We start from the raw sequence: 57671 nt of genomic DNA, 5'->3' as shown, positions 1-57671 counted from the left end.
CGCAGTTCGATTTGCCTACGAATGGCACGATGATTCCGGAAACTGGTTTCGTTCCTACGGCAATGAAAATTGGGAATTCAACGATGAGGGCTTGATGAGCCTGCGTCTGGCCAGCATCAACGATCTGCCGCTTGCCGTTTCCGAACGCAAGTACTATTGGCCGCTGGGTCGACGTCCGGATGATCATCCCGGACTCAGCGATCTTGGATTGTGAGTGCAACGCCCTCAAACGTCGATTCTCAACGGAAGTCAATCTCAGCGAGAAGTGGCTCTCAAGGGTGCAACAGAATGTGCCTTGCTCGCCTGTCCCTGTACGTACAGCTGAAAAGGAGCCCAATAGAACGGGCTCTGAAAGTCGTGGCTTTGCAGCAGTGAGATTTTGGCCGTACGCAAGGCGTTGCCAGGGGATGCTCCATGGTCCAGTTCGTCGTAGAACCGCGCCATCAGTTTTTCTGTCGACGCGTCTGCCGCTTCCCATAACGCGGCAATCACGTTGTGCGCACCTGCCCTGAGAAATGCCCATGACAGCCCGACTAGGCCCTCGCCCTTGTAAGTACGCTCTCCGGTTCCGTAGCAGGAGGAAATAGCCACAAGGTCGGCGGATAGGGGCCGCTGGATGATATCGCGTGCATACAGTTTGAAGGACTCATGATCGGCAGAACTGCGGGAAAGAATGATGGCGGAATCCAGTGGACTCAAGCGGCTGGCGGTCCCATGGGCAACGAAGTGGAGATTCGAAAAACGCTCGGGATGGCTTTCAAGATAGGCCGCCGGAGTTGCGGCTTCCCGCGAAAATATCTGGCGAGAGCTGGCCGGAAAGTGCGCAGCCACCGTCTCCATTTGTGCAGATGCGCGGAGCAGAGCAGGGTATCGAGTATTCGGCGGGATATTATCGCCGAAGAGTAAAAGCTTCCGTGGCTTCTTGTCCTGCCGGTAGGATGCGCCCAGCATGCGCAGCGAGTTTGCATTTGCGACGGTTGCGTCTTCAATCCAATAGTGCAGCTTCGGTTCCGGCACGAGAAGTGTCTCAAAGTTCAAATTGTTCAGGCCGCCGTCGGGAACCACGAAGACCGGAGCGTCTTTGGGCAAGGAAGCCTGCACCCGACCAAGCAGCGTCTGAAAGAGCCATCGACCGTCGCTATCGCCGTACTCCGCAACGTCCTGTGGGCCGCCAAGAGCGTCGCGATAGCGTTGCACCGCCGCATCGATCTCAGCGGCAGCAGGCAGCGTGAAAACGTTCGTCTTCTGAGCGTCAATCGCCCAGAGATACGACTGCTTCTGGCCCAGCCAGTAGAAGAGCACGGTCCCATGGCTGTTGCGCGCGATCGCAGTCGCATCCAGAGGCGGGGGACCACCCGCCGAAACCTTCGTGGGAACCCCCAGCCCATCGGCCAAGCTACGTGCCCGGCTGTAGTCAGCCCAGCGTAACGCGTCGTCAGTATTTCCCCGGGCGACGAGGAAGTGCACGTAGTCGTCGTAGATCCGCCATCCGTTGGTCAGGAACGAAAGATGAAAGTCCTCATGCCGCACGTCCGAACGCGCGGCCTCAAAGGTCGCGAGAGCCAGTCGGTATTCGTGGTCGGCAGCGTCCATCTGATTGTTTTTTTCGTAGAGGCCCGCGAGCGAGTGTTGGGCTTCCCACTTGAGAAATACGGGGCACTGCGGGTCGAGTTCCACGTCGTGAAACGTCTGCTCAGCTCCCGAGCTGTCGCCGCGATACGCAGCAATCTGGCCCTGAATCAGGAGAGGGTAAAGTTCGTCGAGCCGATTGTTGCTCTTCTTCGCGATGGCGAGCGCCTGTCCTGCATATTGGTACGCCTTGTCAATGTCACCGGTCTGCAAAGAGAGGCGCGCCAGGACGCGCACAGCATTGTAGATATCTCGCTTGGCTTTGATCCCTTCAGCCAAATCCAACGCCTTTCGAAATGTTTGTGCGGCGAGGTCGGACTTGCCCTGGTCCAAGTAGATGTAGCCGATGTTCGTGAGTTCGTTTTCCTGGTCGAAGACATCTCCGAGTTGAGCGGCCAATTTCTCTGCCTGTAAAGACAAATCCAAGGCTCTTTCCGAGTCGCCAAGCCGGTAATAGGCCCAACCGATATTGCCCTGCGTTACCAATTGCAGAATCTTGGCATTGGTCGTTTTCGCAATCTGGTAGGCGGCTTCAGATTGGTCGATGGCTTCATCGAATCGTCCCTGAGAAAGCGATTCTGCTCCCAGGTTCAGAAGGGCGTCCGCCTCCAGAAATTGATCGCCATGGGATTGAGCAAACGAAAAAGTTTGCTGATAGTACGCTTCCGCGACAGCCGACTGGGATCGTTCACTGGCGAGCAGGCCAAGCGCCTGCAGAGTGTAGCCGCAACTCGGCAAATCAACGGAGTCGCATATCTTTTTCGCCGCTGTAATGGACTGTTCTGCTTGTGAAAAATTGTGGGTGTTCAGGTGAGCTACTCCCGTGAGGGTGAGGACGGGAACTGCCAGGTCGGGACGATTGGAAGATGCTGGAATGTGCCGGAGGATTTCGAGGACCTGGTCATAGAGTCCCCGCCAGAGAGCAGCCTTGGCTTGCAGGATCCGCAACTGTAAGCCCCATTCGGGGCTTGTTTGTGCAAATTCTTCATATCCTCGAGCGGCTTCGTCCTGGCTTTGTTTCAAGTCACCGCGCAGAAACGCTTGGTTTGCATGCTCGAAAACCGTCTGGGGCGTTCGGTTCCACCGCGCGCAGGAAACGCAGGCAACGGTAAGAACCAGTACGAGCAGCCCTAGGGATTGTGATGTCCGTTGTTGGCGGCGGTTCCACCCTTCAAATTCCCGGTGCCAACGCAGCCCAGATTCATATTGATGACCGTCAGTTCGAAATAATTGGCTGGTTTCTTGTCTGAGGGCTCGTACCAGCGCTCGCCCACCGTCACTTCGCCCAACGACACGGAGCCAAAGTCGGGAATATAGAGGACGTGTCCGAACACCTTCACACCCTCGATCTCCTTCTCGATGTTCTTGTCGATCTCTGAAATCAGCGAACATATGACACTGGGGGGACTGTCTGGCTTGCCGCTGCAGTTGCTGCCCTTATTGCTAATGAGCCTCTCGATCTCAGTGAGCCTCTTATCGTACGAGTCCTTCACATCGTTGGGAAGGCCGTTGCCCCTCAGAACTTGTACAGTCTGGTCCTTGACACGACCGAGAAAGCCGAGATCGTCGAGATAGGAGTTGTCGCCAGCTGGCTTGGCGCCGCAGATGCCGTAGTTCAGCTTGAGTTTGAGAGGAATGCCGCTGACTTTCAAATTGTGGAACTGCGTCCCGAGAAAAGTCACATGCGGAAAATGTCCGCCTTCTTCGGGGTGCTCGGTGGAGACCTGCGAGACCAAGCGGTCCGCAGTAATGATTTCAAACACGTTCAGGCCTTCGAGGACGGATGTAGAGAGCGTCACCCAGCCGTGACCCGGTTTTGTGCTCTTGCTGCCAGATACGCGAGTGTGGCCTTTGGCGAAGGTAACCAGGCCCTCGATACTGACGCCGTCCGCCATACGGGTGAGATGGCCGCTGCGGCGGCCTTTCAGCGATACCGGGGCATGCTGTTCGATCGTTTGCTCGATCGGACGCTTGAGGTGTCCGCTGAGAACGTGCGCGTCCGCATGATATTCGTGAGAGGGAGGGGCACTCTTCGTGGCGCTGTTTGCTGCGGGAGTTTCCGTCATGGTTGCCATAGTATCCGCTCCCCTGTATTAGCGAGTCAATTCTGAATGTGCAGTTCGAAGGATCCCTGGCCCACTTTCACTGTCTCGCCAGTCGTCGTCGTTCCGCGCACGACTACCGAATAGGTGCCGGCTGGACGGTTCGCTCCGGGGATCGCGATCGGCCAGCGGTCCTGGCCCGCATCCGCGGGGATAGGCACGGACATCTCCACCGTGCCGGCTGGGTTGTACAACTCGGCTGTGTATCGTGAGTAGCCGGCCTGATGGGGAATCCTGACAAAAAGCAAGAAACCCTTTCCCGCCGCGGTAGTAATCTGCGGCCCACTCACGCTATCCGGTTCGCCTCCGCCATAGGTCCCGATGTTGACTGAAGCCCATTCCATTACCTGCGGGGCAGATGCTTGTTTGAGTTTCGGGTAGGTAACTAGATTCTGGTATCCCACAACGACCAGCAATAACGCCAGCAAAGGCGCCGTGAAGGCCGGGCGGAGCCAGAGCTGCCAGCCTCGGTACTTGGGCACCGGTACGGTACTGGAGGCAGTGGTTTTCTGTCCTTGCGGCGCTTCGGCCAGAATAGCTTTGCTTTGGTCGATGAAGGCAGCGCCCGCGCGTACATCAAGAGCGCACTCCGGACAGCCGAAGAAGTGCTCTTCGAACTCGTTCCGGGTTTCGGACGCAAGTTCGTTAAGCAGATATCTTTCGGTTACTTTTTGTAGAACCACCACGTCGTGGTCCATTGGATGGTTTTCCCCTCTTACAAGTAGTGCGCCGTTTCGTTGTTTCGTTTCAAAAAACCCGTTCAAGCGAATTCCGGCGGGTTGTTTCCTATATTCTTCAAATACAAAGACTTAAATGAGTGCTTGGCCCGGTGTAGCAAGACTCGTAAATATTCGCGGTCGACTCCAAAGTCACGGCAGACGTCGTCCTTGTCTCTTTCTTCGATGAAGACCTCGCGCAGCAGTCTGCGGTCGCGTTCGCTCAGTCCCTGCAGAATCTCGCGTACCTGCTCTTGCGTCTCTTTGGAAGACAACACATCAAGCTGGTCGGCTCCGGGCGCGGGAAAATCGCGATCTTCATCGTCATCCAGCGGAGTATTGCGGGCAGCGCTGCGATATTGTTCGAGCAGCACGTTGTTGCACATCGAATTCACGAACGCGCCCAGCCGATCGGGTTGAAGGATTTTTCCCTGGCGCAGCGCCACGAAAAAGCGTGCAAAAATTTCCTGCCGAACATCCTCAATAGCTTCCCGAGTGGAGAGCCGGGAGCGCAATTTGATCTGAATCAGGGCACTGAAATAGGCGACAAAGTGCTGCTCGGTGTGCGCGTCCGCTCGGCGCAAGCGCTCGAGATAGGCCTCGTCAAAAGGCTGAAATTCCAATGTCTTACCCCGAAAGCCGGAAGGTGGCAGACAGTGTAGCACCGGCATGGGCCGCCCGGCCTCGTTTTCCACGAGGGTGAGTTTCGCGGTTTGCTGGACATGGGAGTGGCTGCTGCGTGTGCGGATGGCGGGCGGGATGGATCGGGCCGGGCGCATCGGGAAGTGAAAACTCCTGGGTTTGGAGAAGGAAGCAAAAAGGTGCCGGAGCCGCTTCCCCTTCGACTCCGGCACTTAATGGATCACATCCGGGGGTTTCCAAGATGAAATCCCAAACTGTGGCGGCACCACCTTTTCGGTGATTACTTCCACTTGGCTAGATAGTGCGGGCGCCATAAAAAACGTTTCATGATTTTTCCCCAAATAGGAAAACAATCCGCCGGCATGATTCGGGAGAGATTCTGAGAATGCTATGATCGGCGGGTTTACTGACCACGATCCATTAATACTGACCACCGAATTTCATGCCGAAAGACGTGTACAGCAAATTTCGGGAGCACTTTTCTGGCTCTCCACGGCTATTTTGCGCTCCCGGCCGCGTCAACCTTATCGGTGAGCACACGGACTACAACGAAGGATTCGTCATGCCTGCCGCCATTGATTTTTCCTGTTCGGTGGCTATTTCCCCGCGTGCCGACCGCACGGTCAGCTTCTATTCCGAGAACATGAACGAAACCGCAGATGCGGACCTCGCCAACACCGGGGTGCGTGCGTCCGGAGGCTGGAGTGATTACCCGATCGGCGTTGCCGTGATGCTGGAACGGGCGGGCCATGCCCTGCGAGGAGCTAACCTCTATATCGAGAGTGATGTTCCCCTCGGCGCAGGCCTGAGCTCATCGGCGGCGATTGAAGTGTCGATTGGCTACGCTCTGCTGCGAAACTCCGGGCATGAAGTCGATCTCGTGCAGCTCGCGAAGCTTTGCCAGGGCGCCGAAAATGAATTCGTTGGGGCACGCTGCGGCATCATGGATCAATTTACCGCCTGCCAGGGCCGTACCGGCCAGGCCATCATGCTCGATTGCCGCTCGCTGGAGTACCGGGCACTCCCGTTGCCGGAGGACGTTGATCTCATCGTTTGCAACACCATGGTGAAGCACCAACTGGCGGCGGGCGAATACAACGTACGGCGGAGTGAATGTGAAGAGGTCGTGCGGCGCCTCTCGTCTGTGCAGCCCGGCGTTCGTGCGTTACGAGACGTTACTCTGCCGCAGTTAGAGGAACTTCGGCCGCTACTGACTGAAGTGCTCTACCGCCGGGCTCGGCACATTGTGACCGAGAACGATCGTGTGCAATCGGCGGCGCGGGCGCTGGTAGGCGGCGAGGCGGATGCTCTGCGTGACCTTATGGCAGATTCCCACCGCAGTTTGCGCCACGACTACCAGGTCAGCTGTGAGGAATTGGACACGATGGTCGAAATCGCCAGCCGTCAGCCCGGAGTGCGCGGTGCGCGTATGACTGGCGGAGGCTTTGGGGGATGCACCATCAACCTTGTCGACAAAGAATGTAGTTCTGAATTTCGTCGCGTCGTCGCTGTGGAGTACCATTCCGCCACCGGCTACCTGCCGGACATCTATATTTGCAAGGCATCATCTGGAGTGCATGAAGTGCAACCGGCAGTTCAGGACGCTCGATGAACCAGCAAGAACTGGAAAAGATCCCGCACCGGCGGCTCAATCCATTAACGCGCGAGTGGGTGCTGGTATCACCCCAACGAACGGATCGCCCATGGCTCGGCAAGGTTGAGAAAAGGGAAGTAGAACGCCGGTTGGAGTATGACCCTGGTTGTTATCTCTGCCCGGGAAACGCGCGCGCCGGCGGTATTAGAAATCCGTCATACGCCGGAACTTATGTTTTTGACAACGACTACCCGGCGCTGCTGTCGCAGACACCGGAAATTGAAGTCAATGAATCTGGACTCATCGTGGCTCGCGGAGAGCGTGGGATCTGCCGAGTACTTTGCTTCTCGCCGCGACATGACCTGACGATCTCCCGCATGAGCCTGGCGGAACTCAGCCGGGTCGTTGATGCGTGGGTAGAGCAATTTCAGTCGCTCGCCAAAACTCCGTGGGTGCGTCACATCCAAATTTTCGAAAACTGCGGATCGATGATGGGTGCGAGCAATCCACATCCGCACTGCCAGATATGGGCGAATGCGAGCGTTCCCAACCAGCCCGCCAAAGAATCCGCCTCGTTTAGCGAGTACGCGAAGAGCAATGATTCGTGCTTGTTGTGCGACTATCTTCAACTTGAACTTAAAGGCCGCCAACGCCTGGTATGTGAAAACGATGCCTTCGCCGTCGTCGTCCCGTACTGGGCCGTATGGCCCTTCGAGACTCTAGTACTCAGCAAACGCCACCTCGCAGCCATGGACGAATTGACGACCGAGGAACGTGGCTTACTCGCAGGAATTCTGAAGCAGGTCACGACCCGGTACGACAACCTCTTCGAGGTGCCGTTCCCCTATTCCATGGGATTCCACCAGGGTCCAACCGATCACCAGGAGCATCCGGAGTGGCACTTTCACGCGCACTTCTATCCTCCGCTATTGCGGTCGGCTACAGTCCAGAAGTTTATGGTGGGGTATGAAATGATGGCTGCACCGCAGCGCGATCTCACGCCGGAAAGTGCAGCCGAGCGACTCCGCGAGCAGAGCGAAGTGCACTACGCGGATTGCAATCCCTAAGACTTCCGTCGATTATTTCTGCACGGAAAACTTGTACATCGTCCGGGACCGGTAGGTTTGACCGGGCCGCAGAATGGTCGAGGGAAATGCCGACTGGTTCGGCGAGTCGGGGAAGTGCTGGGTTTCCAGACAGAAGCCAAAACGCTGTTTGTAGACGTGTCCATTCTTGCCGGCAACGCCATCGAGAAAATTTCCGGTGTAGAACTGCACGCCGGGTTCGGTAGTGAATACTTCCATCACACGGCCACTGCCTGGTTCGTGGACTCGCGCCGTCAATTCGGCTCCGGTGCCGGACCGGTGGATGACGAAGTTGTGATCGTAGCCATGTCCCAGAGTCAACTGATCGTCTTTATCGTTGATGCGCGCTCCGATCGCGGTTGGTTGCGAGAAGTCGAATGGCGTGTTCTTAACCGGGCGCAACTCTCCGAGAGGGATGAGGTTCGCATCAACTGGAGTAAAACGGTCGGCATTGAGCATCATGTGATGCCCGAGGATGTCGCCCTTTCCTTCGCCCGCCAGGTTGAAATAGGTGTGCTGGGTCAGGTTTACGGGAGTGGCTTTATCGGTGGTCGCTTCGTAGTCGAAAATTAACTCATTCTGATCCGTGAGGGTATAGGTAACTTTCACCTTCAGATTGCCCGGATACCCTTCGTCTCCGTCGGGACTGGTGTGCGTGAAAATCAGACCTACGCCATGCTCGTTCTCAAACGGTTCCGCATTCCAAATGAGTTTGTTGAAGCCAACATTGCCGCCATGCAAGGTATTCGGGCCGTTGTTGGCTGCGAGCGGATAAGTGGCACCATCGAGCTTGAACTTGGCGTTGGCAATGCGATTCCCATAGCGGCCAATGATGGCGCCGAGGTACGCCTTGTTGTCCAGATAGTCGTGGAGATTGCTGAGGCCGAGCACGACGTCGTCGAGGTGACCGCTCTTGTCCGGCACGCGCAGAGAGACAATAATTCCGCCGTAGTTCATGGCGCGGACTTCCATGCCGTGGGCATTGGCGAAGGTGTACAGATCGATGGCGCTACCCTGCGGGGTCGTGCCAAACGCTTCCTTTTTCATAGAGTGAGTTTTCTCCGCAAGGGATCCGGTGGGGAACAGAGCACAACAAACCAGCAACATCGAAATTATGATTCCTGAGCAGCGCGAATTCATAAGCAATTTACCTGCTTCAAATTCCCCAGTGGGGAGACTGCCTGTTTGTAAAGGCCGTCGTGTCGACTGATCATACTATCCAGCGTCTTACGCATGGAAACATTAAAGGCAAACTGGATTAGAGTCGTCGGGTAAGCGAAGTCTTCTTTACCTTGGAGTCCATAGTGGGTGATTCGTAAAGAGGCCATTCACGAATCCGATCTGGTACACCACTAGGCACCCAAATGCCAGGCTCAGGGCGCCGGAAGCAACTGCCAGCCTGTGTGAAATCGTCTGACTCCTCGATCCCAGCGCTTTGATGGCCGCTGCCAGGCTCATCGTAATCACCATCATTCCCGCGATCGTCCCGACACCAAACACCAGCAGATAGGCAATCGCCCAGTTCGCATTCCGGATGGTCGCGAGCACGAGGAGAGCCACCGCGGCTGACCCCGCCAGTCCATGAACAACGCCGATAGCGAGTGGACGCAGGTGCTGATACATCCCAGACTTACCAAACAGGCGATCTAGAAATGCCAGTGGCGTTTGCTCCTGAGAGTGTGGATGGGTCTCAGGCTGGTGCCCATGCTGATGGCTGTGAACGTAGTCACCATGCGTGTGAGGGTGGGAGTGGGCGGTAGCCGTCAAATTGCCGGTCAGCGGTGCTGCAGGGAGTGCCCGAAAAAAGCTTGCCACATTGAAAAGTCCCAGCAAGATCAGCATCACCCCAACCGACAGCTCCATGCTGAGTCCAATTCGTGGCGGGATGCTGACGTTGAACAGAATGATGGCCGTTCCAACGACGAAAATTGTGACCGTGTGGCCCAACCCCCAGAAGGCGCCAATCAGGGCAGCACGCGAGAGTTTTGGTTGCCGGCTTACGATCGTGGAGACGGCGATAACGTGGTCTGGGTCGGTGGCGTGACGCATCCCCAGAAAGAAACCCACCGCCAGGATAGACACGAGACCGATCATAAAAACTGGCGATCAGTCTAACGCAAAGACAGAGCTTTGCGCTGGCGTGGTCCAGCTGGCGGCATCAGTCGGCGGCGACGATTTCGGCCTCCGACGTGTGTTTGCCGTGATGGTGGGATTCGCCGCTCTGCTGCATGAGTTTCGTGACGATGCCCGTCCATCCCGTTTGGTGGCTCGCGCCGACGCCCGCGCCCGAATCACCATTAAAGTATTCATGGAAGAGCACCAGGTCGCGCCAGTGCGGATCGGTCTGGAACTGTTCGAGGTTCCCGAACACCGGACGCCGGCCATTGTCTCCGCGAAGAAAGATGCTGGTCATACGGCGCGATAGTTCTCCCGCCACTTCCCACAAGGACAACATGTTCCCCGACCCGGTGGGAAACTCCACTTTGAAATTGTCCCCGAAGTAGTGATGGAACTTCTGCAACGATTCCACGAGTAGGAAGTTCACCGGGAACCAGACCGGTCCTCGCCAGTTGGAATTGCCTCCGAATAATCCGGTCCTGGATTCCGCCGGTTCGTAATCCACGCGGTATTCCATACCCGCGACGTTTAGCGCGTAGGGGTGCTCGTGATGGAATCGCGAGAGCGCGCGGACTCCGTGAGGCGAGAGGAATTCCGCTTCGTCGAGCATGTACCGAAGAATTGCGCGCAGCTGTTTTTCATTGGCGATGGAGAGCAGGCGGCGCTCACCGCGGCCATGGGTTCGCATGCAAGCGATGTTGTCCGTCAAATCAGGACGGTTGTCGAGGAACCATTCAAGTCGCCGCTTGAATCCGGGCAGGCGATCGAGGACTTCCTGTTCCAGAGTCTCCACCGCGAAAAGCGGGATCAGTCCCACCATGGATCGGATCTTCATGGGGAAGTGCACGCCATCCGGCAACTTCAATACGTCGTAAAAGAACCCGTCTTCTTCGTTCCACAATCCGATACCGTCATCGCCGCGATGGCTCATGGCGTTTGCGATATAGATGAAGTGCTCCCAGAATTTACTCGCTAGATCCTCGTACACAGAGTCATGCTTCGCCAGCTCGAGCGCGATCGCCAGCAGGTTGAGCGTATACATGGCCATCCAACTGGTGCCATCGGACTGCTCGATGTATCCGCCCGTTGGCAAAGGCGCGCTGCGATCGAACACTCCGATATTGTCCAGACCGAGAAAGCCGCCCTGGAAAATATTCATGCCCCCTGCGTCTTTGCGGTTTACCCACCAAGTGAAATTCAGCAATAACTTTTGGAAGACGCGCTTCAGAAAGTCGATGTCACCTTTGCCGGAGCGTTTCTTGTCAATTTTATAAACGCGCCAGGAAGCCCAGGCATGCACCGGGGGATTTACGTCACCGAGAGCCCACTCATATGCCGGGATCTGTCCGTTGGGATGCATGTACCACTCTCGCAACATCAGCGTCAGCTGGTCCTTGGCAAATTCCGAATCGACCAATGCAAGGGGAACGCAGTGAAACGCCAGGTCCCATGCCGCATACCACGGATACTCCCATTTATCTGGCATGGAAATGACATCCGAGTTATACAGGTGACCCCATTCGTGGTTCCGTCCCTTCTTGCGTTCGGGCGGCGGAGGCGGGCATGTTGGATCGCCCTGCAGCCAGTCCTTCACCACGTAGTGATAAAACTGCTTTGACCACAACATGCCGGCGAGTCCCTGACGCATGACATTCTGCGCGTCTGCCGACAAGTCATGTGGGACAACCTTCGCGTAATACTCATCCGCTTCCCGCTTGCGAACCGCGAATATTCGCTCGAAACTATCGAACGCCTGTTGGCCCTGCAAATCCGCGCCCGACAAACGGAGACGGACGACGGCGGATTCCCCAGCTCCAACCGTCAAGCCGTAATCGGCCGCCGCTTTGGTGCCTGTGAGATGCGGATTCACCGCGTCCTGCGTTCCGTGGACAACGTAGTTGTTAATGCCGTCCTTTACATACGGGGTGGGGTTGGGAGCGCCGAAAATGCGTTGAGCGTTGGTATCGTTTTCCGTGAACAACAGGTGGGGAGATCCTTCGCAATGCAGCCAGTGACTTCCAAAGTGCGGGTGATTGAGTTCAATCGCCGGATCGGGCCTGACTTTCGACATGTGCAATTCGGGGCGCGGCTCACTCGCCTTCCAGGACCAAGTATTTCGGAACCAGGTGGTTGGGAGCAGGCGCAGCCGGGCGGGCTCGGGACCACGATTTTCAACGGTGATTTTGATCAGGATATCTTCGACGTCGGCTTTCGCATATTCCACGAACACATCGAAGTATCGATTTTCGGCAAACACTCCCGTGTCGAGTAGTTCGAACTCCGGGTCTCCCTTGCCGCGACGCCGATTTTCGGCCACCAATTGGTCGTAAGGAAACGCGGCGTGCGGATACTTATACAAAAACTTCATGTAGGAGTGTGTCGGAGTGCTGTCGAGGTAGAAGTAATACTCCTTTACATCCTCGCCGTGATTCCCCTCGTTGCCGGTGAGTCCAAAAAGGCGTTCCTTCAGGATAGGGTCTCGCTCATTCCACATCGCAACCGAAAAACACAGGAACTGATGCCGGTCGCAGATTCCACCCAGGCCATCTTCGTTCCAGCGGTACGCACGCGAGCGAGCGTGGTCGTGCGGGAAATACTCCCATGCCGTCCCATGAGCACTATAGTCTTCGCGAACCGTTCCCCAGGCGCGGTCGCTGAGATAAGGCCCCCAGCGTTTCCAGTGCTTGGTTTTCGCGGTGGCTTCCGCCAGTCTGATTTCTTCCTGTGTCATTGCGACCTCTTCTCGACCTCACAAACACCGCACCGGCCCGTACAGACAATTCTCGAATTGTAATGCTTGCACCATGGCAGCAGGCTCCAGTTCACAGTTGATGGATATGAACATCCCACCTGTGCCGGCCTCCCGCACTGAGCGGTTTGATTCCTGGGCAGCCCGAAAGTGGCACGAAAACTTCGCTATCGAACTAATCGGGCCTTGCCCACGAAGACGAGCGAAGAGAATTGAGGGACACGGTTACCTTAGTGAGCCTTGATGGACCGCTTCGTGGCAAGTAAGGTCGGTAAATCTGCGCTGCCGGCGTGGTTTCCGTAGGTGAGCAATACCGGCGAGGACTCTGCTAGAGTATTGGCACTTCAAAGGGTCTTCAATTTTCCTATGGACGACGTGCACGCGATTCGCCTTGCGAAGACTGAACTCCGGGAGGGCTTCAACAAAGGGTCGGTGGACCGCGTATTGTCTGTTTATGCCGACGCATATGTTGATTTGTCGGGCACATCCGCATCGTTTTACGGATCAGAAGCAAAGGCAGTCCTCAAGTACCGCTTGGAAAAGCTCTTCAATCGCTATCTCGCGCAGATGACCGTGACCATCTATGCAATTCGAATTGAAGGCGCCATTGCCTTCGATCGCGGATGCCATAAACTGACCCTGACGCCGAAGAAAGGTGGACGATCGCAGACGATCCGCACTCGCTACCTTGAGATCTGGCAGAAGAACCCTGCGGGGCAATGGAAGATCTCGGTCTTCATCGATAATCAGGATCGCCCACCAGCTATGCCGCCGCGCGAAGTTTTGGAAGCGCTAGCAGGTCGTCGTCCAGCGCGAAGCCGCCGGTCGGCGGCGAAGGCCGTCAAATCCTGAATGGCGATTCCAAGCGTCCAACCCGACCTCGAAGCCGACCTGATTGAACAGGTCCGCGGCGGCCACCACGAAGCGTTCTACAAATTAGTGCGTCCTTACGAACGCAGCATCTTCATGACCGCTCTTTCGATTCTCAACAACGAGGCGGATGCGGAAGAAGTCGCACAGGAGGCCATCCTCAAGGCGTTCAAGGCGATCGGGAAATTTCGCGCGGAATCGAAATTCAGTACCTGGCTCATCCAGATCACCATCAACGAAGCGCGTATGAAGTTGCGCAAGGACCGGCGCCATCTCTACGAGTCGCTGGACGAGTCCCGTAAAGGCGACGACGAGGGTGACTACATCCCAAAGGACTTTGCCGACTGGCGCGAGATTCCATCCGAAGCACTCGAGAGTTCCCAGTTGCGCGCGGCCTTGAAAAAAGGCTTGGCCACCCTGGGCCCGAAGTACCAGCAGGTACTGATTTTGCGCGACATTCAACATCTGAGTATTGCGGACACGGCGAAACTCATGGGGATTACAGAAGCAACCGTCAAGACGCGCCTGTTGCGCGCCCGCCTGATGATGCGGGATGCGCTGGCGCCTGGTTTTGACGGCATGTGGCGTAAGGGCAGAGAATATGAAAAAGTACGACCGTTCTGATGAAGGTGTTGTAACGAACGGTGAGTACGCGCATCAAAGAGGCTTCATGCTGGCTTGGGAGACGTAAGCTTTGGCGAAGAAACCAGTCGTGGAACTTGACTGCTTCGAAGTCTGGCGGCAGGTTTCAAACTATCTCGACGACGAGGTAAGCGCCGAACTCCGTATGGCGATGACGTCACATTTCAAAGGCTGCGAGCACTGCACGGCCATCCTCGACGGTACCCGGAATGTGGTGAAACTGGTGGGCGACGGCAAGGCATTTGATGTCCCCGCGAGCGCCCGCCGGCGTCTTTATACGAAACTCGATGCGCATCTCGCGAAACGGCGTGGCAACAAGAGAGTTCACTAGTTCTTCTCCTGTTAACAGAAGCAGTCGGATATCCCCTGTCCCGCTTCCGGCCCCGTGTAAAATGCATTATGTCCTTCCAGTCGGGCAGTCCCAACTTCGGCAAGAAACGCACTCCGCCTCCGGACGAAACATTCGAAGAGGCGACATACCTCAAGGCACTTGGGGAAAAACAGAAGGCAGTGAGCCTGAAGCTGGCCGACGGGGAAGTGGTCCGCGGATGGATCGAATATTACGACAAGAACATGGTGCGCCTGACCCGCGAAGACGGCCCGAACCTCTTCATCTTTAAACATGAAATCATGTACATCGCCGAAGACGGCAAGAAGAAGTGAGAGTCGGCCCGGAACTTGCCACGCGAATTTTGGCACCCTGTAGTTTGATCCAACATTATTAAGATTATGACGTCCAATGATTTCCAGGCTCTAGTTGTGCCCATGCAGGCGATGGCTCGCGAAGCGGGCGGCCTGCTCATGAGTTATTTTGACCGCCATATCAAGATCGAATACAAAGGTGACGCTGACCTGGTCACCATCGCCGACCGCAAGTCTGAGGCGCTGATTCTGGAGCGACTCCGCGCGCAGTTTCCTACCCACGACGTGATGGGGGAAGAAGGAACGCGCATCGATACCGGCAGTGATTACAAGTGGTACATCGATCCTCTGGACGGAACCACGAACTTCGCCCACGGCTTTCCGGTATTTTGCGTTTCGCTGGGCGTGCAATTTCGCGGCAAGAGTGCCGCGGGCGTGATTTACGATCCAACGCGCGATGAAATGTTTGCGGCTGCAGCCGGGAGTGGCGCAACTTTAAACGGCAAGAAGATCGAAGTATCGACCACGTCGCGTCTAGCGGATTGTTTGATCGGTACCGGATTCCCCAGCCATAAGCGTCACAAGAATCCCAACATCCACTTCTACCATCAGCTCACTTTGCGGAGCCATGGGGTGCGCCGCGCTGGCTCTGCCGCCCTCGACCTATGCAATGTTGCCGCGGGGCGATTTGACGGCTTCTGGGAATTCAATCTCAATCCCTGGGACACGGCGGCCGGAGTTGTAATCGCTGAAGAAGCCGGTGCGCGCATCACCGACTTCTCGGGCGGGCCGTTCCAACTCAACAGTCGCGAAACCCTGGCTACGAATGGATTGGTGCATGATGCGCTCCTGCACGAATTCAAGGAAATCTTCGCTGGTCGAGGCCTGGATGAATTGGCAAGCCCCGTTGAGTACGCCAAGACTCGCACTCCGTGAGTCGACATCCACAAGCAGTACAATAAGGGAAGTGGGGCAGGTTTCCTCTGTGATCGTTGTGCCCGTGCGGTTAAGAATTTCATCGATAGCGGAATAAAAGTGAACTCTCTTCTGGAACGCAAAATCGAGAAGCGCCCCGACAAAGTACGCCTTCAGGGAAGGATCCTCTTCCTTACTGAAGATCCTGCGCTGATAAAAAAGCAGCTGGCCGGTTGGGATATGCCGTGGGACACCCGGAATCCCGCCGGGAATCCAAAACTTCGCGACGATATTTCGACCGACGAAATCACGCCCGCGCACTACTGTTTCTACTTTGATCAGACATTGGGTGAGATCCCGTACCTGGGCCTGAAATGCGGCGACGTCACACCCATTGAACGCTCCGATGTTAAGAAGGGCGGCTTCGTTTGTTCGGTAAGTGGGAAACGACGCGGCAAAGGGTCAAGCCGCGAGCAGTCTCCGTACGCGGAGATGTGTGCCGGAATTCAAGTGGCGATTGCCGAGAACATCGAACGCATCTACAAGCAGAACTGCCAGAACCTGGGCCTGCTCACATCGACGAATTTCTCTTTGATCGACCGCATTCGCTCGGGAGAGGAAATTCCGCTCAGCGAATTCACCGCCGGCGAGGACGAAATTACTCGACAGGTGATCGAGTACGGCGGGCTATTTCCATTCAACGTTGCGCGATTGCAGAAGCGTGTTTTCTTGCCAGCCATAGAAAACGCGGGCGGGGGCGCCCGCGCTACACGAGCGATGACCCTGGCGGAGAAGATATTTGCTCGCCATATGACTACGCCGGATGGCACGGTGGGGGTCGACACGGTCAAGCCGGGCGATACCGGATTCACTCGCGTCGACCTGCGGTTCAGTCATGAATACGTCACTCCTATGGCTGCGATTTTCTACGAGCAGAATGTCGGCAAGGACGTCCCGGTGAATGATGCGTCGAGCATCCGGTTCTTCCGCGATCACCTTACTTTCCTCGATGAAGTGATCTCGGAAGAGAAGAAGAAGATCGGCCTGCTTGACCTCGCGACCCAACTCAAATTCAAGCAAGCCGACTTCGCGAAGCAACAGGGAATCAAACTGCACGGTGAACTCACGGACCGTAAAGGCTCCGAGGGTATCTGCCATGCGGTGATGCTCGAGACCTACGCGCTGCCGGGGCAGGTCAATGTCGGCTCCGATTCCCATACTCCGCACGTGGGCGCAATCGGCTGCGTGGCGTTTGGCATCGGCACGACTGATGTTTTCAATTCATGGATCACTAAAGATGTGCGCGTCAAGGTGCCCGAGTCGGTGAAGATCGTGATCCGTGGTAAGAAGCACCCAAACGTCACCGCCAAAGATTTCATCCTCAAGATTCTTTCGCTGGATTACGTGCGCAGCGGAAAAGCTCTGGCGAAAGTGATGGAATATGCGGGCGATGCAGTAGAAGCGCTCTCCGTGGATGAACGGGCCACCATGACCAACATGGCCGCCGAAATCGGAGGCTTTACGGGCATCGTGGCGCCGGATGAAAAGGTGATTGAGTTCCTGATGGAACGTCGAGGCATGAAGCGCGGTGACGCCGAGAAGATGATTGCGGGCTTGCAAAGCGATCCCAACGCCGAGTACGCGCAGGTTATCGAACTTGACGCCTCCGAAATCATGCCCATGGTCGCCACTCCGGGAGATCCCGGCAACGGCAAGTACATTCGCGACCTCAACACGCCGGTTCCGATTGAAATTGCTTATGGTGGAACCTGCACGGCCGGCAAGAACGAAGACATGGACATGTATGCCGAAGTCCTGGCTGACGCATTGAAAAACGGCAAGCGTGTCGCCCCGAAGGTTCATTTCTGGATTCAGTTCGGCTCGCAGGAAACTCGCGAGTACTGCAACCGCAAAGGCTATCTGGAGATTTTCGAAAAATCCGGCGCCCACGTCATCGAGCCCAGTTGCGGCGCCTGCATCAATGCCGGTCCGGGCGTGTCAACCCGTTCGGATCAGATTGTCATCAGCGCGCAGAATCGAAATTTTCCTGGGCGAAGCGGTCCGGGACAGATGTACTTGGCATCACCGTTGACAGTCGCAGCCAGTGCGGTAGCGGGATACATCGTGGAGTACGAAGCAAGCCGTGAACGGGAGCTCGCTTCCGCGAAATAGAAGGGAATGTTTGTACGTGTTCGCTGAATTCTTGTTAGAATCACAAGTTCAGTTAACCCTCCCGGACCCTTAGGAGCCTTTGACTTTATGGCATACGTAATTGCAGAGCCCTGCATCGGAACTAAAGACACTGCCTGTGTTGACGCCTGCCCGGTGGACTGCATTCACCCCAAGAAAGACTCCGACAAGCACGCTGCCGAAAAGATGCTGTATATCGATCCGGTCGAATGCATCGATTGCGGCGCCTGCGTGCCGGTCTGCCCCGTGTCGGCGATCTTTGCGCTCGACGACCTTCCGGAAAAGTGGAAAGAATACACCGAGATCAACGCGAAATACTTCGGACGATAAGGACGCTGCGAGCTCCGGGCTTCGAGCTTCGAGTCAACCTTAACTGCATCACGATCTATACAAACCTCCGAGGAAACCCTCAGAAACGCCGAGGTTTGCTCGCAGTTCGCGGCTCGAAGCTCATACGCCAACTTTTCATCCACCCAAGCATCCGCTACAATCATTGCTTAATTCTGCTGGGCTTCCATGGCGCTGAAGGAGTCGGAGGCAATCGTTCTGCGCACCTATCCGATGCGCGAGTCCGATTTGCTGGTCACGCTGTTCACCCGTCTGGAAGGCAAGGTCAGAGGAGTGGCCAGAGCGGCCAAGAAGTCGAAACGCCGCTTTGGAGGCGCTCTTGAGCCGCTCACTTACGTACGAGCGATTTACGATGAGCGCGAACGCCAGGAACTAGTACGACTCGATTCCTGCGAAGTGATCGAGTCGCCGATGGCGACAGAAGTAGGCTATTCGCGAGCTGTTGCTCTGGGGCATGTAGCGGAATTGCTGGAAGAGTTGCTGCCGGATCGTGAGGCCAGTGACGCAGTATTCCGGTTAACTCTCTCGGTTTTGCGAGAGTTGCGCGGCCCGACCCTGTGGATGCCGCTCACGTACTTTCAACTGTGGATGACGCGGCTGATGGGCTTTTTGCCGGAGTTGTCCGAGTGCGTGGTCTGCGGACGATCTCTTGATGGGGAACGGGCCTTTTATCACGCTCTGGCCGATGGCCTGGTTTGTGGGGATGACAAGCGGCTGGCGTCGTCGGAGATTTCGCCGGAGTCGCGCAAGATCGCAGCCCAGATGTTGCGCTCAAGAGTTTCCGATTTTGCGGAGATCGATTGGCCGAAAGTTGTGGCCGCCGACCTTCGAAAGTTTCTCCTTCAGATTCTGGAGCGGCATCTCGAGAGGAAGCTGGTGACGGCAGGGATGCTGGAGAAGATTGGCTTCTAGCTGCTGGCTTCTAGCTGCTAGCAGGCCAGGATTTGTCGAGTGGGTATTTCCAGCAGAGTTTTCTAGTAGCTAGTAGCCAATGACCTCATCCAAACCCAATCCGCCGACCTTTCAGGAACTCATCCTCAAACTGCAGTCGTTTTTCGCCGAGCGCGGTGCAATCGTGCACCAGCCCTACGACGTGGAAGTCGGGGCCGGCACGATGGCGCCGGAAACCTTTCTGCGCGTGCTCGGACCGAACCCTTACAAAGTCGCGTACGTGCAACCGTCGCGCCGTCCCGCGGACGGACGGTACGGTGAGAATCCGAATCGCCTGTTTAAGCACATGCAATTGCAGGTGATCCTGAAGCCGCCGCCAGACAACGTGCAAGAACTTTATCTTGAATCCCTGGCCGCGATTGGCATTGACCTGCGCGAGCACGACATCAAGTTTGAAGAGGATAACTGGGAGTCTCCCACGCTGGGCGCATGGGGCATCGGATGGCAGGTGATGCTCGACGGGCTCGAGATCACCCAGTTCACCTATTTCCAACAGTGCGGCGGCGTCGACCTCGATCCAATTTCAGCCGAACTTACCTACGGGCTGGAACGCCTGTGCGCGTTTCTGCAGGATGTTGATTCGATTTACGAAATTGTCTGGGCTCGCGATCCGGTCACTGGCAGGGAAGTGAAGTACGGCGACGTCCGCCTGACTGACGAACAGCAGTTTTCCGTATACAACTTCGAAGCCGCTGACGTGGCCTCCGCGTGGAAGCATTTTGAATTGTGCGAAGCCGAGTGCAAGGCCCTGCTGCCCCCGCCTTTTGAATACACAAGCACATCCTCAGAGATACAAGTGAAATGGCAGAATACTCTTAGGGCGCGGTTGGCGACCGGAAACTGGGTGGTGATAGACCCTGGAACGGCGACGGCCCGTGAACTTCAACCACACACACCCTACTCCCTCCGCCTGTACAGGAATTCAATATTGCATGAGTGCGAGCTAGCCCGAGAAGGTTCAAAAATCAGCCCGGAATATGAGGACTTGGACTTGGCGTTCAGTGTCGCGACGACGAGGTCTGGTGGCGGTGGGGGAGCAGGAATGGCGTCACTTTGCAATCCCAAATGGCCACTCCTAGGGGCTTACGACTTGTGCCTGAAATGCTCTCACTATTTCAATATTCTGGATGCGCGCGGCGCGATCTCAGTGACGGAGCGTGTGGGCGTGATCGCTAGAGTGCGCGCCTTGGCTGTCGGCATTGCCAAAGCATGGATGGACCAGCAATACGGCAGCGAAAAAAAGAGTGAGAGAAGTGAAAAGGCTGCCAAGCCGTCAACGCAAGAAAAGAAGGAAAAGTTGGCCCCAGTAGGGGGCTAGAAGCTCACAGCACGAAGCTCGGAGCGGCCCTGTGATGGCGCTCACATTCACAATCGTGTAACTCTGAGACTATAGATAGATTGAAAGCCTGATGCCTGATTTTCTACTCGAAATTGGTTGCGACGAAATCCCGGCGCGAATGATCGCCGCCGCCTCGCAAGAACTGCGGGAACGACTTAACACGCTGCTGCAACGCGAACATCTTCCGCCCGCAGGCGACATCCGGTCTCTGGATACCCCTCGACGCCTCGCCGTCATGGCCTCCGGGCTTCCGGCTTCGCAAGCCGACGTCACCGAACAGGTAACCGGACCGTCCACGCAGGTGGCATATAAGGATGGCCAGCCAACACCCGCGGCAAACGCCTTTGCAAAGAAGGTCGGCATCGATGTGGGCCGTTTGGAAAAAGTCAGCACTCCCAAAGGCGAATATCTAGCTGCCACCGTGACTCGCAAAGGCCGCTCAACCAGCGAGATTCTCGCTGAGTCACTGCCGAAAGAAATCGCATCGCTCTATTGGCCGAAAAATATGTACTGGCGCAAACGCGGCGAAGTGTTTGTGCGTCCAGTGCGCTGGCTGGTTGCGATGCTCGACGAGCAGATCGTTCCGATGGAGTTGTTCGGCATCGCGGCAGGCGCAACGTCGCGCGGACACCGCATCATTGGCAGCGAAACCTTCGCGATCTCGAAGCCCAGTGCATATGTAGAAGCGTTGCGTGGAGCCAAAGTGCTAGGCGCCGCCGAGCGCGAGCAGGTGATTCGCAAAGCGCTCGATGCCGCTACCCGCACGATTCCCGGTGCGCGCTGGCGCGACGACGATCCTCTTCTCGCGACCGTCGTGAATCTCACGGAGTTCCCGACCGCAATTCTCGGCAGTTTCGATCCTGAATTCCTCGAACTGCCTGAAGAGGTTTTGGTTACGGTGATGCGGGATCATCAGAAATATTTTGCAATCGAGGATGCTGCCGGCAAGCTCTTGCCCCACTTCCTTGCGGTGTTGAATACAGGAGCGGACAGCCAGGGCCTGATCCGTCATGGCAACGAGCGTGTCTTGCGTGCTCGCTTCAAGGATGCCCGCTTTTTCTGGCAGGCCGATCAGAAGCAGACGTTACGCCAGCGTGTTGAGCTGCTAAAGAGCGTCACCTTCCAGAAAGACCTGGGCAGTTACTACGAAAAAACGATTCGTGTGCAGCGCCTGGCCAGTTGGCTATGCGAGACGATCAAGCAAAACGGCATGGCGATTCGTCCGGGTGTTATTCACAAAGCCGCTCTGCTTGCCAAAGCTGACCTGACCGCCGAACTGGTAAAGGAATTTACCGAACTGCAGGGAATTGTGGGCGGGCTCTACGCGCGAGTCCAGCCACTCGACGATGATCTGAAACCGGAAGTGCAAGCCGAGGTGGCCAAGGCCATCTACGATCAGTACAAGCCAGAATCGATGGAAGATGATGTTCCGCGCAGTGTTGAAGGTGCTGTGCTCTCGATCGCCGATAAGGCCGATTCCATTGCCGGGATGTTCGCTCTGGGCCTGGTCCCCAGCGGATCTAAAGATCCTTTCGCATTGCGTCGTCAGGCGAACGGCATCGTCAAAACGATTGCCGAACGCAAGCTCCCGTTCCGCCTCACTGATGTGATGAACGATGCGCGCAGCCGGTACAAAGGCTCCGAGGCAGAGAAGAAGTTTACGAACGCCGACTATGCCGGCGCGATACGAACCTTCTTTCGCGAGCGCCTTGAGTTCTATCTCAAAGAAGCTCACGGTTACGCCTACGACGTCGTGAGCGCCGTCTTGGCCGCTGATGCGGAAGATGTTGTGGACGCATCCGCTCGCGCTGAAGCTCTGTCGAAAGTGCGCGGCTCAGCAGACTTCGCCTCGATTTCCGTGGCCTTCAAGCGGAGCAAGAATATTCTGCGGCAGGCAGAGGAAAACAAAAGGAATGTATCGAGCCGAGTCGATGTAACCGTCTTGCAGGACGATTCCGAGAAACAGCTGGCCGCGCAAATTCCGCAAGCGGCTGCGACTGTCGAGAAACTGCGCGCGACCCGGGACTACCAGGGCGCGCTCATGGAGATTGCAAAGTTGAGGCCGGCGGTCGACAAGTTTTTTGACAAAGTGATGGTGATGGTCGAGGACGACAACCTGCGCGCGAATCGCCTGGCTCTGCTGCAAACGTTGGTTAAAGAGTTTTCCACCATTGCCGATTTTTCCGAGATCGTAACGGAAGGCAAAGAAGCTACGAAATAAGAACAAGAAAAGGACTCATATGGCGACAACTACCCTACCTGAACCAGACGTGATCGAATCCAAATCAACGACCACCCAATATGTTTATTCCTTTGGCGGCGGCAAAGCCGACGGCCACGGAAAGATGAAAGATGTTCTCGGCGGCAAAGGCGCAGGCCTTGCCGAGATGACCAACGCCGGACTGCCGGTGCCTCCGGGCTTCACCATCCAGACGGAAGCTTGCCGTGAATACATGCGCAAGAGCGCGGTCTCGAAAGAGGTCGAGCGTCAGATGGATGCTGCACTGGCGAAGCTCGAAACCTTGCAAGGGCAGAAACTCGGCAAGGGCGACAATCCGCTGCTGGTCAGCGTCCGCTCGGGTGCGAAATTTTCCATGCCTGGCATGATGGACACGATTTTGAACCTCGGCTTAAACGATCAAAGCGTGGAAGCGCTTGCCAAGCGCAGCAACAATCCACGTTTTGCCTACGATTCCTATCGCCGCCTGATTCAGATGTTCGGCGCCGTCGTGCTGGACATCGAGAAGTCGGTCTTTGAGGAAGCGTTCGACGCCAAGAAGAAACAGCGCAAAACCAAGCTTGACACCGATCTGACGGCGAAAGATCTCAAGGAAGTCATCGACGACTACAAGAAGCTGGTCAAGAAGCACACCAAGCAGGATTTCCCGCAAGACCCGCATGCACAGCTCGTGATGTCGCGTGACGCCGTGTTCCGGTCCTGGCAGAACGATCGCGCGAAGCACTATCGCCGCATCAACAGCATCGATGACATGCTCGGCACAGCTGTGAACGTGCAGGCCATGGTCTATGGCAACCTCGGCGACACCAGCGGCACCGGCGTTGGCTTCACTCGCAACCCGGCGATCGGAACCAAAGAGTTTTACGGAGAATTCCTGCTCAACGCGCAGGGCGAAGACGTCGTATCGGGCGTCCGCACGCCAGTTCCAATCCTCGAACTCGAAAAGATCATGCCCGATGTCTACAACCAGCTTCGCGACATCACAACACGTCTCGAAAAGCATTATCGCGACATGCAGGACTTCGAATTCACGATCCAGGACGGCAAGCTCTACATGCTGCAGACCCGCAACGGAAAGCGTACCGGCCTGGCAGCGGTGCGTGTGGCATTGCAGATGGTGGAAGAAGGGCTGATCACGAAAGATGAAGCGATCTTCCGCGTCGAGCCCAACCAGCTTTACGATTTCCTTGTACCGCGTCTCGACGAAAAGGGACAGAAGATTGAAGTGCTGGCGAAGGGTCTACCGGCATCTCCGGGTGCAGCCGTCGGGCAGATTGTTTTCAGCGCTGACGAAGCGGTAGAAGTTGCTGGACACGGCGCGAAGGTCCCCGTGATTCTCGTACGCGCCGAAACCACGCCGGAAGATATTCACGGCATGGAAGTCGCAAAGGGAATTCTCACCTCGCGCGGCGGGATGACCAGTCACGCAGCCGTGGTAACCCGCGGAATGGGGAAGTGCTGCGTAGCGGGAGCAGGCGACGTTGATGTCGATGAAAAAGCCCAGGAGATGCGCGTAAAGGGACAAACCTTCCGCGCCGGCGACTGGATTTCTCTCGACGGCACTACCGGCCGAGTGATCAAGGGCAAGCTGAAGACGCTGGATCCTTCACCGGACGACGCCGAACTCCAGAAGTTCATGAGCTGGGCGGACCCGCATCGCACGATCAAGGTCCGTGCCAATGCTGACATTCCGCGCGATGCGATTCAGGCTCGCGCATTCGGCGCCGAAGGTATCGGACTCTGCCGCACCGAGCACATGTTCTTCGGCGAGCAGAAGATTCCGCACATGCGCGCGATGATTCTGGCGAACTCTGAAAAAGATCGTCGCGTCGCACTCAAGAAACTCCTGCCGCTGCAACGCAACGATTTCATCGGCGTGTTCCGGGCGATGGACGGATTCCCAGTTACGATCCGCACCCTCGATCCGCCACTGCACGAGTTCCTGCCGCGCCGCGAAGACCTGATGGTCGACATCGCGACGCTGTCGCACACAGACACGAAACAAAAGAAAGTGCTGGTCGGAAAGTACAAGGACTACGGCGCCAAAGCGGTCGGTGATCTTAAGAAGCTGCTGCCGACTCTCTTGAGCCGCGTTGAGCAGTTGCACGAATTCAATCCCATGCTTGGACATCGTGGATGCCGGCTCGGGATCACGTATCCGGAAATTACGGAGATGCAGGCACGCGCTATTTTCGAGGCCGCGGTTGCGGTTGCGAAAGATGGCGTTAAAGTCTTCCCGGAGGTCATGATCCCACTGGTTGCCACCCTGAAAGAAATGGCAAATCAGGCGGCGATCGTAAACCGCGTTGCGAAAGAAGTTTTCGCGGAAAAGGAACGCACGGTGGAGTATCTCGTCGGCACCATGATCGAGTTGCCGCGTGCCGCCCTGGTGGCTGGTGAGATTGCGAAAGAAGCGCAGTTCTTTTCTTTCGGCACCAACGATCTCACGCAGACCACGTTCGGATTCTCCCGCGACGACGTCAACAAAATCCTGCCAACCTATATCGAGGAAGGGATTCTGAAACGGGATCCGTTCGAAGTGCTCGACCAGGAAGGCGTGGGACAACTCGTCCAAATGGCGACCGAGCGTGGCCGCAAGACGCGTCCGAATCTGAAAGTGGGAATCTGCGGAGAACACGGTGGCGAGCCGTCGTCCGTGGAGTTCTGCTATCGGACCGGATTGAACTATGTTTCCTGCTCGCCGTTCCGCGTATTGACCGCGCGTCTCGCGGCTGCCCAAGCGGCTGCCGGTGAAAAGATGCAAGGTCAGGCCGAACGCACCAAGTAAGCGTTTGACCGAGCAAAAAGACTGGGCACGGCGGATTTCACAATCCACCGTGCCCTTTGCCTCATCAGTCGGTCTAGTTCACTTTCTGAAGTCGCGCGATCAGTTTCTGCGCCAGGTTTTCTTCCGACTCCGACCACAAGAGCCGTCCGGTTGCGCCTGATTCCTTTTCCACTGCCGCCGTGAACTGCACGAGCTTGTGGACATTGCTCTTCACATGCTCCTCGGCGTCCGATGTCAGGTCGACTTCTTCGTGGAGAAAAGGCGCGTCCAATCCGAAATCGATCTGGATGTTGCCTGTGTCGGCCGATGCGCCGTCTTCAAACAGCGCTCCCTGCGCGACGAAGCGAACCAGTGTTGGTGTCAGCACCCAGGAGCCACCCTGCGGCGACGGCGCCCAGAGATCCCAATACGCCTCAAAGACGAAAGCGTAGTCTTCGTGCAGGAGTTCGATGGTGACACCCGCCGCTTGTTCCGGAGTGATTCCTGCCGGGAAGCGTTGTTCCAGAACCGTCGGTTCGGACCACGAAACCGGCTGCACGGCGACGTAAGTGACGCCGGGTCGTTGCGCTGAAAATGGAAATTGTCGAAGCACGCTCACGGCGCGCGGCAAAATCTCCGGCTCGTCAAAACTCGCGAACCAGAGGCTGAGAAAAAGAGAGTCTGCCATATCTCTATTTTAAGGGAAACAATTCGGGCACGCCGTCTTGCGATTGTAAAAGCGGGAAGGCGACACACCAAAGCGAGTGCAATCGTTGTGCACGCGGATCGCGCTTTGACAGCAAAAAATGGTGCCTGTTAGAATTGATGCTGCCAGTTTCAAATCCACCGTAATTAGAAGCGTCCCCGTCGTCTAGCCTGGCCTAGGACATCGCCCTTTCACGGCGGTAACACGGGTTCAAATCCCGTCGGGGACGCCAAACTTTCCAACCTTTTCGACGTCCCATCCAGCCTTTAATGTCCTTTGATCCCGTGTGTCTCGCTCAGGCTGTCAACGAAACTTCCCACGATCGTTCCGTTGTTTTTGATGTGGTACAACTCGGTGAACGAGGCTCCGACGACATCGATTTTGGTGAAGGTGCCATTGGCATAGGTGTATCCATGTTCCAGGCCGGCGGCATCGTCGTAGGTTCCCGAAATTGTTCCGGCATCATTGATGCCCCACGAATCCGTGTAAACGGCCTGCGGGAAGTCTAGTGAAGTGAACACACCATTCTTCAGAACATAGCCGTGATACACGTTGGCGACATCTTTCCATCGTCCAACGATATCGCCATTGGTATTGATTGCGAATGCCTGCGTGCGCGCGGAGCCGGGGAAGGAGATGTTCGTGAACGTTCCGGCCTTATATAGGAAACCGCCTTGGTTGCTGCTGTCAGCATGGAATCCGACGATCTCACCGGAGTCGTTGATGTCATCGGCAGCCGTCATCAGCGCGCCCGGATAGTCGAGGGGAGTGATGGAGGTGCCGTTCTCAACGAATCCGTGCCACGTACCCGACATGTCCACTGAGACGCCTACGATCTGGCCGCCGGTATTGATCCCAGCTGCCCAACTTGCGGATGATCCGGGAATGGCGAGCGTCTTGTACTTCGTGCCCTTAATGCTGAACGCGTGCACCGTATTGCCGGCGTCAAAGGAGAACATGCCCACAGCCGTCGAGGCATTGGTATCGAGCACCAGCGAGTACGAGGCCCCGGGATAGTCGATCGTGGTGAATGAGATTGCCTTGCCATCGGGCTGCTGAGGATTGTTGACGCTGGCTTCTGTGACCGTGTTTGCGGAGCCGATATCCGGTGGCGCCGTCCGAAGCTCATCGGGATTCATCAAGGGGGAGGCTCCCATGTGGTTGCCGCGTTCCTCGTGTAAGCTCTGTGCCTGCAAGGACGGGGTTACAACAACTGCAATGCAGAGCAGGGTCGCAAATAGTATGACTTCCGATTTCTTGATCATCTTGAACTCCTCCCGGGACGCGCCAGTTTTCTCTTTCACTAGTAACTGCGGAAAGCGACCGGCCAAATGGGTCAGAAATAATCGTCAAGGCGGAAGATTCTAGCCTGGGAGGGATGGGACTTCGTTACTGGATCACAATCCTGCCACTTTCCGTTCGGGCGTCCATCAATGGGCCGCCGCCGCGTACAGACTGACTCAAGTGGTGGTGATCGTCGGCACGCGGGATGTCATCGCGTTCCACGGCTACTTCACCCGAGGTAGAAGCGGCTTCCACGTTGAACTTGGCACTGGGAGGAAGTTCGATTCGTACCGCTCCCGCCACTGACCGCAGATGCCAGTCTTGATAGGGAACTGCCTTGACGCGGAGGTCGCCTGCATCGGTTGTGCCCTGCAGGGCGCCCCGAGCGCCTCCGATATTAATTCTGCCCGTGCCACTCTTCACGATCGCCGACGATGGTCCAACCACCATTAACGTAATGTCGCCTGCTTGCGTTTCAGCGGTGACGCCTTGCGCGGCACGACTGCAGGAGATGTTCCCGTTTCCGGTCGATGCGTCGACCATGGCTCCGATGACCTGAATCTCCAAGTCCCCTGACCCGGCCCTGGCAACGAGTTCCTTTGATATGTACGACGCCGTGATATTTCCGCGGTCCGTCGTCGCCTGCACCGGGCCCAGGATTCCACTGATGGCCAGCTTGCCCTCGTGAATGGTTGCAGTGACCGCCGTGCGATACGGGACGTCAAGCCGATACAAGACTCCAACGCCAGCATCTTCGGGGGACGGTGAAACGTGTCTCAGGCGGATCCGATTCCCGTCCTGCACGATTGAAATGGCTGCTTCGAGATCACTTTCCTGCATTGCTCGGGAAGAAATCTGCGATGAAGCGGTCACGGATAGCTGGCCTTCGTGGCTGTAAAAAATCTGCAGTTCGCCCTTCGGGACGTCGACATCCAACATCACCGCATCGTTCATCGCGACCGTCAGCGTGCGGTGATAGTGGTTGATCACTTGCGCGCCCACTGGTTGGACAAGGGCAGCGACACCGATCATCACCGTGATGCGCCGGGCGAACTGCTTGATAAGAGCGCTTTTCATCATGCTCTATCTCCGGCGGCGAAGTTCCGTGCGTATCGATTCGCGCCCGCACCGATCGTCATGATCAATGCCAGGCTTACTAGGAATGCGAGCGACGCCTTGCTGATTGAGGCCATCGAGATCTGTGATGGTGCACGACCTCGCGCGGGAGGCAGTGTGAATTCAGTCGCCCGGAAACTGGACGGTGTGCCGAAAACAACAGGAGTGCTGGAGAGCTTCGGTTCCACCGTGTTGGGATCGGCTTTTGACAATCGGAATAGGAGCACGGCACCGATCGCACCTTTGTTCGCCACGTACATCGACATGCCGCCTTCGGTCTCTTGTTTCTCAAAGGTTCCAGCCAGCTTGCCTGTGAGTTCGAGAGAATGCGCGACCATTACCGCTACGCGCCCCGCGCCGAGTCGCGGAGGTAATGCAATCCACGCGGTAGACGGTTGTTGCAGGTGATAGACCGCGCGGAGGCGAGTCGTTCCCGGGCGCATCGGGTAGCTCACGCAGTATTGATTTTGCCGGCCGCAAGCCGAGGCCTTGACTCGCAAGGGAAGTGTTCCAGGCGGTTGCATGGCTGTCGAGTCCAGGATTGCCCGTTCTGGAAGCACGAGCTTGAAAGTCTGCGTGCCGGACAAGGTCCGTGGCGGATTGGACTGGTTCGAAATCGAAACGAATTCCGTGATATTGACATCACGATCCGCCGGTCGCACGAAGAGCGTATGCGAGCCATCAAGGATGTCGGCCACCTTTTGCGCCGCATCGTAGACAGTTAGTTCTACAGGCCCGTCGCCCCGCAGCGTTTTCGTGTGGTAGGAAACACCTTGGTGGAAAGCCGCGACCAGGTAGGAACTATTAGTTGGATTCTCAAATTGAAAGGAGCCGTCAGGTCCGGTCCGGGTCCGAGCGATCTCGTACATCGTTTGACCGATGCCGTACAAAACAACATCATCGCCTGCCGACGTCCGGTTCTGGCTGCGATTGATGACTCTCCCAACTACGCTGGAGGCTACGCTCGCTGACGGGAGAAAAAGCAAGACCAGTACGCAGGCCCAGCTGCACGCGTCACGTGTCAGAAGAAAGCGTTTCATATCGAGGCTCCGAAAGTACCCGCCTGCTGCCGGAGGAGAGGCAGCAGGCGGATGGCGAGTAGTTGCTTACAGGGAACGCAGGAAATCCAGAATCGCCTGCTTGTCCTGCGGCGACAAGCCGTTGAACTTCTGGACTACACCGTTTGCCTCCGACGCGGGAAATCCCTTGTAGCCGGCTGGCGAGTGATGAGCCTTGATCGTTTCAAGAAGATCACTGGTTCGACCATCATGAAGGAAGAAGATACGTTGGCCGACGCCCCACAGTGGCGTAGAACGAAATTCATCGGGACCGGCCTGTCCCTGCATGATGTCGTCCGCGAGTTTGCCGCCCATGTGATGCACCATCAGATCGGAGAACAGGTTGACAGGCCGATTCTGAAGAACAGGACTATTCATCACGGGTGCCGTTTGCATCTGTGACGTATGGCACAGGGAGCAACCGATTTGAGTGAAGACGTCGCGTCCATGCTGCGCGCTCGCGCTCGGGTTTGGGTCGGGAGCCGGCCCGTCTGTAAAGCGCATCAGCATCTGAAACTGGTTCCAGTCGGGCAAGATGTGCAGGGGATTGTTGAAATACTGATTGTTGTGCTCATCCGAGTCCGTTCGAACGACATCGTTCGGCTCCGGCTTGTTCGGACCCTGGCAATTGGGATCCTCTTCGGTCGCGGTCGGAAACGCTTCGTTGGTGATGCCCATTTCCACGTTGTAGGCTTCCCCGGCGAAGATCGTGATGGACTTGTTTTGCGCTTTCCATCCAAAACGCGTGATGGTGCCATCGTTGCCGCTGCGGTTCGGATGTCCGGTGATTCCGAGCGGCGCGCGCAGAGTTGCCGTCGCATCGTGTTGGGCGAGGATCTCGCGGTCCTGAATGGATTCAATCAGTCCCAGCCCGGTCATCTGCAGGGGAATGCGGAACGCAAGGTTGTGCGCTTTCGCTTCGGCGGCAAAGTCCGGTTGTGTCAGCGCGCAATTGGGGATGGTCGGGTCATTGGTGCTGCCCCGTACGGTCCAGAGCTGATGAACGCCACCGTCGCGCGTTCCGTCAGGATGATACTTGAAGCGCACTTCACGGATCGGACCGTACTGCGTTTCGAAGGCAGGAACTTTATTCTGCCGGCTGTAGCGATGAGGGACCAGTCGGAACTGCGGATTCTCCGCCTGCTGCGGAGTGGGATCGCCCGGATTGGGAACGATATATCCGCCCGACCCTCCCAGTTGCGGCTGCGCATGGCAAGCGAAGCATTGATCGGCGTTATGCCGCGCGCCAAGGCCATTCGAGTTGGTGTGAAATTGAGGGAACATCGGGTCAAGTTCTCCCAATCCTTCGACCGGCGATCCGTCGGTGACATCGGCGCAGTCATCGCAAGTGGACTCGAGTTGTCCAGCACGCAGAATCCCTTCTTCAAATGACACCCGTTCGTTCTCGTTAACGGTGGCGCCGGTCGTCGGGTTCGGACTCATGAGCGGCGGATGTGGAATTGGAATCCCTTGCTGCTGCAAGCCTCCTCCCGTGTTGGCGATCCCGCCTCGAACGCCGGGATCTTTCTGGGCGACTGCCCATGGAGTAATCAAAAGCGAGCAAGTCACTACCAGGTATCGGGTCAGCCTTCGGTTGATGTTCATAACGCCTCCAGTGGTGAAAGTCGAAGTAATCCGGGCCCTTTTCTATTTGAGTCTTGGTTCGGCATCGAACAGAATTGCCGCTTAATAACAACTGCGGAAATCGAGGGGAGAATCGGGTCAAAATATTTTCGATGAGCGCGCTTCGTGATGCCGCCATGGCATTGCTAACGAAGCGCGCTTTGACCTTCCCGGACTAGAAGTGACAGGAGAGAGCGCCCGGTTTGCTTACGTTGGAAACCTCAATCGAAGTAACTGCAGAGCTGACAATTCCGACTCCGCTGCCCGATTGGAAAATAAAGTTCATATAGGTGACGTCAGCGAAGTTGATGCCTTTGTCATCGAACTTCGACAGCGGTAACTCAACGCTGAACGAGCCTGGGTAGTAGCCAATATTGCAGCCACCCTGAGCCCATACGGTCCCTGTGAAGAGCTGAATGTTGAAGTTCAGGTTTTCGGTCAGCCCCAGAAAATTCAAGCGGATGAATCCGTTTGAGAAATACGGGCTGAGGTCCGCATGCATTGGTGCGCCGTTGCCGTACTGCATGTCAATCCGATGGCTGACGTAGAACGCTGGATTCTGCACAAACGCCGAGAGGTGATTCTTCACATCGGGGCGAAACTGGAATGTGGATATCTGGTTCAGCGGATTACTGGCAATGTTGATGGTGGTTGCACGGGTTCCGCCGATCAGATGGTTTGGATCCCCGGTTTGCGTCACCGTGTGAATTCCGCTCTTGTAGGAGAGAATCGCAGACTTTCCGGTAGTGAAGTCGTCGATATTCAAGTCCTGCGCAAGGGCGAAACGGGCGGTGCTGGCGAAAAAGGACATCGCCAGGATGGCGAACATGATTTGCTTTTTCATGGTGAATCCTCCTGAGAATGAGTCATGGCCAATCCGGATGTAGGGAACTGACCGCAGATCATCCAACCTCTCTGCCAGCCATCCATTTCTAGCCTTCACTTACAACTGCGGAAACAAATGGAAAAATCGGGTCACGGAGTTCGTAAATAGTTAGGAAAGCTCCCCCCGGGCGTAGAAAGCGGCAGAAGCGTTCTCGTTGACTAGACAGAGGAGCACAGTTATCTTTACGTAATCCCGCTTGGGCGTAACTTACTGTGAATCAACAACATTCCCATCCCGTGACAGAACTCCTCGTGCGTTGGCGCGCCGGGGACCAGGATGCTTTGGAATCGTTAGTTCCATTGGTTTATAAGGAGCTCCGCGATATCGCCCGAGCCCATCTCCGCCGCGAACGGCCCGGCCATACCCTGCAAAGTGCGGCATTGGTGAACGAGGCCTACCTGCGGCTGCTCGACCAGCGTCCGTTTGACAGCGAAAATCGAGCCCACTTCCTGGCGGTAGCGTCGCGCCTGATGCGGCAGATTCTGGTGGATCATGCCCGTGCCCACGGTGCGGCGAAACGCGGCGCTAACCAGCGCGTCGAACTCGACGTCTCGCTGGTTGTCCCTCAGATCCGGACCGCAGACGTCGTCGCCCTGGATGACGCGCTGAGTGCCCTTTTTCAGCTTGACGAGCAGCAGGGGCGCGTCGTTGAATTGCGTTTCTTCGGAGGTCTTGCAACGGAAGAGATCGCACAGGCCTTAGGCATTTCCGCCTCTACCGTCAAACGGGAGTGGAATGTGGCCAAGGCCTGGCTAACACGGGAGATGAAGAAAGGGAATCGTGGCGACGCCGGAGCAGTGGGAAAAAATTAAGGAGATCGTCGGCACTGCACTGGAACAAGAGCCGGCAAAGCGCCCAGCGTTTCTCGATGCGGCTTGCGCAGGGGACGTGGGCCTGCGCAACGAAGTCGAATCCCTGATCGCTGCCCACGCTGATGCGGACGGTCTTTCTGAAAATCCCTGGGCCGCAACCGTCGCTGATCCTGTCGGCGACACCAAGACGATTGGCCCCTACCGCCTGATTCATCGACTCGGCGTGGGTGGCATGGGACAAGTCTGGCTGGCTGAGCAGAGCGAACCGGTTCGGCGCCGCATTGCGCTGAAGTTGATCCGAGCCGGCGTCTATGACGAAGCTCTGGTCAAGCGCTTTCAGTCGGAACGGCAGTCGCTGGCGATCATGGAACATCCTGCGATTGCCAAAGTGTTCGATGCCGGTGCTACCCCCGAGGGTCAGCCCTATTTTGCAATGGAGTATGTCGATGGCCCGCCGATCACCGACTACTGCGATAAGAAGAAACTAGGAATCCGCGACCGGCTGAAGCTTTTCGCCCAGGTCTGTGAAGGCGTGCAGCACGCCCATCAGAAAGCGATCATCCATCGCGACCTGAAACCGTCCAACATTCTGATCACAGAAGTGGATGGCAAACCCACGCCGCGCATTATCGACTTCGGCCTAGCCAAGGCAACCATGACGCCGGTTCCGGGTGAAACGCTCTTTACGCAAGTGGGAGCATTTCTGGGGACGCCGGGTTATATGAGTCCCGAGCAGGCCGACCCGAACGTGCGCGATATCGACACGCGCACGGATGTGTATTCGCTGGGCGTGATTCTTTATGAACTGCTGACTGGCTCTCTTCCGTTCGATACGACCCAGTGGAAGGATCAGAGGCTGGATGAAGTGCTACGCCAGCTAAAGGAAACGGACCCGGAACGCCCCAGTGCGAAAGTTGGGCAGAACCGTGACACGTCCACTGCACACGCGGAAGCGCGAAGCACAGAACCCGGTCAGCTCGTCAGTTCTTTGCGCGGAGATCTTGACTGGATCACGTTGAGGGCTCTCGAAAAAGATCGCGATCGCAGATACGGAACGCCATCAGCGCTGTCCGGGGATGTTGAAAACTATCTCGAGAATCGTCCCGTTGAAGCGCGGCCGGCAAGCGCGACATATCGACTGCGCAAGTACATCCGGCGGCACGGAATCGCCGTAGCGGTGGCGACGGGATCGGCCGCCCTGCTGATTGCGTTTGCCGTCACCCAGTCAATTGAACTGCGACGCATTACCCGCGAGCGCGACCGAGCGGATCGCATCACCGAGTTCATGACCAACATGTTCAAGGTGTCGGACCCGAGCGAAGCACGCGGCAACAGCATTACGGCTCGCGAAATTCTCGACAAATCGTCGAAAGAAATTGACTCCGGCCTCGCCAAAGACCCTTTGCTGCAAGCTCAACTTACCGGTGCCATGGCACGGACCTATCAAGGCCTAGGGCTTTATCCGCGCGCCCATGCCCTCTACGAACGCGCGTTGGAAACCGATCGCAGGCTTCTTGGTGACGATGACCCCGCCACTCTAACGATGATGCGATTACTCGCATGGACGCTGATGCAGCAAGGCCACTACCCGGAAGCGGAGGTCTTGCTCAGAAAAGCTCTCGATGGCCAGCGTCGAGTTCTCGGAGCAAAACACCGGGAGACGTTAGCCTCAATGAACGCGTTGGGTTGGACGATCTCGCAGCAAGGGCACTACGCAGATGCCGACAGGCTTCTACGCGAGGCAGTCGAGACCGACAGGGAGGTTCTAGGCAAAGAAGATCACGAAACGCTTTCGTCGATGCATCATCTTGCCAGCAACCTGGGCAAACAAGGCCACGTCACGGAAGCAGGAAGGCTGAAGCGGGAACTGCTCGACACGGAACGTCGAGTACTTGGTCCTGAAAACCCTCTCGTCCTCGTCACTACCAACAACCTTGCGTTCAACCTGCATGAAGAAGGTAAGTACACCGAAGCGGAAGCCATGTATCGAGATTTACTGGAAGTGCAGCGCCGCGTGCTGGGCCCGGAACATCCCGAAACCCTCTGGACCATGCGCAACATGGGCGTAAATTTCGAATCGGAAGGCAATGTCGTCGAGGCAGAAAAACACTATCGCGACGCGCTCACACTGCAGCGTCGCGTACTGGGCAATGAACATCCGGACACGCAGTCGACCACGACCGACCTCGCGATATTGCTGCGTGAAGAGGGCCACTATGCGGAATCAGAGAGCCTGTTGCGCGGGGCGGTCGAAGTTCAGAGGAAAGCCCTCGGGCCGGAAAGTCCGACCACGCTCGACACCATTGGGAACCTTGGCCAGACTTTGCGCCAGGAAGGTCGTTACATCGAAGCCGAAACACTCCTGCGCGAGACGCTGGCTGTCGATCGGCGCGTCCTCGGACCCAGCAGTCCTACCACTCTGGAATCGATTGAGAACCTGGCAACCACTCTTCGAGTGCGCGGCCAGTGCGCGGAATCGGAAAAACTGTTTCGTGAGGCGCTCGACGCAGAAACTCGTGAGCGAGGTGCGGATAATCCTGGCACCCTGGAAGCCCTTACCGGTTTAGGCAGCACTCTGAGTTGCGAGCGGCGATATCCCGAAGCGGAAGCGATGTTGAAAGTCGCGATCGACCGCGCTGTCCAGAGTCAGGATCGGTCCCACCTTGCGATTCTGTGGTACGGCCTTGCCTGCGCGGCCGCAATCGAGGGGAAAAAGGAAGACGCAATCTCGCATCTCCGCCTGGCGATTGCGAATGGCAACACGGATACCCAACAGATGAGAGGCGATCCCGACCTGAAGGCTCTCCGGGGAGACGCGCGTCTTGAGACCCTGATAGCCGAAACACAGAAGCACCCGGTAACCACGGCACAAAAGGCTAACTAGATCGCGGGAGTGAATTACCGCCGAAGGCGAGGGTTGAAGTGGAAAAGCCGAAGCGGTGGCCAAGAATTAATGAGATTGTCGGCGCAGCGTTGGAACAGGAACCCGCGAATCGACCGTCGTTTGTCAGTCAAGCGTGCGGCCAGAACGCAGAGTTGCGCGCGGAAGTTGAGTCCTTGCTTGCCGCCTATGTCGATGCCGATGGGCTTTCCGGAAATCCCTGGGTCGCGACGACCGTAGCTGATCCGACGGGCGAAACCAAGACCATTGGGCCTTACCGCTTGATTCATCGCCTGGGGGTGGGTGGCATGGGACAGGTCTGGCTCGCGGAGCAAACCGAACCCGTGCGCCGCCGTGTTGCCCTGAAACTCATCCGCCCAGGTCTATACGACAGTGCCCTGGTGCAGCGCTTTCAATCCGAACAGCAATCCCTGGCCATCATGGAGCACCCAGCGATTGCGAAAGTATTTGACGCGGGCACCACGCCGGACGGGCAACCGTATTTTGCGATGGAGTATGTCGATGGCCCGCCGATCACGAACTACTGTGATCGCAAGAAACTCAGCATACGAGAGCGTCTGAAGTTGTTTGTTCAAGTCTGCGACGGCGTTCAGCATGCCCATCAGAAGGCGATCATCCATCGCGACTTGAAGCCTTCCAATATTTTAGTGACGGAAGTGGATGGCAAGCCGGCCTCGCGGATCATCGACTTTGGGCTAGCCAAAGCGACCGTCCCCCACGCAGCCGGTGAAACACTCTACACACACGTGGGAGGATTCGTGGGGACGCCGGGCTACATGAGTCCGGAACAAGCCGACCCGGCAATTCATGACATCGACACGCGGACGGATGTGTATTCGCTGGGAGTCGTGCTCTACGAGCTGCTCACGGGCCTTTTGCCCTTCGACACAAGCCAGTGGAAGACCCAGCGGCTCGATGAAGTGCTGCGGCAGTTGCGGGAGACGGATCCGAAGCGTCCGAGTACGAAGGTGGGAGAGAACCGTGACACGTCGACGGGACGGGCGGGCGCTCGCAGTACGGAACCCAGTCAACTCGCAGGTTTGCTGCGGGGAGACCTCGACTGGATCACACTGAAGACACTGGAAAAAGAGCGCGACCGGCGGTACGGTACGCCCTCAGCGTTGGCGGCGGATGTCGAAAACTATCTGGGCAATCGTCCGGTGGAAGCGCGGCCGGCCAGCAACTTCTATCGACTTCAAAAATATGTGCGCCGTCATGCCGTGGTTGTGGCAGTGACTTCGGGCGCCGCCGCGTTGTTGGTTGCCTTTGCCGTGATGCAGTCGATTGAGTTGCGGCGAATCACACGCGAACGCGATCGCGCGGATCGAATCACCGACTTCATGACCAACATGTTCGCGGTCTCGGATCCCAGCGAAGCACGCGGCAACAGTATTACGGCGCGCGAGATCCTCGACAAGTCAGCGAAGGAGATCGACTCCGGCCTGGCGAAAGATCCGGAGCTGAAGGCGCAGATGTTGCAGGTAATGGGATCGGTGTACGAAGGACTCGAACTGCACGCGCGGGCCGAGACTTTGTTGCTGCAAACGGTAGAAATTCAAAGGAGAGTTCTCGGTCCGGAACATCCGACGACGCTTGCATCTGCGAGGCAGTTAGCCTGGGCCATTTCCGAACAACACCGCTATGCCGAAGCCGAGACGATGGAACGGGACCTGGTGGGCGTCACGAGTCGTACGCTTGGACCGGATCACGCAATCACACTCGCAACTGAATCGGACTTGTCCCGAACCCTGGGATTAGCTGGCCGCTACGCGGAAGCCGAAGTCTTAGGCCGAAAAGTGTTCGAGCGACAGCAACGGGTTCTGGGACCGGACGATTCCGAGACGATTGAATCGCAGAGGCGTCTCGCGATTGTGCTCGTGCAACAAGGGCGTTCTGAAGAGTCAGACAAAATTCTCCACGCGAACTTGGCGATTCGACGGCGTGTCTTCGGTCCCGATGCCCCGAAAACCCTTGAAGTCATGGACGACCTGGCCTCTGTGCTCGTCGAAGAAGGTCAGTACCCTGAAGCCGAAAAGTTGTACTCGCAAACACTGGAAGCTGAGACTCGCGTGTTTGGGCCGGATGCTCAGCGGGTTTTGAATACTTTGCTCAACTCGGCGACGGTGTTGGAAGCGGAACATCGCTATCCGGAATCAGAGACGCTACAAAGGGAAGTGCTTGCGAAGTGTCGCCGGCTGTTGGGTCCTAATCATCCAACGACCGCCCTATCCCTCTACAACATTGCCGATGTCCTTTACGAAGAACATCGCTACGCGGAAGCGGTTGTTGCTCTTCAGGAATCGGTCGACATCCAACGCCGAGTATTCGGCCCCGCACATCCGGATACCGTCGATTCCGTCTATCATCTGGCTCGACTCTATGCCCTCACACGAAGGCCCCGCGAAGCGATTTCCTTCTTGCACGATGCGGTAAGTCACGGTCTCGACGAGGAGTCATTGGAAGATCTCAAGAAAGGTCCGGACTGGAAGACGCTTCGCGGCCAACCAGATTTCGAACCCTTGATTGGTGAGGCACAGAAACTTGCCAGCGCCAACGCGCCGAAGCCGCAATAACACCGTATTCCCACGCCGCATAGATGAGCACCAACGCAGTGCGGAAAAGTCAGCGTACAAATAGCAGTACTTTGGTGTTATCGGCAGGAAGCCAGTGTGACCGATAAAGAGGCGACACGTAATTGGGCCCGGACACGCGGACATGAATATCCTGATTGTCGATGACAGTAGATTCCTACAGCTCGGAATCCAAAAAGTCCTGCAACAGGTGGGGCACAGTACGATTCTGGCGGCGGACGGCGAACAGGCGATCAAACTGGCGGTCGACAAACGCCCGGATCTGATCTTGCTGGACATCATGCTTCCCGGCGTCCCGGGCACTTCGGTCCTGAAAACGCTGAAGCACAATGCAATCACCGCCGCGATTCCAGTCGTCGTCCTTACGGGCCTCACGCGTCTCGACGAGCCGAAACTAAGAAGCGAAGGGGCAGATGGATACATGAAGAAGACGGACCTGGATCTTCATGGGGGTGGACAAGCCCTGCTTCGTATCGTGAACAGCCTTGTCACCAAGCCCAGCGTTAGTACGGCCACTTAACGGGCAGTACGCTGACGAAAGCGGGCAACATTTGCCGCGTTCGAACTAGGCAACATTTGCCGCATCCGCCTGTCTACCCGTCAATACAGTTCCAAAATCGTTAAGCCCGCCTTCCAGATCAAAGCCACTGCTCTGCGTAAGTCCCTGTGCCTACGGGGTATCAGCAAAACTCACGAAGGAAAGGGCGGGACTCTGCGCGCTGATATTCCGAGTGGTACGCCAGTTGCTTTGTTATTCCCGACGCCGACTGCTTTAGAGATATCGGCACAAAAGGAGAACCAGCAATGCAAGTCAGCCAGGCATTCAACGCATTACACGTGTTGAACGATCAGCCCATCTTCCGGCCGCCCAGCGCTCAGAAAGATCCCTCGGTTGCGAACCTCGGCACCGGAATCGACGGCGGCCCAACCAAGAAAACGACCGTCCTAGCCCCACCCACTCTAGTCGAGGCCTCGTTCGGCGGATTGCTGCGCCGTTTGGGAGGACCGCTCCCACCAGTACACAAACCACCCGTTGAGGACATCATCCCGCTGGGCCCACCGGCGCAGACCGAGCAACTAGGAATCCGCGTCCACGATTACCGAGAGGCACTGAATGCGGCACACGCCGATCTTGTGTCGCAACTCAAGGTTGCGCAGGACAGCCTGAAGACAGCCAAGCAGTCCGGCGATCAGGATGCGATTACAGCCGCACAGAAGTCGATTGACGATCTCAACTTGCAGCTCAAGGATAACCGCGACAAACTGCTGACTGTCCACGATGCTGTGAAAGACCTGCGGGAGATGCGGCAGCAACTTGCGGCCGACGTGAAAGCTGGAAATGTCGATGCGATTCAGCAGGATCGTGATGCCATCACCCAACAGCGCGACGTGATCCTGGCAGACCTCCAAGCGTAGCTTCCTGGAGGTGGCGATCGGTTCTCCTGAAATGTGAAAGTCGCGAAAGTAGCGTCCTGCTAATTCGATCCGGATCCGTGCGGTTTATGGATCCGGATTTGTTCTAAGGCACCTTGCCGGCCGCGGCACTCTTGGTCCCGGGATCCTCTTCTGCAGGCGCTCCGCGTGCGATATGCTGCGCCCATTCCACTGCCTGCCACCAGGCTGTGCTCACCTTCTCCTGCGAAACGTGAAGTTGTTGCGTTAGCTGCCCGCATTGCTCCCATTCACCGCTTTCCTGTGCCAGCACGAGTTGGTAGAGCGGACGTAGACTGCTCGACTGGCCGGACAGGACAGCTTTCGTTTCATGGTCAACGGGCAATTGTTCGAGAATCGTCTCGATTGAAACTTCGAGAATCGCATCCATCAGCGACAGGAGTCCCAGCAGAAACAGGTCGCCTTCGCGGTTCAGGTGTTGCGACATGAGTTCACAGAAGCGCGCTCGTGTCAGAGCACAGATGACCAACTCAGGCGACTTATCGCTGCTCGCCGTCAAGGTAACAAGCAAACGAACCCAGCGCCGTAATTCGCGGTCACCTAGGATCGCCAGGGCATGGCGAATACTACGGATTTCATTGCGAAATCCGTAGGCTGGAGAATTCAGGTAACGCAGCAATCGGTAACACGCAGTAGCGTCTTGCTTAAAAACGGCTTCCAGGGCCTTCATGTCCAGGGTCGGGCGTGAAACCATTTCCAGCAAGCGAAGGAAGGTCAGGCGGTGTGCGGGCACGCTCTTGACGGCGACGACTTCAGGACGCTGAAAAAAGAAACCTTGAAATTGCGAAAATCCCATTGCGAACGCTTCGTTAAATTCTTGCGGAGTCTCTACCTTTTCGGCTAGCATTTCGCACTGGTCGCGGTTGCGGTCGACCAACGTCTGTCGCTCCGCAGCGGTCGTTTCACGCACGTCGACCTTGATGACGTCAGCTTCTGCGGCTAGTACAGCGCGGTGATCGTCGAGACCGAAATCGTCAAGCGCGATCTGGTACCCCTGCGACCGAAGACTTCGCAGTGCTTCGATCACTCGCTCGTCCGGCTCAACTGTTTCCAGGACCTCGACCACCGTTTGATTGGGTGGGAGCAAGGTTACGAGTTCCTTCAATAAGACCGCTGTTGTGCAATTGATAAACGCCAAGCGTCCATCGCACAGCGTATCCAGACCCAGCACCAACGAGGTATCGAGTGTGCTGCGAGTCGCGTGTTCTGTTTCGCCGCGGAAGAAGTTTTCGACTCCATCCCGAAAGAGCAATTCGTAGCCCACGACTTTTCGCGAACGGTCGAAGATCGGCTGGCGAGCGACGAACTGCTGCCAAAGTACGGGATTCGCCTTAGGGGTTGCGCTTGCAGACTGAGGGCTAGGATCCACACCCGCCTTTTCGGCACAATTCCCGCTAATCCTTAACCAGCCGTCGCCGCCAAATCCCGACACTTCCGGTGGCATATTAATGCCTTTGTATCTAAGCAAAATCGCAATTTGAGCCGATAAGAGGCTGCCTTGGTCCCTGGTTCCGGCCAGGGTGTAACGACCGTGGAACGGGAGTTCGATAGAAATGTTTGCCATCATTGGAATTCTGATTGTTTTCGGAGCGGTGGTCGGCGGGTTCTTGATGGAACACGGCCACCTGAAGGTCCTGCTTCAGCCGTCGGAGTTAGTCATCATCGCCGGAGCCGCTTTGGGTACGGTGCTCGTTGCCAACCCGCTGTACATTCTCAAAGGAATCGGGGGTGGCTTGGCAGGTGTGTTCGGATCATCACCGTTTTCCCAGTCTTACTATCTCGAATCGCTGAAGATGATGTATGAACTTCTGACCAAAGCGCGCAAAGATGGATTGGTGGCCTTGGAATCCGACATCGAGGACCCGGAGAAAAGCCAGCTCTTTTCTAAATATCCCGATTTTCTGAAGAACCATCACGTTCGAGATTTTGTGTGTGACACCCTACGGATGGTCATGACCGGAGGCGTTGAGGCATTCGACGTCGATCAGTTGCTCGATCTGGATATGGAAGTTCATCATCGCGACGCCCATGCCCCGGTGACAGCTCTTTCCACGACGGCGGACTCACTTCCTGGCTTAGGCATCGTCGCGGCAGTCCTGGGAGTGGTGATCACAATGGGCGCACTCGGCGGGCCGCCTGAAGAAATTGGACTGCATGTTGCCGCCGCGCTTGTGGGAACATTCCTCGGAATCCTGTTGTGCTATGGATTGGTGGGCCCCCTGGCAGCGAACATGGGCAAGCGCGCCGACGAGGAACATGCCTACCTCTACGTGCTTCGAGTCCTGATGGTCGCATTCGTGAAGGGAACTGCTCCCATCATGGCCGTGGAGGTCGCCCGGCGCGCGATTCCGGGACATGTCAGGCCTTCCTTCCAGGAACTGGAAAGCACCTGCCGTGGGAACGGTGCTGCAGCCGCCGCCACAGCTTCCGCATAGGTATTTATAAACATGGCACAGGCTCGACCCATCATCGTCATCAAGAAGAAGAGTGGCCACGGCGGACATCACGGTGGAGCGTGGAAGGTCGCCTATGCGGATTTTGTCACCGCCATGATGGCGCTCTTCATCGTTCTCTGGTTACTCAATAGCAGCAAACAGGTACAGGAAGCCGTTGGAGGATATTTCCGCGATCCTACCGGTACGGCGAAAAAAGTCGGCACGAACATGGCGGGTGCCGCCGAGAGTTTCGCGATCACCAAGGACAACATGCCGAAGTTGAAAGAGCAGCTGCAAAAGGCCATGAAGCAACTCTCCGACTTCGACAAGCTCAAGAATCAAATCGAAATGACCGTCACCTCCGAGGGTCTGCGCATCGAGCTGATGGAAACCGCTTCGGGTACATTTTTTGACAGCGGTAGCGCCACACCGAGTGGAGATGGCCGGGAACTGTTGTCTCTTCTAGCGGTGGAACTCGGGCAGTTGCCCAACAAGGTTTCCATCGAGGGGCACACCGACGCGAAGCCCTACTCGGGGAAGGTCAGCTATTCAAACTGGGAGCTATCCTCCGATCGCGCGAATGCAGCGCGCCGCCTGATGCAGACGAAGGGATTGGGCGCGGCACAGGTTTCCCAAGTACGTGGATACGCCGATCAAAGGCTGCGCATTCCAGCCAATCCGCTTGAGCCATCGAATCGCCGGATCTCCCTGATTGTCCAGTATCTTGCGAAGAACGACGATGACGCGCCGCCGGATCCTCCCCAAGCAACTACCCCAGCGGAAGCACCACCTGCTGTCCCGGCAGAGCACAAATAAATTGAAGGGACTCTATTGAGGCGTCGTACGGAGGGACGCAAGTTTCCTATGCGGCAAGTTCGAGTGGTAAGTCCCGAGCCAGTCTGGCTACATGGGAATAACGCTCGGCAAGCCTGCCGGAAGGGGATAACAGCGTTGGACACAGCACTGCGACTTTCAGTTTGCAATGCGTGGCCAGGCAACGCACTTTGAGTTGGAGCGCGGACTGCAAAATCTCTTCTCCCAATGCCGCAATGTTCGGGCTGGGGTGAGTCCGAACTCTCTGTCCGATTTGGACCAGGCCGCTGACGTTTCGCGAGAGGGCAGAGACGTAGAGAATCGCCGCCCGCAGGCGCAATCGCTGGATATCACGGAAATCCTTGCTAGATAGATGAAGGCGGAGAAATTCTTCTTCTTCCGGGTCAATCAGGTTCCGGAATGCTTCTAAATCTACTTCCGCAAGTGGTTCTACCGAACCGCCTTCAGCCGCAGAAATGTATCGGCTTCGCACCTGCAAAACCAGGAACAACAGGAACGCCACCGCTGCAAAAGTGAGTACAAGAATCGGAATCACAGTTGAGAGAACCTCGCCAGTTCTGCATTCCACCCGCGAATGTCAATGGGGTGGTACGCGTTTGGAACCTGGGCCGCCTTCTCCTGAACCAGAGCAAAGTAGAGCCATATTAAAACAGAAACATGAAACGCTACAGCCGAGATCGTGTTCGTGAAGCCGGAATTGACATCGACATAGTTGCGCAAAGCATGGAGAAGGGGATTGAGTCCAGTGACCAGTCCTAGTCCCAGCGCGATGCCGAATGACGCATTCTTCATCCAAATTCCCAGGAAGCGATGCCAAATGAAGACCACCACCAACAAGCCGCACTGCGCCGTGTCCACGATCTGTTCAATTACGTAAGGCTGAACGAATGCGGCGGTACGTTCTCCCATATAAAGGAGCGCGGTGAATGCAGAAGCAAAAACCACAAACAACACCGAGGCCAGTTGCAGAGGAAACGCGACGCTTTTTCGAAGTACGGGAGAATTAGCGAGAGGCGCTTCGAAAAGCTCTTTGATGATCCCAAAGTGCAGCGCAAGACTGCCGGTGCGACAAAACAAGTCCGTCTGGGTGTAAGTGGAAAGCGAGATGGAGTCCAGACGACCCATGGCGAACAACAAACAAAATTGGAAGAGTTCGAAAACAACATACGAGAAAAAGAACGGAAACTCCCGGTAGCGCCCATTCCGGAGCAGCACAATAATCACGCCAATCAACAGCGCGTGCGGGGCGATCCACAAATAAAGTGACAGTATGTGGCTCGAAATCATCTGCTTAAGCGCTACCCGAGGGAATGTATCATCCCAATCCGGTAGCGCTCAAGCAGGAAGTGAATCCGCTAGTTATTAACTGGCAGACAGACCTTCCGGTTGCAGGGCACGGGATTGCCATCGGCACGTAGTTGGGAAGGGACGACCGCCAGAGTTGTCAGTACAAGTAGAATTAGGGTAATCTTCGCCTTGAGAGTGTTCACGGTGTTGAGTCTCCTGAAAAGGGGTGGACTTAGTTCCCGCAGGATGAGGCATGACGCCCACTCTTACGTCAGGGAAATGCGAAAAAGCCGTTTACGGAAAACGTAAAGGAACGCAAAATGGCGTTGAAGTCAGCCTACGATGACCTGCTGGGAAGGACTCTCTCGAGGATTCAGGGAGCATGGGGTCAGTTGAAGTACGTGGCGGAATTGCGGTCCCGGGACGGGCGGTATCTACACTGGGGATTTGAACGCGTACACGGCGCGGCCGTCGCGCAATCGACCTTCGCCAAGGTTCACAAAGCACTGATGGAAAAGGTGCTGCGGACCAAACTCAGCAGCCTGGACAAGGACTTGCGACAGTCCAGCCAAGGGGCTGGTGTCAGCCCAGAATCCTACGTGTCGTCGCTGAAGGAATCACCGGAGCGTCTGCTACCCGCAGGTTCGCCGTCGTGGGCACGACTCCATCTGCAGTCGATCTTGCAAACCCTCGGGGCTCTAGAAGTTCCGAAGACTGCGGGTCGCCAATCTTCATCGCCACGCCGACTACTTGTCCGATCACTTCCGCTTCTTGCGGATGCTTCAAGACGCGAACCGGGGCTGAAGACAGAGGATGAGGCTGAAGAACCAGAGAATTGAGCCGCAGGGAGCACCAGCAGCAGACAAACCCTTCCCGCGTTTCCACAAAGTAAATCGGACGCTCATATTCGGAACGCCAGGGTCGGCTGACCACGCGCCGTTTGGATTCATCCACTTGAATAAATGAACCGGGCTGCAGCAAAGGGTACATCGTATAGTCTTCGGTCCCCACGAATGCGTAGGTGTATTTTTGAGAGGCGAGGCTGTTCAAGAAGGTAAATGGGACAGGCCCCCACTCCTGCACCATGCGCCGCAAATCGGAAGTCTCCCGCAAGTCGAAACCAGGATCAAAGCGGATTGGAACGTTGCAGTCGGCAGTTTCCTCTTCGAAGCCGCTGATGTGGGAGTTTGCCGGGCGCGAGGAGGACCAGTCGTTCGTAACCGTGCTCAGATCAATCCCGTAGATCAGAAGAAGATCGCGAATCGGCCGGCGGTAAATTGCTGCCAATGAGTAGAAGCGAAAGACGCTGGGAACGACTCCCTTGGTCTCGATATCGGAAAGTCTGCTGGGAGGAATCAGGTATTCTTCACTGCCGTGCAGAGCCGAGATTCTAGCGCTCGCACTCTCGACATCACGCATGGTGAGACCCAGTTGGTCTCGAATTTGACGCAAACCCACTCCCGCAGACAACATAGCTTGCTCCGGCGCATAGGAGTCGCCCTATGGTCTGGATCCAAAAGCAACGAAATGGGGTGGGCTAATATTAAGGCTACGGCTTCGTACTCCAGAAGCTGTTACGCCTACTGGCCAGTCCCTGTATCCCCGTAAAAGAGTACGACTCCAGGTGCAGGATGAAATAAATTTCACCCGTTGCGCTCCCTTATACAAGTTCCTGAAGCACTTTTCAACAGTCATGTTCGCGTTTCGTAACAAAAATCGACGAGCACCCTCGTGTGTTTGCTTTCCGGGCACTCAGCCCTGATCGAGAGTGAGTCCAAGTCTTTGAAAGTGCAGGCTCCTGCCTTCCGGATTTTGTAAACATTTCCTTTCTTAACGCGGTTTTCCGCCGTTATCGAGTAGTTTCGCTTTTTGCTGCCGGATGGGTAACGAGCAGGAACGGAGCCCTCCCCATGATCCTTAATGCCGTTTCAGGAGCCGATACATGACGGTCGCGTTCAGTTTGCTGGTCGTGGCAATTGTTTTTAATGTCGCGGCTGGCCGCCGGGCGTGGCTGTACATCCGGCAGCTTGAATGTGAAGTGTGGAGTTTACGAGGAGGATTAACACAAACAGAACAAGTGCAAAGTTTGGATTGAACCTGCTCGGGTGTTCATTTCGTAACGCTGGACTATAAAGCCGTCGCTTAACTGGCGCTGGTCACGGCTTTCGTGTGGGCACGGAGCAAGCAAGTCGAAATTGGTAGCGCTTGGGCTGCTTCGTCTATGTCCGAACCTAGGGTGTATTGGGTACTCGTGGTTGATCGAGATATTCGCGTCTCGGAAGAAGTGAGCCGCAGTCTTTCTGGCTTGCCGATTGCAGTCCTTCGGGCGACCGATCGAAACGAAGCGCGCGAACTCTACCAACGTTTCCTTCCTCAAATTGTCCTGCTCGACTCAACTCTCGATGATCCTGACACCGGATCAGTCCATGAATTATTTGGCGGTGATTTGGCTGTGGAGATGGTGCTCATGACCGATGCTGCAACCGGTTCGTGGGCGGAAGAAGTAGTCGCACGGGGTGCCAGCAATGTACTGAGCAAGCCCGTGATGGCGATTGAAGTTCGTCAACTCATCGCGGGTTTCATCGATCAGGCGGATACTCGACGCCGTACCTATCAGCTGGATAACGACTTGGTTGAGGCCTACCAGTTTCAAGGAATCGTAGCTCGAAGCCCCTCTATGTTGCAGGTCTTCTCGAAGCTGCGCCGGGTTGCTCCCTATTTCCAGACCTTGCTCGTCACCGGTCCGACGGGGACTGGCAAGGAGCTCATCGCGCAGGCCTTGCACAACTTGAGCCATCGTGCGAAGGCCAGAATGACGGTCTGCAACTGCTCCGCTCTCGTGGAGAGCCTGCTGGAAAGTGAACTGTTTGGTCATGTGAAAGGCTCTTTTACTGGGGCGACGCAGGATAAGGTCGGGGTGTTTGAATACGCGAATCAGGGGACGGTATTCCTTGATGAAATCGGCGAGTTGCCGTTGCCGGCGCAAGCAAAATTGCTGCGCGTTCTCCAGAGCCAGGAGCTACAACGCGTCGGTTCTCCTGTTACGCGTGTCGTTGATGTGCACGTCATTGCTGCCACCAATCGTAATCTGAGAGCCATGGTGGCCGAGGGTAAGTTCCGCAAGGATCTCTTCTACCGGCTCTCCATGATTGAAATCGAGTTGCCCTTGCTTGCGGACCGAAAAGAGGACTTGCCTCTGCTGCAAAGGCACTTCCTGCAGCGTTTTTCGGCCCGCTACGGAAAAGAATTCAAAGGCATCTCTCGACGTGCCCAGATCCTGTTGGCACGATACTCGTGGCCGGGCAACATCCGCGAACTGGAAAGCGTCATTGGAAATGCCTGCATGATGGCCGAAGGCGACATGATTCTTGATGTCGACCTCCCCGAACCGCTGCGCGCCGAAGCAGCCAAGCCGCAATCCGGCGACGATGGATTGCTTTCCTTCGAAGAACTTCAACATCGACACCTTGATCTTGTTCTCAGCCGTGTACAAGGCAACAAAGTTCGAGCCGCAGAAATTCTTGGGATCAGTCGAGCCACGCTCTATGAAATGCTGGCTCGCAGAAGCCATCCCGGATTTTCAAAAAGAGATATCTCCGCTTAATTCCCCGCTCAGAGTGTTGCATTCCGCAGCACCCCGTATTCATCGATTCGTTTTCAAAACACCGATCTATTTTTATTACGTTTTTACGAACTGTTCGGATTCCGTACACATTTCTGGAAATTGTCCAATCCGCAGATGTGATGTCCGTCACTTGTGCGGACTAGAAACGCTGAGTTTAGTTAGAGATAAGTGATCTGGCACATTAGGGCTTTCTAATTGCCTTAGAGAAAAGGGTTAACAAGATGTATTTCAAGCAGCACGCCGGAAGTTTTCGCCAAATGCGGCTAGGACGCGAACGGAAGAAGGCTGCGAACGGAAAGACGAGGCCATTCAATGAACGTGGAGTCAGAAGTTTCAGAGCAGACATCAGTTTCAGATAAGACATCCAGCCGCCCCCGAGAGAGAATCCTGGTAGCCGAAGACGACATCGCATTGGCTCACTGCCTCCAGAAAGGACTCGCTCGCGAGAATCTTCTCATCGATCTCGTCCATGACGGCTTGTCTGCATGGCAAGCCGCTCAAGTTGACCAATACGATCTGTTGATACTGGATTTGAATCTCCCTCTGTTGGACGGTTTGTCCCTGTTGCGGAAGCTTCGCCCCTTGCGCCCGCATCTGCCCGTGCTGGTCCTCACTGGGCTCTCAGGAATCGAAGATCGTGTCCAGGTGCTCGACAGCGGGGCGGATGATTTCCTGAGTAAACCATTCTCGCTCTTTGAATTGGGCGCACGCGTGCGAGCGCTGCTCCGCCGAGTCCGTGGCAATCCCGGCCGTACCATCTGTGTGAGCGATATGTTCATGGATCGCGATCAGCAGCGTGTGGAACGATGCGGCAAGCGCATTCCCCTATCGAGTAAAGAGTTTGCCGTTCTTGAGTGCCTGATGGCCAACGCCGGCAAGCCCGTCACTCGCAGCATGATCATGGAAAGCGCGTGGGGAACTCCCTACGACGGTGCGACCAACCTGGTCGATGTCTACGTCAAGTACGTTCGAGACAAGGTCGATGGTGGAGCCACCGAAAAGCTCATCCATACGGTCCGGGGAATCGGGTACGTCGTTGCCCAGGACCGCAACCCCGTGCTGGCACCTCCCCCACATAGGACCGAGCCTGAAGCCCTTGCTCTTTCCGGAGACTGAGAGTTTGCTGTCCCTGCATTCCCGCAAAGACTCGAAGTATCCGCTGCGATTCGCAGCAGCGGAAATAGAACTGTGGAGGGGGAAAGGTGATCAACGCAAGATTGGCCCAGCGGCCTTATGCTGGGGCACAGATACCAACTGGATTACTCATCGTAAGTCCCAACGCATCTCTGAGGAAGTACCTCACCTCTCAGCTTCAGTCAGGACGCTGGCGTCTCGACGAAGCAGTCAGTGGCGCCGAGGGACTTCAGAAAGCGGAAGCGGGACAAGCTTCCATCGTGCTTCTCGACCATGCTTTGCCGGACTTGCACGCCGAGGAATTCACGGAACTCCTTCGATCCCAGTGTCCGCAGGCCGAAGTGGTATCGTTGCATCCGCAGAGTGGCGAACCGATTTTTCATGACCCGCCGTCCGAGTCGACTCTGGTGCAACTCACTCGAGACCTGGAACGCCCGTCTCCCCTCAAACCGGTTCCCGCAGAGGTCTCGGCTTCTCGTGAGATCGCTCGACCCAACGCACTGCCGGACATGGTTGGCGATACGCCGCCCATGCGCCAACTCTATTCCATGATTCAGTTGGTTGCCCAACGTGACACGACCGTTTTGCTGACCGGTGAGACTGGAACCGGAAAGGATCTGGTCGCGCGCGCATTGCACGAGCTTAGCCTTCGCAGGCTCAAGCCATTTGTGATCATCAACTGCGCTGCCATCCCGGAGGCACTGCTGGAAGCGGAACTGTTCGGCTATGTCAAAGGCGCTTTTACGGGAGCCGTACAGTCGAGGATCGGGCGCATCCATGCGGCCCAGGGAGGGACACTCTTCCTCGACGAAATTGGAGATCTGCCACTGGGCCTGCAATCAAAGCTCTTGCGTTTCCTGGAACAAGGAGAAGTGCAAAGGCTCGGCAGCACCGACACGTTACGCGTGGACGTGAGAGTGGTGGCTGCCACGAATGCCCAATTGAACCGCCTGGTGCAGGAAAAACTGTTCCGCGAAGATTTGTTTTATCGTCTGTCCGTATTTCCAATCTGTCTTCCGCCGCTGCGCGACCGTCGCGCCGATCTCGTACCACTCGCCCAAACATTCCTCAGGATGTATGCACGCCGCGAATTGGCTCTCAGTCAAGAAGCCATGTTTCGATTGCAGGAGCACAACTGGCCGGGCAACGTTCGAGAACTTCGCAATGTGATCGAACGCGCGTGCATTCTCGCCAGCCAGGAATGGTCAATCCGCCCCGAACACATAATTCTCTAACTTTTCACGCGGCATCACGCAGAAACAAGGGATTTCCGCAATCGCACAGTTTGGAACTCCCAATGCACTCTGAGTAGGCAGATGTTGCCTAGTTCTCATTTGAGTCCAATGAACTTTTTGACTGCACGAGACATCGAACCAACTTTGGCGGATGCCTTCTCAACATTTTCCGCCGTCGCTGGACAGCTCGAGTATTCCTATCGCGAACTGCAAAAGGAAAGCCTCCGCCTGCGCCGTGAATTGGAAACACGAAACGCCGCAATCGCCGAAACGCTGAATGAGAATCAAAGCATGCGGATGGCATTGCGTTGCATCCTCGATGCGCTGCCGTGCGGTGTGGCGGTTCTGGGCGCAGCCGGTGAAATTGTCTTCCTGAATGTCGAAGCCCGGCGCCAACTGCGCGCCTGCCGCGCAATCACAAGGGGAAATCAAGAGCAAACCGGCAATCCAGACGACGAGAGCGTGTTGTCGCAAATTACCTCGCAAGCGATTCCCGATGGCGAAGAGAGAGAAGTGCCCATCGCGGCCCCCACAGGAACAATCTGGCTAGCCGTACGTTCGACCACCATGAATTCACCATACCCCGTGAATACGGATGGTAAGAAGGCGGCAATTTCCGGCCGGGTCGTGCTGATCAGCCGTGATATCACCGCCCAAAAGGCGTTACAGAATGACCGCGAAGAAACGGCGCACCTGATCGCTCTAGCGAAGATGTCAGCCGTGCTTGCCCACGAAATTCGAAATCCGCTCGCCAGCATGGAACTGCTTGTCGGCTTACTCTACGGATGCGACGAATTGAAGTCGGAGCATCGCACCTGGGTTGACGGCCTGCGCGCTGGCGTTCGCTCCTTGTCGGCAACCGTCAATAACGTTTTGCGCTATCACTCTCTGGGGACCTCGTCCCTCCTACCCGTCCAGTTCTCGCAGGTGATTCGGGAAGCCGTGCAGTTCGTGCAGCCGCTCGCCAAACAGGCGGAGATCAAGTTGATCTTTGAGGACGAGTTAGGCGACCAGAAAATCCCCGGCAATCCGGGAGAACTCCAGCAAGTCCTATTCAACCTCACGCTGAATGCTTTTCGCCATACGCCGAAGCGTGGAACAGTGAAAGTTAGAGTTGCGAAAGAAGAGACGGCCGCAAGCGAGCGCGTGATCGTGGAAGTTCTAGATACGGGCGAGGGAATTAATCCCCAAGACATCCCTCACCTTTTCGACGCTGGCTTCAGTGCGACAGGACAGAATCCAGGGCTTGGACTCGCCGTTTGCAAGAAGATTGTCGAGTTGCACCGCGGTGCCATCTCCGTAGCAAGTGAACTGGGCGCCGGAAGTACATTTCGACTGGAGTTTCCTCTTCATGACTGAGTTCGCGAACAAGACGGTACTGCTCGTCGACGATGAACCTGCCATGCGGATGGCGCTCGCCGCCAATTTTGAGCGTACCGGATGGACGGTCGAAACTGCCTGCGGAGTGACGGAGGCTCTTCAGAAAGTGCAGGCGAACATTTTTCCGCTCGTCGTCACCGACGTCCGCATGCCTGACGGTAACGGGCTCCAGGTAATGAGAGCTGCCCGCACCGCATCAGCCAATACCGCAGTCATCTTGCTCACAGCGTACGGAACCGTCTCCGAAGCCGTACAAGCCATTCAAGGTGGCGCCTGCGATTACCTCACCAAACCGGTTTCGTTCGACCTGCTGCAGAGCGCAGTCGAACGAGTGATGACCAACGCGAAACGTCCTGTTCAAGTTTCAAACACTCCTTCCAATCGCATCATTGGGAATTCTCCCGCGCTTTTGCATGCACTGCAGCGCGCCGCCAATGCCGCTGCCGCCAACGCAGACGTACTCGTGGAAGCGGAGAGTGGAACGGGCAAAGAACTGTTGGCGCGCTATATCCACGACCAAAGCAGCCGTCGTCAGGGACCATTCGTCGCCGTCAACTGCGCCGCCCTCCCTGAGCATCTGCTTGAGTCCGAGTTGTTCGGTCATGTACGTGGAGCCTTCACCGGCGCCACCGTTACCAAGCCAGGCAAATTCGACCTGGCAGATGGCGGCACGCTGCTGCTCGATGAAATTGGCGAGATGCCACTCGTGCTTCAACCCAAGCTTCTACGAGTTCTTCAGGAAAGAGAATGTGAACGCCTGGGCGATACCAAACCGCGACGGGTTAACGTGCGCGTCATCGCCACCACCAACGCGCCGCTGCTTCGCCTGGTAGAAGAAGGGCGCTTCCGGCTCGATCTGTATTACCGGTTGAACGTGATTCCGCTAACGCTACCGCCTTTGCGGCAGCGTCGCGAGGACATTCCTCAACTGGCGCAGCATTTTGCGGAAGTAGTGGCTGCTCATACGCAACAACCGGTGCGCCGGTTGCTTCCGGAATTCGTTCTGCAACTGCAGCGGCAATCGTGGCCAGGCAATGTCCGAGAGCTCGGCAACTTCATCCGGCGGGTTCTTACACTCACGCGCTCCGAGGAGATTGGAATCGAGCACTTCAGCGCTGAATTCGTCACGAATGTGTCGGAGTTACGGGTGGAACGGAATCCGATGCGTCCCGGTACGGCGATGCGTGAGTTGGAAAGACAGCTTCTCCAATCCACTTTGGAAGCCACCCACGGCAATCGAACCCACGCCGCTGAAATGCTTGGAGTCAGCCTGCGCACGATCCGCAACAAAATTCGCGAATACGGTTTGCCGCCCCGGAGGTTTGCGTGATGAACGCCATCGATTTCCTGGAACGCTATCTCTCGCTGACGTCCCAACGCCACACCACTGTCGTCACCAACATGGCGAACATCGACACGCCGGGTTATCGCACCCGCGACGTCGATTTTCGCTCGGAATTACAGCGAGTCGCTAACGGAACGCAATCAAGCTTGCAGTCCACAGCAAGAGAAGTGCGCGGCCTGATTGAGAGGCCGGATGGAAACAATGTGAATCTTGACCGCGAAGGTATGGCCTTGGCTGAAACGCAAATGCAATACCGGACCGCAGTCCAGTTAATCCGGTCCGAGTTCCACCGGCTGTTAACTGCCATCAATGAGGGGAAGTAACTTTATGAGCGACATGTTTTCGATGTTACAGATCAGCGGCTCCGCGATGTCAGCGGAACGGCAGCGAGCCGAAGTCGTAGCCGCAAACCTGGCCAATGCCAACACCACTCGAACAACCGACGGCGGACCGTATCGCAGGAAAGAAGTGGTTTTCTCCAGCACTGGCGCTTCGCCTTTTCGTTTGGCATTCCAGAGAATCAGCCATTTGCTTGGAGCACCGACCGCAGCCGTTCGCGTCGCGAAAGTGGTCGCTGACCCTGCGTCCCCTTTGATGCGCTATGAACCGGGCCATCCCGACGCCAACCCGCAAGGGTACGTTGCGTATCCGGCAATCAATCCCATACAGGAAATGGTGGACCTGATGGGAGCCGTCCGGGCGTACCAGTTGAATGCTTCGGCGGTGAATGCTTCGAAACAGATGTTCCAGCAGGCCATTGACATCCTGCGCGCCTAGAACACAGGAGATCATCTATGAGCAACACGATTTCGCATCTGCCAAGTTCGTTACCGATTGCGCCCATGCCGGCCTCTACGGGGGTTGGTCCAAGCAAGTCGAGTGGGTTTTCGTCGAGCCTCGCGAACGCCATTGAGCAGGTCGAACAGCTTCACACTGACGCGCAATCCAACGCTGCCGACATGATGCAAAACGGTGGACAAGATCTGCACAACGTGATGATCGCCGTTGAAAAGGCCGACATTTCATTTCAATTGATGATGCAAGTGCGCAACAAAATCGTGAATGCTTATCAGGAGATCTCGCGCCTGCAATTCTAAGGATAAGGCTGCGACCTAATTATGGCGTCCGGGACCGACATGATTGACCAGTTGCGCGGCATGGTGAGCGTACTCACCACTAAACAGAAGCTTTCGCTTGCGGGGGGCGCCGCGGTCACAATTGCCACCATCCTGTTTTTTGTGCACACCCTGTCGAAGCCGGACTTCAAGCCTCTCTACACCAACATGGAACCTGCCGATGCGCAGGCACTCGCCCAGCGTCTACTTGGGAAGCAGATCGTCTACGAAATTACTCCCGACGGAAAATCAATTTCTGTGCTCGCCGACAAGCTCGATTCGGCCCGCCTGGAGCTGGCTTCCGAAGGCATGCCGCATTCTGGACGCCTCGGCTTCGAACTATTCGACAAGATGAACTGGGGCGGCACGGAGTTTGACGACAAAGTGAACTACCAGCGCGCGCTGGAGGGCGAGTTGGAACGAACGATCCAAAAACTGAAGAACGTGGAAAGCGTTCGCGTCCACCTGGTGATGCCCACTGATTCCCTGTTTGTGGATCGTGAGCGTGCCGCGAAAGCCTCTGTGATTCTGAATTTGCGGTATGGACGCATCACTCCCGACATGCAACTCTCCATCGCGCGACTTGCGTCCGGAGCGGTCGACAAGCTTTCGCCCGAAAACGTGACTGTTATCGATGCAAACGACGACCGTCCCACTCGTTTTGCGGAACACGACCCCACCTCCGCAGCCGGTGGCCTGGAGACAGAACTGAGCACGCGAATCCTGGACACTCTCGCGCCCGTCGTAGGACCCGAAGCTGTCCGAGCCAACGTGAACGTCGAATACGATACCAGCAGTTCCGAAGAGAATCAGGAGACATTCGATCCCAAGCAGGTTGTCGCCGTCTCGACGCAGCGTGCCGACGAACAGGTGGGTGGCGCCGGCAACGGCGGTGTCCCAGGAACCTCCAGTAATGTTCCGGGCGCCAGTGCGAATGCAAAAACGCAGGCTGCCTCGCCCGAGAATTTTCAAACTTCGCACACGGAATCCAGTTCTTATGCCGTGAGCAAGGTGACCAAGCACATCCTGCAGCCCGGCGGTCGCATTCGCAGGATCACCGCCGCTGTTGTGGTCGATGACGTTGCCGAAGTCGCCGCAGCAAACGGGAAAAACACCACCACACACCGCAAACGCACTCCCGAAGAATTGAAGCAGATCGAACAACTTGCCAGTGCCGTGATTGGTCTCGATTCAGCTCGCGGTGACAATGTCACGGTGCAGAATCTGTCCTTCCAGAAATTTACTGTCGATCAACCCACCAAGCCGGGGGCCGTGGAACGCGTGCGGGTGACGCTCACCGACTGGTCGACCGCGATTCGCTATGGCGTCGTACTCCTGCTGTTTGCGCTGGCGTATCTCCTCTTGTTGAGGCCAGTAAAGAAGCAGGCGTTGCTGGCGTTCAAAGATATTCAGTCGCGCATGCCTTTGAAATCGGAACTCAGCCGGTCGCAGAGTGAGGCCAGCCTGCTGAGCCCGAGTCAGCAGGCGCTGGCCTTGAAACAGAAAATGGTCGACAAGGTGAAAGCCGATCCTGCAGTCGCCGGACAGATGGTACAAAACCTGTTGCGTGGAGGGGGGCAATAATGGCCGCACAGGCACAGGGTCCCATGACCGGTCCGCGCAAGGCTGCTATTTTTCTCGCGGCCCTGGGGGAAGAAGCGGCGAGTCTTGTCCTACGGCATCTCAGCGAGCGTGAAGTAGAGGCGCTGAGCGGCGAACTTGCTGGACTCGACAGAGTCGAAGCTGAGGTGGCGCACGGTGTGCTCCTCGAAATTGCCGAAGCGGCTGAGAAGATTCCGTCCGTTACCGGCGGAGCCGAGTATGTTCGCCAGATCCTGCGCCGGACTTTCAACGAAGAAGACTGCAAACGATTTCTGGATCGCATCCCTTCTTTGACGCGTCAACAGTCCGCTTCGCTGGATGGGCTGCGTTCGACCGATCCCCACCTTCTGTCTACGGTTCTCCAAGAGGAACATCCGCAGGCGATCGCGCTGATTCTAGCCCAACTTGATTCCACACAAGCTTCTGCAATTCTCGGTAAGTTGCCGCAAGAAGCGGCGTCCGACGTTCTCTCACGTCTCGCGCAGCTGAAGCAGTTCTCTCCCGAGTCAGCGCAAGCGGTGTCAGAAGTCTTGCAGTCCAAACTTCCCAGCCGGGGTGATCGTCCCCGGCAGAACTATTCCGGACTCAAGAGCGCGGCCGATGTCCTGAATAGAATGAACGCGAATCATGCGGCGCCGCTACTGGAAGCGCTGGACAGGGAGCATCCGACCGTCGCGATCGGTATCCGGAACCTGATGTTCACCTTCGAAGACTTGATCTCCGTTCCCGAAGTATCGTTGCGTGAATGGCTGACTGCAATAGAAAAGAAAACTCTCGCCCTCGCGCTTAAAGGCGCTAGCGAAGAAGTTCGCAATTACATCATGAAGGGTATGTCCTCGCGAGCCGCCCAGATGTTGCGAGAGGATATCGAAGCTCTCGGACCGGTGCGCGGAAAAGAGATTGCGAAAGCTCAGGAAGAAGCGATCGCCGTGGCGCGGCAACTCGAGTCCGAAGGGAAACTTGTATTGCGCCCCGATGGCGAGGATGAGTACGTGGTTTGATTATGGCCCAGCGTAGAAGGGAAGCAATGAAGGCGTTCGAATATCAGGACATCCGGCCGTTTACGGGCGAATCGACGTACGGCCCTCCGCCGCTTGCCAACGCGAACAGCGTCTCACAGGATCCGCATGAGCAACTAGCGACACGCCTTCTGCAAGTGCATGACGAAGGTGTTCGCCAGGGTGAGCAGAACGTGAAAGCGGAGTACGCTCAGTCCATGATTCAGGAGCGCGCTCGAATTACGGCGGCTGTGAAGCAATTCGAGGTCACGGTTGCAGACTACTATTCGCGAATCGAAGTTGAAGTCGTCAAACTCTCTCTCGCGATCGCCACCAAGATTCTCCATCGCGAGTCGCAGGTGGACCCGTTGCTCGTGGCTGCCCTGGCGCGCGTCGCTCTCGACAAACTGCACAGAAATACGAGGACCGTTATTCGAGTACGGCCCGAAGAAACTTCCGGGTGGCGACAATATTTCGCGCAAAATACGGATCAGGCCACCATGCCCGAGATTGTTGAGGACGCCACCGTCCAGCCGCAAAGCTGCACGCTGGAGACGGATCTTGGCTCGACGGAACTCGGTGTCGAAACGCAACTGAAAGAAATTGAGAACGGACTCTTTGACCTGCTTGCGCAAAGGCCGCAGCCGAAATGAATCGTCCCTCCCTGTCGCCATATCTGAACTGGGTCAAAGCCTGCTCTGGCATGCGGTGGA

At 56.4% G+C, this 57671-nt stretch carries 50 protein-coding genes, 1 tRNA gene and 1 pseudogene (2 of these 52 only partly in view); 35 read left to right on the top strand and 17 right to left on the bottom strand.

The genetic code is table 11. The features are described 5' to 3' along the window. Window positions 1-214: the 3' end of a nuclear transport factor 2 family protein gene (locus HY010_11145; GenBank protein MBI3476280.1), read on the top strand. It extends 254 nt beyond the left edge of the window; 214 of the gene's 468 nt are visible here — the last part of the coding sequence; its start codon lies beyond the left edge, outside the window; the stop codon is at window positions 212-214. A gap of 41 nt (window positions 215-255) precedes the next feature. On the opposite strand, the gene HY010_11140 is transcribed toward HY010_11145, so the two are convergent. The 4 genes from HY010_11140 to HY010_11125 form a co-directional block, all read right to left on the bottom strand. Continuing rightward, the gene (locus HY010_11140; GenBank protein MBI3476279.1) at window positions 256-2652 is read right to left on the bottom strand and encodes a CHAT domain-containing protein; all 2397 of its coding nucleotides are present in this window, start codon (window positions 2650-2652) and stop codon (window positions 256-258) included. 107 nt (window positions 2653-2759) lie between these two features. Beyond that, window positions 2760-3704: a hypothetical protein gene (locus tag HY010_11135; GenBank protein MBI3476278.1), complete on the bottom strand. Its 945-nt coding sequence runs from the start codon at window positions 3702-3704 to the stop codon at window positions 2760-2762. Window positions 3705-3730: 26 nt separating this feature from the next. After that, a complete protein-coding gene (locus HY010_11130; GenBank protein ID MBI3476277.1) occupies window positions 3731-4429 on the bottom strand; it encodes a zf-HC2 domain-containing protein in 699 nt (232 codons plus the stop codon). Between the two features lie 62 nt (window positions 4430-4491). Further along, window positions 4492-5226: a sigma-70 family RNA polymerase sigma factor gene (locus HY010_11125; protein ID MBI3476276.1), complete on the bottom strand. Its 735-nt coding sequence runs from the start codon at window positions 5224-5226 to the stop codon at window positions 4492-4494. A gap of 305 nt (window positions 5227-5531) precedes the next feature. Between HY010_11125 and HY010_11120 the strand changes: the two genes are divergently transcribed. Then, window positions 5532-6701: a galactokinase gene (locus HY010_11120; protein ID MBI3476275.1), complete on the top strand. Its 1170-nt coding sequence runs from the start codon at window positions 5532-5534 to the stop codon at window positions 6699-6701. Beyond that, entirely contained in the window at window positions 6698-7750 is a 1053-nt protein-coding gene (locus HY010_11115; GenBank protein ID MBI3476274.1) for a UDP-glucose--hexose-1-phosphate uridylyltransferase, read from the top strand. Before HY010_11120 ends, HY010_11115 begins: the two co-directional genes overlap by 4 nt. A gap of 12 nt (window positions 7751-7762) precedes the next feature. On the opposite strand, the gene HY010_11110 is transcribed toward HY010_11115, so the two are convergent. The 3 genes from HY010_11110 to HY010_11100 form a co-directional block, all read right to left on the bottom strand. After that, window positions 7763-8815 carry a galactose mutarotase gene (locus tag HY010_11110; protein ID MBI3476273.1) on the bottom strand — a complete coding sequence of 351 codons (1053 nt, stop codon included), beginning with the start codon at window positions 8813-8815 and terminating at the stop codon, window positions 7763-7765. A 240-nt stretch (window positions 8816-9055) separates the two neighbouring features. Further along, complete coding sequence (locus HY010_11105) at window positions 9056-9862, bottom strand: high-affinity nickel-transport family protein (GenBank protein MBI3476272.1); 807 nt, start codon at window positions 9860-9862, stop codon at window positions 9056-9058. Window positions 9863-9926: 64 nt separating this feature from the next. Beyond that, complete coding sequence (locus tag HY010_11100) at window positions 9927-12617, bottom strand: glucosidase (GenBank protein ID MBI3476271.1); 2691 nt, start codon at window positions 12615-12617, stop codon at window positions 9927-9929. 384 nt (window positions 12618-13001) lie between these two features. Here HY010_11100 and HY010_11095 point away from each other — a divergent pair, with 384 nt between their 5' ends. The 12 genes and pseudogenes from HY010_11095 (at window position 13002) to HY010_11040 (ending at window position 25559) form a co-directional block, all read left to right on the top strand. Then, window positions 13002-13487, top strand: a complete 486-nt coding sequence (locus HY010_11095) for a DUF4440 domain-containing protein (GenBank protein MBI3476270.1) — start codon at window positions 13002-13004, stop codon at window positions 13485-13487. Beyond that, window positions 13488-14129, top strand: coding sequence for a sigma-70 family RNA polymerase sigma factor (locus tag HY010_11090; GenBank protein ID MBI3476269.1), 642 nt, complete (start codon window positions 13488-13490; stop codon window positions 14127-14129). It begins immediately after the preceding gene. A 70-nt stretch (window positions 14130-14199) separates the two neighbouring features. Beyond that, window positions 14200-14478, top strand: coding sequence for a zf-HC2 domain-containing protein (locus HY010_11085; protein MBI3476268.1), 279 nt, complete (start codon window positions 14200-14202; stop codon window positions 14476-14478). 68 nt (window positions 14479-14546) lie between these two features. Further along, a complete protein-coding gene (locus tag HY010_11080) occupies window positions 14547-14810 on the top strand; it encodes an RNA chaperone Hfq (GenBank protein ID MBI3476267.1) in 264 nt (87 codons plus the stop codon). Window positions 14811-14876: 66 nt separating this feature from the next. After that, on the top strand, window positions 14877-15725 hold the full coding sequence (locus HY010_11075) for an inositol monophosphatase (GenBank protein ID MBI3476266.1): 849 nt from the start codon (window positions 14877-14879) through the stop codon (window positions 15723-15725). A gap of 219 nt (window positions 15726-15944) precedes the next feature. Continuing rightward, a complete protein-coding gene (locus HY010_11070; GenBank protein MBI3476265.1) occupies window positions 15945-17876 on the top strand; it encodes a 3-isopropylmalate dehydratase in 1932 nt (643 codons plus the stop codon). Between the two features lie 87 nt (window positions 17877-17963). Then, the gene (locus HY010_11065) at window positions 17964-18224 is read left to right on the top strand and encodes a ferredoxin family protein (protein ID MBI3476264.1); all 261 of its coding nucleotides are present in this window, start codon (window positions 17964-17966) and stop codon (window positions 18222-18224) included. 186 nt (window positions 18225-18410) lie between these two features. Next, window positions 18411-19154 (top strand): DNA repair protein RecO, encoded by a 744-nt coding sequence (gene recO, locus HY010_11060; protein MBI3476263.1) that lies wholly within the window; start codon window positions 18411-18413, stop codon window positions 19152-19154. A 79-nt stretch (window positions 19155-19233) separates the two neighbouring features. Beyond that, window positions 19234-19947 (top strand): annotated as a pseudogene (locus HY010_11055) (glycine--tRNA ligase subunit alpha). Between the two features lie 288 nt (window positions 19948-20235). Beyond that, entirely contained in the window at window positions 20236-20511 is a 276-nt protein-coding gene (locus tag HY010_11050) for a glycine--tRNA ligase subunit alpha (protein MBI3476262.1), read from the top strand. A 91-nt stretch (window positions 20512-20602) separates the two neighbouring features. Then, window positions 20603-22753 carry a glycine--tRNA ligase subunit beta gene (locus HY010_11045; protein MBI3476261.1) on the top strand — a complete coding sequence of 717 codons (2151 nt, stop codon included), beginning with the start codon at window positions 20603-20605 and terminating at the stop codon, window positions 22751-22753. Between the two features lie 19 nt (window positions 22754-22772). Further along, window positions 22773-25559, top strand: coding sequence for a pyruvate, phosphate dikinase (locus HY010_11040; protein MBI3476260.1), 2787 nt, complete (start codon window positions 22773-22775; stop codon window positions 25557-25559). 73 nt (window positions 25560-25632) lie between these two features. Here HY010_11040 and HY010_11035 read toward each other — a convergent pair whose 3' ends face one another. Continuing rightward, window positions 25633-26226 carry a hypothetical protein gene (locus HY010_11035; GenBank protein ID MBI3476259.1) on the bottom strand — a complete coding sequence of 198 codons (594 nt, stop codon included), beginning with the start codon at window positions 26224-26226 and terminating at the stop codon, window positions 25633-25635. Between the two features lie 172 nt (window positions 26227-26398). Here HY010_11035 and HY010_11030 point away from each other — a divergent pair. Continuing rightward, window positions 26399-26476: transfer RNA gene (locus HY010_11030), tRNA-Glu, on the top strand. 34 nt (window positions 26477-26510) lie between these two features. Here the strand turns inward: HY010_11030 and HY010_11025 are convergent. The 5 genes from HY010_11025 to HY010_11005 all read right to left on the bottom strand — a co-directional run bounded on the left by HY010_11025 (window position 26511) and on the right by HY010_11005 (window position 32169). Then, entirely contained in the window at window positions 26511-27509 is a 999-nt protein-coding gene (locus HY010_11025; GenBank protein ID MBI3476258.1) for a hypothetical protein, read from the bottom strand. Window positions 27510-27633: 124 nt separating this feature from the next. Continuing rightward, complete coding sequence (locus HY010_11020; protein ID MBI3476257.1) at window positions 27634-28608, bottom strand: DUF4097 family beta strand repeat protein; 975 nt, start codon at window positions 28606-28608, stop codon at window positions 27634-27636. Then, window positions 28605-29684: a hypothetical protein gene (locus HY010_11015; GenBank protein MBI3476256.1), complete on the bottom strand. Its 1080-nt coding sequence runs from the start codon at window positions 29682-29684 to the stop codon at window positions 28605-28607. Before HY010_11015 ends, HY010_11020 begins: the two co-directional genes overlap by 4 nt. A gap of 66 nt (window positions 29685-29750) precedes the next feature. Continuing rightward, window positions 29751-31307, bottom strand: coding sequence for a thiol oxidoreductase (locus HY010_11010; protein MBI3476255.1), 1557 nt, complete (start codon window positions 31305-31307; stop codon window positions 29751-29753). A 193-nt stretch (window positions 31308-31500) separates the two neighbouring features. Beyond that, window positions 31501-32169 (bottom strand): hypothetical protein, encoded by a 669-nt coding sequence (locus HY010_11005; protein MBI3476254.1) that lies wholly within the window; start codon window positions 32167-32169, stop codon window positions 31501-31503. A 254-nt stretch (window positions 32170-32423) separates the two neighbouring features. Here HY010_11005 and HY010_11000 point away from each other — a divergent pair, with 254 nt between their 5' ends. The 5 genes from HY010_11000 to HY010_10980 all read left to right on the top strand — a co-directional run bounded on the left by HY010_11000 (window position 32424) and on the right by HY010_10980 (window position 39932). Then, window positions 32424-33023, top strand: coding sequence for a sigma-70 family RNA polymerase sigma factor (locus tag HY010_11000; protein ID MBI3476253.1), 600 nt, complete (start codon window positions 32424-32426; stop codon window positions 33021-33023). Further along, window positions 32992-35907: a serine/threonine protein kinase gene (locus HY010_10995; protein ID MBI3476252.1), complete on the top strand. Its 2916-nt coding sequence runs from the start codon at window positions 32992-32994 to the stop codon at window positions 35905-35907. The genes HY010_11000 and HY010_10995 overlap by 32 nt, the downstream gene beginning before the upstream one ends. Window positions 35908-35945: 38 nt before the next feature. Continuing rightward, window positions 35946-38498: a serine/threonine protein kinase gene (locus HY010_10990; protein ID MBI3476251.1), complete on the top strand. Its 2553-nt coding sequence runs from the start codon at window positions 35946-35948 to the stop codon at window positions 38496-38498. 142 nt (window positions 38499-38640) lie between these two features. Beyond that, the gene (locus tag HY010_10985) at window positions 38641-39036 is read left to right on the top strand and encodes a response regulator (protein ID MBI3476250.1); all 396 of its coding nucleotides are present in this window, start codon (window positions 38641-38643) and stop codon (window positions 39034-39036) included. A gap of 284 nt (window positions 39037-39320) precedes the next feature. Continuing rightward, the gene (locus HY010_10980; GenBank protein ID MBI3476249.1) at window positions 39321-39932 is read left to right on the top strand and encodes a hypothetical protein; all 612 of its coding nucleotides are present in this window, start codon (window positions 39321-39323) and stop codon (window positions 39930-39932) included. A 103-nt stretch (window positions 39933-40035) separates the two neighbouring features. Here the strand turns inward: HY010_10980 and HY010_10975 are convergent, their stop codons facing one another. Continuing rightward, window positions 40036-41337 carry an EAL domain-containing protein gene (locus HY010_10975; protein ID MBI3476248.1) on the bottom strand — a complete coding sequence of 434 codons (1302 nt, stop codon included), beginning with the start codon at window positions 41335-41337 and terminating at the stop codon, window positions 40036-40038. A gap of 184 nt (window positions 41338-41521) precedes the next feature. Here HY010_10975 and motA point away from each other — a divergent pair, with 184 nt between their 5' ends. Further along, window positions 41522-42403 (top strand): flagellar motor stator protein MotA, encoded by an 882-nt coding sequence (gene motA, locus HY010_10970; GenBank protein ID MBI3476247.1) that lies wholly within the window; start codon window positions 41522-41524, stop codon window positions 42401-42403. A 12-nt stretch (window positions 42404-42415) separates the two neighbouring features. Then, window positions 42416-43219 carry an OmpA family protein gene (locus HY010_10965; GenBank protein ID MBI3476246.1) on the top strand — a complete coding sequence of 268 codons (804 nt, stop codon included), beginning with the start codon at window positions 42416-42418 and terminating at the stop codon, window positions 43217-43219. Between the two features lie 46 nt (window positions 43220-43265). Here HY010_10965 and HY010_10960 read toward each other — a convergent pair whose 3' ends face one another. The 3 genes from HY010_10960 to HY010_10950 form a co-directional block, all read right to left on the bottom strand. Then, entirely contained in the window at window positions 43266-43772 is a 507-nt protein-coding gene (locus HY010_10960) for a hypothetical protein (protein ID MBI3476245.1), read from the bottom strand. Beyond that, window positions 43769-44524, bottom strand: a complete 756-nt coding sequence (locus tag HY010_10955; GenBank protein MBI3476244.1) for a hypothetical protein — start codon at window positions 44522-44524, stop codon at window positions 43769-43771. Before HY010_10955 ends, HY010_10960 begins: the two co-directional genes overlap by 4 nt. A 582-nt stretch (window positions 44525-45106) precedes the next feature. Then, window positions 45107-45976, bottom strand: a complete 870-nt coding sequence (locus HY010_10950) for a helix-turn-helix transcriptional regulator (GenBank protein ID MBI3476243.1) — start codon at window positions 45974-45976, stop codon at window positions 45107-45109. Between the two features lie 769 nt (window positions 45977-46745). Between HY010_10950 and HY010_10945 the strand changes: the two genes are divergently transcribed. The 12 genes from HY010_10945 to HY010_10890 form a co-directional block, all read left to right on the top strand. Next, complete coding sequence (locus HY010_10945; GenBank protein ID MBI3476242.1) at window positions 46746-48128, top strand: sigma-54-dependent Fis family transcriptional regulator; 1383 nt, start codon at window positions 46746-46748, stop codon at window positions 48126-48128. Window positions 48129-48461: 333 nt separating this feature from the next. After that, the gene (locus tag HY010_10940; GenBank protein ID MBI3476241.1) at window positions 48462-49265 is read left to right on the top strand and encodes a response regulator transcription factor; all 804 of its coding nucleotides are present in this window, start codon (window positions 48462-48464) and stop codon (window positions 49263-49265) included. A 101-nt stretch (window positions 49266-49366) separates the two neighbouring features. After that, window positions 49367-50518 (top strand): sigma-54-dependent Fis family transcriptional regulator, encoded by a 1152-nt coding sequence (locus tag HY010_10935; protein ID MBI3476240.1) that lies wholly within the window; start codon window positions 49367-49369, stop codon window positions 50516-50518. 108 nt (window positions 50519-50626) lie between these two features. After that, entirely contained in the window at window positions 50627-51877 is a 1251-nt protein-coding gene (locus tag HY010_10930; protein MBI3476239.1) for a hypothetical protein, read from the top strand. Further along, window positions 51870-53228, top strand: coding sequence for a sigma-54-dependent Fis family transcriptional regulator (locus tag HY010_10925; GenBank protein ID MBI3476238.1), 1359 nt, complete (start codon window positions 51870-51872; stop codon window positions 53226-53228). The genes HY010_10930 and HY010_10925 overlap by 8 nt, the downstream gene beginning before the upstream one ends. Next, window positions 53228-53566: a flagellar biosynthesis protein FlgB gene (locus HY010_10920; GenBank protein ID MBI3476237.1), complete on the top strand. Its 339-nt coding sequence runs from the start codon at window positions 53228-53230 to the stop codon at window positions 53564-53566. Before HY010_10925 ends, HY010_10920 begins: the two co-directional genes overlap by 1 nt. 4 nt (window positions 53567-53570) lie before the next feature. After that, complete coding sequence (flgC, locus tag HY010_10915; protein ID MBI3476236.1) at window positions 53571-54020, top strand: flagellar basal body rod protein FlgC; 450 nt, start codon at window positions 53571-53573, stop codon at window positions 54018-54020. Between the two features lie 17 nt (window positions 54021-54037). Next, on the top strand, window positions 54038-54340 hold the full coding sequence (fliE, locus tag HY010_10910; protein ID MBI3476235.1) for a flagellar hook-basal body complex protein FliE: 303 nt from the start codon (window positions 54038-54040) through the stop codon (window positions 54338-54340). A gap of 21 nt (window positions 54341-54361) precedes the next feature. Then, window positions 54362-55942, top strand: coding sequence for a flagellar M-ring protein FliF (gene fliF, locus HY010_10905; GenBank protein MBI3476234.1), 1581 nt, complete (start codon window positions 54362-54364; stop codon window positions 55940-55942). Continuing rightward, complete coding sequence (gene fliG, locus HY010_10900) at window positions 55942-56961, top strand: flagellar motor switch protein FliG (protein ID MBI3476233.1); 1020 nt, start codon at window positions 55942-55944, stop codon at window positions 56959-56961. Before fliF ends, fliG begins: the two co-directional genes overlap by 1 nt. Before the next feature lie 26 nt (window positions 56962-56987). Further along, the gene (locus HY010_10895) at window positions 56988-57611 is read left to right on the top strand and encodes a flagellar assembly protein FliH/Type III secretion system HrpE (protein MBI3476232.1); all 624 of its coding nucleotides are present in this window, start codon (window positions 56988-56990) and stop codon (window positions 57609-57611) included. After that, window positions 57608-57671, top strand: the 5' portion of a protein-coding gene (locus tag HY010_10890) for a FliI/YscN family ATPase (GenBank protein ID MBI3476231.1). It continues 1247 nt past the right edge of the window; only the first 64 of its 1311 coding nucleotides appear in the window; its start codon is at window positions 57608-57610; the stop codon falls past the right edge of the window. Before HY010_10895 ends, HY010_10890 begins: the two co-directional genes overlap by 4 nt.

This window comes from Acidobacteriota bacterium, assembly GCA_016196065.1.
In the GTDB taxonomy this organism is placed as follows: Bacteria; Acidobacteriota; Terriglobia; order Terriglobales; family Acidobacteriaceae; genus Acidiflorens.
This window is presented reverse-complemented; position numbering and strand designations above follow the sequence as displayed.

Excerpts from the sequence above, each read along its gene's own strand:
- HY010_11135 (MBI3476278.1), bottom strand. The coding sequence starts at position 3,704 with ATGGCAACCATGACGGAAACTCCCGCAGCAAACAGCGCCACGAAGAGT.
- HY010_11130 (MBI3476277.1), bottom strand. The coding sequence starts at position 4,429 with ATGGACCACGACGTGGTGGTTCTACAAAAAGTAACCGAAAGATATCTG.
- HY010_11125 (MBI3476276.1), bottom strand. The coding sequence starts at position 5,226 with ATGCGCCCGGCCCGATCCATCCCGCCCGCCATCCGCACACGCAGCAGC.
- HY010_11120 (MBI3476275.1), top strand. The coding sequence starts at position 5,532 with ATGCCGAAAGACGTGTACAGCAAATTTCGGGAGCACTTTTCTGGCTCT.
- HY010_11115 (MBI3476274.1), top strand. The coding sequence starts at position 6,698 with ATGAACCAGCAAGAACTGGAAAAGATCCCGCACCGGCGGCTCAATCCA.
- HY010_11110 (MBI3476273.1), bottom strand. The coding sequence starts at position 8,815 with ATGAAAAAGGAAGCGTTTGGCACGACCCCGCAGGGTAGCGCCATCGAT.
- HY010_11105 (MBI3476272.1), bottom strand. The coding sequence starts at position 9,862 with ATGATCGGTCTCGTGTCTATCCTGGCGGTGGGTTTCTTTCTGGGGATG.
- HY010_11100 (MBI3476271.1), bottom strand. The coding sequence starts at position 12,617 with ATGACACAGGAAGAAATCAGACTGGCGGAAGCCACCGCGAAAACCAAG.
- HY010_11095 (MBI3476270.1), top strand. The coding sequence starts at position 13,002 with ATGGACGACGTGCACGCGATTCGCCTTGCGAAGACTGAACTCCGGGAG.
- HY010_11090 (MBI3476269.1), top strand. The coding sequence starts at position 13,488 with ATGGCGATTCCAAGCGTCCAACCCGACCTCGAAGCCGACCTGATTGAA.
- HY010_11080 (MBI3476267.1), top strand. The coding sequence starts at position 14,547 with ATGTCCTTCCAGTCGGGCAGTCCCAACTTCGGCAAGAAACGCACTCCG.
- HY010_11075 (MBI3476266.1), top strand. The coding sequence starts at position 14,877 with ATGACGTCCAATGATTTCCAGGCTCTAGTTGTGCCCATGCAGGCGATG.
- HY010_11070 (MBI3476265.1), top strand. The coding sequence starts at position 15,945 with ATGCCGTGGGACACCCGGAATCCCGCCGGGAATCCAAAACTTCGCGAC.
- HY010_11065 (MBI3476264.1), top strand. The coding sequence starts at position 17,964 with ATGGCATACGTAATTGCAGAGCCCTGCATCGGAACTAAAGACACTGCC.
- recO (MBI3476263.1), top strand. The coding sequence starts at position 18,411 with ATGGCGCTGAAGGAGTCGGAGGCAATCGTTCTGCGCACCTATCCGATG.
- HY010_11050 (MBI3476262.1), top strand. The coding sequence starts at position 20,236 with ATGGCGTCACTTTGCAATCCCAAATGGCCACTCCTAGGGGCTTACGAC.
- HY010_11045 (MBI3476261.1), top strand. The coding sequence starts at position 20,603 with ATGCCTGATTTTCTACTCGAAATTGGTTGCGACGAAATCCCGGCGCGA.
- HY010_11040 (MBI3476260.1), top strand. The coding sequence starts at position 22,773 with ATGGCGACAACTACCCTACCTGAACCAGACGTGATCGAATCCAAATCA.
- HY010_11035 (MBI3476259.1), bottom strand. The coding sequence starts at position 26,226 with ATGGCAGACTCTCTTTTTCTCAGCCTCTGGTTCGCGAGTTTTGACGAG.
- HY010_11025 (MBI3476258.1), bottom strand. The coding sequence starts at position 27,509 with ATGATCAAGAAATCGGAAGTCATACTATTTGCGACCCTGCTCTGCATT.
- HY010_11020 (MBI3476257.1), bottom strand. The coding sequence starts at position 28,608 with ATGATGAAAAGCGCTCTTATCAAGCAGTTCGCCCGGCGCATCACGGTG.
- HY010_11015 (MBI3476256.1), bottom strand. The coding sequence starts at position 29,684 with ATGAAACGCTTTCTTCTGACACGTGACGCGTGCAGCTGGGCCTGCGTA.
- HY010_11010 (MBI3476255.1), bottom strand. The coding sequence starts at position 31,307 with ATGAACATCAACCGAAGGCTGACCCGATACCTGGTAGTGACTTGCTCG.
- HY010_11005 (MBI3476254.1), bottom strand. The coding sequence starts at position 32,169 with ATGAAAAAGCAAATCATGTTCGCCATCCTGGCGATGTCCTTTTTCGCC.
- HY010_10985 (MBI3476250.1), top strand. The coding sequence starts at position 38,641 with ATGAATATCCTGATTGTCGATGACAGTAGATTCCTACAGCTCGGAATC.
- HY010_10980 (MBI3476249.1), top strand. The coding sequence starts at position 39,321 with ATGCAAGTCAGCCAGGCATTCAACGCATTACACGTGTTGAACGATCAG.
- motA (MBI3476247.1), top strand. The coding sequence starts at position 41,522 with ATGTTTGCCATCATTGGAATTCTGATTGTTTTCGGAGCGGTGGTCGGC.
- HY010_10965 (MBI3476246.1), top strand. The coding sequence starts at position 42,416 with ATGGCACAGGCTCGACCCATCATCGTCATCAAGAAGAAGAGTGGCCAC.
- HY010_10955 (MBI3476244.1), bottom strand. The coding sequence starts at position 44,524 with ATGATTTCGAGCCACATACTGTCACTTTATTTGTGGATCGCCCCGCAC.
- HY010_10945 (MBI3476242.1), top strand. The coding sequence starts at position 46,746 with ATGTCCGAACCTAGGGTGTATTGGGTACTCGTGGTTGATCGAGATATT.
- HY010_10940 (MBI3476241.1), top strand. The coding sequence starts at position 48,462 with ATGAACGTGGAGTCAGAAGTTTCAGAGCAGACATCAGTTTCAGATAAG.
- HY010_10930 (MBI3476239.1), top strand. The coding sequence starts at position 50,627 with ATGAACTTTTTGACTGCACGAGACATCGAACCAACTTTGGCGGATGCC.
- HY010_10925 (MBI3476238.1), top strand. The coding sequence starts at position 51,870 with ATGACTGAGTTCGCGAACAAGACGGTACTGCTCGTCGACGATGAACCT.
- HY010_10920 (MBI3476237.1), top strand. The coding sequence starts at position 53,228 with ATGAACGCCATCGATTTCCTGGAACGCTATCTCTCGCTGACGTCCCAA.
- flgC (MBI3476236.1), top strand. The coding sequence starts at position 53,571 with ATGAGCGACATGTTTTCGATGTTACAGATCAGCGGCTCCGCGATGTCA.
- fliE (MBI3476235.1), top strand. The coding sequence starts at position 54,038 with ATGAGCAACACGATTTCGCATCTGCCAAGTTCGTTACCGATTGCGCCC.
- fliF (MBI3476234.1), top strand. The coding sequence starts at position 54,362 with ATGGCGTCCGGGACCGACATGATTGACCAGTTGCGCGGCATGGTGAGC.
- fliG (MBI3476233.1), top strand. The coding sequence starts at position 55,942 with ATGGCCGCACAGGCACAGGGTCCCATGACCGGTCCGCGCAAGGCTGCT.
- HY010_10895 (MBI3476232.1), top strand. The coding sequence starts at position 56,988 with ATGAAGGCGTTCGAATATCAGGACATCCGGCCGTTTACGGGCGAATCG.